This is a genomic window from Neobacillus niacini (assembly GCF_036961885.1).
Taxonomy (GTDB): Bacteria; Bacillota; Bacilli; order Bacillales; family Cytobacillaceae; genus Neobacillus; species Neobacillus niacini_H.
Map to the genome: position 1 here is coordinate 75,530 of NZ_JBALNQ010000026.1, position 41,195 is coordinate 116,724.

General features: G+C 38.4%; 36 protein-coding genes. 28 read left to right on the plus strand and 8 right to left on the minus strand.

All coding sequences use genetic code 11. The features are described from left to right. Positions 1–63 precede the first annotated feature (63 nt). Positions 64–1,398 carry a UDP-glucose dehydrogenase family protein gene (locus V7124_RS12235; protein ID WP_335489458.1) on the minus strand — a complete coding sequence of 445 codons (1,335 nt, stop codon included), beginning with the start codon at positions 1,396–1,398 and terminating at the stop codon, positions 64–66. A 178-nt stretch (positions 1,399–1,576) separates the two neighbouring features. Beyond that, positions 1,577–2,113, minus strand: a complete 537-nt coding sequence (locus tag V7124_RS12240) for a ribonuclease H-like YkuK family protein (protein ID WP_335413985.1) — start codon at positions 2,111–2,113, stop codon at positions 1,577–1,579. 309 nt (positions 2,114–2,422) lie between these two features. Here V7124_RS12240 and V7124_RS12245 point away from each other — a divergent pair, with 309 nt between their 5' ends. Next, on the plus strand, positions 2,423–3,520 hold the full coding sequence (locus V7124_RS12245) for an amidohydrolase (protein WP_335489383.1): 1,098 nt from the start codon (positions 2,423–2,425) through the stop codon (positions 3,518–3,520). A gap of 114 nt (positions 3,521–3,634) precedes the next feature. Here V7124_RS12245 and V7124_RS12250 read toward each other — a convergent pair whose 3' ends face one another. Further along, positions 3,635–4,135 (minus strand): DinB family protein, encoded by a 501-nt coding sequence (locus V7124_RS12250; protein ID WP_335413979.1) that lies wholly within the window; start codon positions 4,133–4,135, stop codon positions 3,635–3,637. A 569-nt stretch (positions 4,136–4,704) separates the two neighbouring features. On the opposite strand from V7124_RS12250, the gene V7124_RS12255 reads away from it, so the two are divergent. Continuing rightward, a complete protein-coding gene (locus tag V7124_RS12255) occupies positions 4,705–6,087 on the plus strand; it encodes an L-cystine transporter (protein WP_335413975.1) in 1,383 nt (460 codons plus the stop codon). 195 nt (positions 6,088–6,282) lie between these two features. On the opposite strand, the gene V7124_RS12260 is transcribed toward V7124_RS12255, so the two are convergent. The 3 genes from V7124_RS12260 to V7124_RS12270 are packed head-to-tail and all read right to left on the minus strand — an operon-like array spanning position 6,283 to position 8,784. Beyond that, complete coding sequence (locus V7124_RS12260) at positions 6,283–6,930, minus strand: TetR/AcrR family transcriptional regulator (protein ID WP_335413970.1); 648 nt, start codon at positions 6,928–6,930, stop codon at positions 6,283–6,285. 34 nt (positions 6,931–6,964) lie between these two features. Continuing rightward, a complete protein-coding gene (locus V7124_RS12265; RefSeq protein ID WP_335489386.1) occupies positions 6,965–8,065 on the minus strand; it encodes an ABC transporter permease in 1,101 nt (366 codons plus the stop codon). Continuing rightward, a complete protein-coding gene (locus V7124_RS12270; RefSeq protein ID WP_335489389.1) occupies positions 8,062–8,784 on the minus strand; it encodes an ABC transporter ATP-binding protein in 723 nt (240 codons plus the stop codon). The genes V7124_RS12265 and V7124_RS12270 overlap by 4 nt, the downstream gene beginning before the upstream one ends. 153 nt (positions 8,785–8,937) lie before the next feature. Between V7124_RS12270 and V7124_RS12275 the strand changes: the two genes are divergently transcribed. The 10 genes from V7124_RS12275 (at position 8,938) to V7124_RS12320 (ending at position 21,157) form a co-directional block, all read left to right on the plus strand. Beyond that, positions 8,938–9,510, plus strand: coding sequence for a TetR/AcrR family transcriptional regulator (locus V7124_RS12275; protein ID WP_335489392.1), 573 nt, complete (start codon positions 8,938–8,940; stop codon positions 9,508–9,510). A 111-nt stretch (positions 9,511–9,621) separates the two neighbouring features. Next, complete coding sequence (locus V7124_RS12280; RefSeq protein ID WP_335489395.1) at positions 9,622–11,730, plus strand: MMPL family transporter; 2,109 nt, start codon at positions 9,622–9,624, stop codon at positions 11,728–11,730. Positions 11,731–11,942: 212 nt separating this feature from the next. After that, on the plus strand, positions 11,943–13,568 hold the full coding sequence (locus V7124_RS12285) for an ATP-binding protein (RefSeq protein WP_335489398.1): 1,626 nt from the start codon (positions 11,943–11,945) through the stop codon (positions 13,566–13,568). Between the two features lie 144 nt (positions 13,569–13,712). Then, positions 13,713–14,372, plus strand: a complete 660-nt coding sequence (gene atoD / locus V7124_RS12290) for an acetate CoA-transferase subunit alpha (RefSeq protein ID WP_335489401.1) — start codon at positions 13,713–13,715, stop codon at positions 14,370–14,372. Further along, complete coding sequence (locus V7124_RS12295; RefSeq protein ID WP_335489404.1) at positions 14,372–15,022, plus strand: 3-oxoacid CoA-transferase subunit B; 651 nt, start codon at positions 14,372–14,374, stop codon at positions 15,020–15,022. The genes atoD and V7124_RS12295 overlap by 1 nt, the downstream gene beginning before the upstream one ends. A gap of 21 nt (positions 15,023–15,043) precedes the next feature. After that, positions 15,044–16,231 carry an acetyl-CoA C-acetyltransferase gene (locus V7124_RS12300; protein WP_335489407.1) on the plus strand — a complete coding sequence of 396 codons (1,188 nt, stop codon included), beginning with the start codon at positions 15,044–15,046 and terminating at the stop codon, positions 16,229–16,231. Positions 16,232–16,542: 311 nt separating this feature from the next. Further along, a complete protein-coding gene (locus tag V7124_RS12305) occupies positions 16,543–17,979 on the plus strand; it encodes a GntP family permease (RefSeq protein ID WP_335413941.1) in 1,437 nt (478 codons plus the stop codon). 45 nt (positions 17,980–18,024) lie between these two features. Beyond that, positions 18,025–18,801, plus strand: a complete 777-nt coding sequence (locus V7124_RS12310; protein ID WP_335413938.1) for a 3-hydroxybutyrate dehydrogenase — start codon at positions 18,025–18,027, stop codon at positions 18,799–18,801. Between the two features lie 121 nt (positions 18,802–18,922). Next, complete coding sequence (locus tag V7124_RS12315; protein ID WP_335489410.1) at positions 18,923–20,341, plus strand: sigma-54 interaction domain-containing protein; 1,419 nt, start codon at positions 18,923–18,925, stop codon at positions 20,339–20,341. Between the two features lie 57 nt (positions 20,342–20,398). Further along, positions 20,399–21,157, plus strand: coding sequence for an NRDE family protein (locus tag V7124_RS12320; RefSeq protein WP_335489461.1), 759 nt, complete (start codon positions 20,399–20,401; stop codon positions 21,155–21,157). 71 nt (positions 21,158–21,228) lie between these two features. On the opposite strand, the gene V7124_RS12325 is transcribed toward V7124_RS12320, so the two are convergent. Both V7124_RS12325 and V7124_RS12330 read right to left on the minus strand, forming a co-directional pair. Then, positions 21,229–21,408, minus strand: a complete 180-nt coding sequence (locus tag V7124_RS12325; protein WP_335413929.1) for a DUF3934 domain-containing protein — start codon at positions 21,406–21,408, stop codon at positions 21,229–21,231. A 57-nt stretch (positions 21,409–21,465) separates the two neighbouring features. Then, on the minus strand, positions 21,466–21,708 hold the full coding sequence (locus V7124_RS12330; protein ID WP_335413927.1) for a hypothetical protein: 243 nt from the start codon (positions 21,706–21,708) through the stop codon (positions 21,466–21,468). Positions 21,709–21,887: 179 nt separating this feature from the next. Here V7124_RS12330 and V7124_RS12335 point away from each other — a divergent pair, with 179 nt between their 5' ends. The 16 genes from V7124_RS12335 (at position 21,888) to V7124_RS12410 (ending at position 41,133) form a co-directional block, all read left to right on the plus strand. After that, positions 21,888–23,120, plus strand: coding sequence for a Zn-dependent hydrolase (locus V7124_RS12335; protein WP_335489413.1), 1,233 nt, complete (start codon positions 21,888–21,890; stop codon positions 23,118–23,120). A gap of 591 nt (positions 23,121–23,711) precedes the next feature. Further along, positions 23,712–25,043 carry a branched-chain amino acid transport system II carrier protein gene (gene brnQ / locus V7124_RS12340; RefSeq protein WP_335489416.1) on the plus strand — a complete coding sequence of 444 codons (1,332 nt, stop codon included), beginning with the start codon at positions 23,712–23,714 and terminating at the stop codon, positions 25,041–25,043. Between the two features lie 87 nt (positions 25,044–25,130). Continuing rightward, positions 25,131–26,327: a helix-turn-helix transcriptional regulator gene (locus V7124_RS12345; protein ID WP_335489419.1), complete on the plus strand. Its 1,197-nt coding sequence runs from the start codon at positions 25,131–25,133 to the stop codon at positions 26,325–26,327. Between the two features lie 190 nt (positions 26,328–26,517). Then, positions 26,518–28,635, plus strand: a complete 2,118-nt coding sequence (locus V7124_RS12350) for a glycoside hydrolase family 3 protein (RefSeq protein WP_335413915.1) — start codon at positions 26,518–26,520, stop codon at positions 28,633–28,635. Between the two features lie 275 nt (positions 28,636–28,910). Further along, complete coding sequence (locus V7124_RS12355) at positions 28,911–30,350, plus strand: PstS family phosphate ABC transporter substrate-binding protein (protein ID WP_335489422.1); 1,440 nt, start codon at positions 28,911–28,913, stop codon at positions 30,348–30,350. Between the two features lie 203 nt (positions 30,351–30,553). Beyond that, positions 30,554–31,567: a C4-dicarboxylate TRAP transporter substrate-binding protein gene (locus V7124_RS12360; RefSeq protein WP_335489425.1), complete on the plus strand. Its 1,014-nt coding sequence runs from the start codon at positions 30,554–30,556 to the stop codon at positions 31,565–31,567. Between the two features lie 21 nt (positions 31,568–31,588). Then, the gene (locus tag V7124_RS12365; RefSeq protein WP_335413907.1) at positions 31,589–32,056 is read left to right on the plus strand and encodes a TRAP transporter small permease; all 468 of its coding nucleotides are present in this window, start codon (positions 31,589–31,591) and stop codon (positions 32,054–32,056) included. 9 nt (positions 32,057–32,065) lie between these two features. After that, complete coding sequence (locus tag V7124_RS12370) at positions 32,066–33,349, plus strand: TRAP transporter large permease (RefSeq protein ID WP_335413902.1); 1,284 nt, start codon at positions 32,066–32,068, stop codon at positions 33,347–33,349. A 198-nt stretch (positions 33,350–33,547) separates the two neighbouring features. Beyond that, entirely contained in the window at positions 33,548–34,246 is a 699-nt protein-coding gene (locus V7124_RS12375; protein WP_335489428.1) for a GntR family transcriptional regulator, read from the plus strand. Positions 34,247–34,275: 29 nt separating this feature from the next. Next, a complete protein-coding gene (gene uxuA / locus V7124_RS12380; RefSeq protein ID WP_335413896.1) occupies positions 34,276–35,349 on the plus strand; it encodes a mannonate dehydratase in 1,074 nt (357 codons plus the stop codon). Then, complete coding sequence (locus V7124_RS12385) at positions 35,350–36,186, plus strand: SDR family oxidoreductase (RefSeq protein WP_335489431.1); 837 nt, start codon at positions 35,350–35,352, stop codon at positions 36,184–36,186. A 24-nt stretch (positions 36,187–36,210) separates the two neighbouring features. Then, positions 36,211–37,329, plus strand: a complete 1,119-nt coding sequence (locus V7124_RS12390; protein ID WP_335489433.1) for a type I phosphomannose isomerase catalytic subunit — start codon at positions 36,211–36,213, stop codon at positions 37,327–37,329. Positions 37,330–37,380: 51 nt separating this feature from the next. Beyond that, complete coding sequence (locus V7124_RS12395; protein ID WP_335489436.1) at positions 37,381–38,373, plus strand: Gfo/Idh/MocA family protein; 993 nt, start codon at positions 37,381–37,383, stop codon at positions 38,371–38,373. Between the two features lie 134 nt (positions 38,374–38,507). Further along, positions 38,508–39,740, plus strand: coding sequence for an MFS transporter (locus V7124_RS12400; protein WP_335489439.1), 1,233 nt, complete (start codon positions 38,508–38,510; stop codon positions 39,738–39,740). Positions 39,741–39,998: 258 nt separating this feature from the next. Then, positions 39,999–40,532 carry a GNAT family N-acetyltransferase gene (locus V7124_RS12405; protein WP_335489442.1) on the plus strand — a complete coding sequence of 178 codons (534 nt, stop codon included), beginning with the start codon at positions 39,999–40,001 and terminating at the stop codon, positions 40,530–40,532. 130 nt (positions 40,533–40,662) lie between these two features. Continuing rightward, a complete protein-coding gene (locus V7124_RS12410; RefSeq protein WP_335489445.1) occupies positions 40,663–41,133 on the plus strand; it encodes a GNAT family N-acetyltransferase in 471 nt (156 codons plus the stop codon). The last annotated feature ends 62 nt before the right edge of the window (positions 41,134–41,195 follow it).

Sequence of the window (41,195 nt, forward strand, 5' to 3'; positions counted from 1 at the left end):
GGAGTCTCGTGCCTTCCGCTCCAATCAACAAGTTCTAAGATCAAAAGTATCCTTTAACACAGCCTATTTTAATGACATTGAACTGACTCTACCCTTTGAAACAACAGGTCTGCCGATTGATACGTAGGTTATTGGGTAACGTTGAATCTCCTTCATTGAATAACAATTTCGTCCATCCAACACAATAGGTTCTTTCATATAAGCAGCGAAGGTGTCCAGTGGCAGATGCTTGATTTGACCCCACTCTGTTGCGATGATAGCAAAATCTGCGTCTTTGAGAGCTTGCCGAATATCTGTCGTGTAATCAATAGCATTTCCGATTAGCTTATGTGTATTTGGAATGGCTATCGGGTCATAAGCTGTGACATTTGCTCCTTCTTCAAGTAACTCTTTAATAATTGTAATGGAGGCTGCCTCACGAATATCATCTGTTTCTGGTTTAAAAGCAAGCCCAAGTAAGGCGGCCCTTTTTCCTTTTAACGAGCCTATTAACTCCTTTGCTTTTGCCACAAGAAGGGAGTGTTGATGCTGATTGACCTTTATTACCGACTCAAGCAATTCAAAGGGATGTTTGATATTGCCTGCAAGCTGAACCAATGCTTTTGTGTCTTTAGGAAAACAGGAACCCCCATAACCAATCCCCGCTTGGAGAAAAGACTCACCAATCCGTTTATCCTTTCCAATTCCGAATGCGACCTCGTCAATGTTAGCTCCAACCTTTTCACATAGGTTAGCAATTTCGTTGATAAAACTGATTTTCGTTGCAAGAAATGCATTGGATGCATATTTAATCATCTCCGCACTCCTAATATCCGTTACGATTATTGGAATTTTTAATGGGAGATAGAGCTGTTCCATAATCGATGCGGTTTCAGGGTTATCAACTCCCAGAATAATTCGATCTCCTAGATAGAAATCCATTATGGCAGATCCTTCCCGCAGAAATTCAGGGTTTGATACCACTTCAACCTTAAGATGCCGTGGCTTTCGGTAGTGGAAGATTTGCTTGATTTTACCGTTTGTACCAACAGGGACTGTACTTTTTGTACAGACGATTACATCCTTTTCAATACTGTCAGCAATGGAGTAGGAGACAGCGTAAATGTATGATAAGTCGACCGAACCATCCTTTTTTGCAGGTGCTCCAACCGCAATAAAAATAATGTCAGCATCGGAATAGGCTAGCTTTTGGTCGGTCGTAAATCGGAGGTGACCATTTGAGAGAGTCTTTTCTAATAAAGGTTCCAATCCAGGTTCAAAGAATGGGGAATGTCCTTTTTTGAGTAAAAGTATTTTCTCTTTTTGTGTGTCTACACAGGTTACATGATGACCTGCATCAGCCAGACAAACTGCTGTGATTAGCCCGACATTTCCTGCACCTGCAACCGTAATCTTCATCATATCCCTCCACCATTTGTGTTGTTTGTTTAATCTTATCTGAAAAATTCAAATTCTTTCTAAACTTGGTGTTAAAAGAATGTAAAGATTTTGTATGGGCTTGAGGAAAATGAAAGAAAGAAACGTAAAGACCTGAGCCCTGGTGCGTGTTTTAGTGAACGCAGCATGGCTCAGGTCCCTATTTTGTGTAACGATTGGCATAGCTAGAGGCAACGAATGCATTTGGTTTAATCTTTGGTTCAACTCCCATCGATTCCATTCGAGCGACCATTTCTTTAACAAACTCCCTAGTTTTGTTGCGTTTTCCCGCTCCAATGTCAATATGTCCTTCCATGATAAAAGTTGCACCTTGATAGACGAAGGGAAGAACAATATTGATTAGCCGATTTTTTCGATCTTCTGTAAATAAAGAAACAATATCTTCTGTTAAAGATAATTCAAAGGAAATGCGCTCATGCAGCTGTGTCATCTTTCTTGGAATAACAATCTTCCTGATACAGGCCCAGACACCTTTTCCCTGATTTTGAATGACTATTCCCGTAATAAAAACGGTGTTTGTTTTATGAACCTGCGAATCCGTTCCGACCATTAAACGGTAATTTCCGCTTGGCGCTAGGTTCATGAATTTTACAATGTGTTCGAAGACCTGCTCAAAGGACATACTTTTTTCGCGGAGATTTTGAAACGAATAATCAAACACCTGATAATTTTTCATTTGTACACCACATCTTTCCCTTCGTTATTTTAAGTACACTTACAATTCTTAATATTATTTTATGGAATAAAAATTATTCTTGTGCAGCACGAAAGGAACACACAGCAAACAAAAGTTGTCCAACAAGAGTGCCGTTAAGTCCCACAAGACTTTTTGCGCAAATTATCGATTGAAGTTAAATTATTGTAAATGCAGGAAAACATAACCAACTGTCCACCTGGGGTGGAAAGTGTCTTTTTGTGGTGACAGGCACCATCATATGTTGTACTATTTGTATATTAATTTTTTTGAGGGAAAGGGGTGCTTTGGTTGAGGCAAGTTTATGAGGAGCAGATTTTGGCCTGGTTTGAGCAGTTTCATGCGATTCCGGAGGTTAGTTGGAAGGAGTTTAAAACTACCCAGGCTATTGCTAGTATTTTAGATAATTTGGGTGTTACATATCGTTCGTTTTCAGATGTGACTGGGATTGTTGCGGAAGTAGGCGAAGGCGAAGAGGTAATAGCCGTACGAGCGGAAATCGATGCATTATGGCAGGAGGTTGATGGAGTTTGGCAGGGTAACCACTCCTGTGGCCACGATGCTATTATTTCTATGGTGCTGGGATCGCTTTTATATTTGAAAGATCAGCCCCTCACTAAGAAGGTACGTTTTATTTTTCAGCCGGCTGAGGAAAAAGGAAATGGCTCGATTGCAATGATTGAAAGAGGTGCCGTTGATCATGTGAGCCATTTATTTGGAATTCATCTTCGTCCAGTAGAAGAGCTTCCAATGGGAAGGGTTTCAGCCTCTATTCATCACGGAGCGGCAATCTTCTTAGAAGGAAAAGTTTTTGGTGAGGATGCGCATGGGGCAAGACCACATCAAGGGAAAAACGCAATCGATGTGATTTTTGCGCTCCAGCAATTCGTCAAATCTATCTACTTTTCTCCGTTTGAAGCTTATTCTGCGAAACTTACAAAGATAATCGCCGGAGGCGAAAGCCTAAACATCATCCCAGGCTCAGCAGAATTTGCTATCGATGTCCGTGCTCAAAAAAATGAAATGTTGGAAAAACTCAAAGATAAAATTGATACTGGCCTAACGAATTTAAGTAATTTATATGGTGTAAACATTGAATGGAAATGGAGTGATTTTACACCTGGGGCAGAGGTTTCCCCTGAGGCAGAAGCAATTGCGGAGGAGGCCATTCGCCATACCGTCGGTGATGAGGCGCTAGCGCTGCCAGTCATCACCTCTGGCAGTGACGATTTTCATTTTTATACGATAAAGAATCCAAAATTAAAAGCATCTATGATTGGGGTAGGCGCAGATCTTCAACCAGGATTACATCATCCTAAAATGGACTTTAATAAATCTGCACTGGACATAGGTGCCCGTATACTTGCAGAAACCTTAGTAAGAGCATAAAAGAAGGAGCATTAGCGGCATTAGCTGCAAGCTCCTTTTTTGGTTGTGACAATATGGGTATACATTGATGTATAAATGGTTGAAACTACGTTTCACCCCTGGTGACAGGCACCATTAAAGCAAAGATTTTAGCTCTTGGATTTGCTCGATATGCCGCTCTTCATGTAGGTAGATAAGGTCCACCCATTGATTGAGAGGCATGTAGCCAAATAGCGGGTGCTTGGTTGATTTTTCTGCTAGTGCTGATTTGTCTTCAAGTTGATTATAAAACTCCAAAAATAGGGTCCTTGATTTATTTAATTGTTCTTCAATCTGTTCCAATTCCCATGGACCATCCCCTGGTATGACGATTTCAGGTGCTTGGATCTTCTGGTTACGGTCGGCTATAACCTGAATGGGCCTTGCTTCTGCCTTTTTGCCATTTACTTTATTGTGTCCGTAAATAATCGCCTGGGTGAAGACACTTTCTGTTAAATACAAATGGTGACAAACCTGAGCAATACTCCAAGTATCGGAATCAGGCTTTTTGTTCAGTGCATCAAAGCTAAGTTTTCCAATTTCCTTTAATAACCGATCTCTTGTCGTTTCCAAATTTTCCATTACAGAAGTGCTCATTTCTACATCCCCCTTAAAAAACATTCCATATAGCTTATATTCTCAGTCATAAGGGTTTATTCCTATATATTTTCAAATAAATTGGTGCCTGTCACCGCTCGTGGACACTTTCCACCTGAGGCGGACAGTGCGACAATAAAAGATGCCTGACTCAATAAAAGGAGTCAGGCATTTTGTGGGTCGGTTGTTAAGTGTGTGCTGATCGTTACCGTACATTTTACTATGAAAACAGATAGTATGACATAATACCAGGGGTCCCACCAAACTTGACTGTGGAGGATTCCTATTTTTTGTAATAGAAGGTTCACGGCGTACACCAATAGGGCGGATTTAGCTTCAAGAATATCCATTCTATTCCTGAAAAAAGGCATACAAAAAATAATATCCATACCCAATTCTTCCTTAGTGCAGCTATAAAAGTTGCTACAGCATGCAATGCCAGAGAAGATTTTATTCAAATTATTTTAATATAAAAACACATTATTCCGACTTGACTAATTGGAATAAAAGTAATACTATTTTCATAGATTAATTACGTATCATGGAAAAAATATTAAGGGGGACTAAAAATGAATGCGTTTCTTATTATCGTGAATATCGCAGTTTTGCTGGTACTCATGGTCGGTTTATACTTAATGGCAAAGAAACATGTATCTTTCTCAAAACGTGTTTTCACTGGTTTAGGTTTAGGACTTATCTTTGGTTTTATTATTCATTTAATATATGGTACTGATTCTGAAGTTACTACCAGCACAATCGATTGGTTTAGTATTGTAGGAACTGGTTATGTAAAACTATTACAAATGGTTGTTATGCCGCTAGTATTTATTTCAATTGTTGGAGCCTTTACGAAATTAAAATTGACGAAAAACATTGGAAAAATAAGTGTTCTTGTAATTGGTATTCTTCTTGGAACAACGGCAATTTCTGCCGCAATTGGTATTGGAACTTCATTAGGCTTTGGTCTTGATGGCATTGAGCTTACTGAAGGGGAGGCAGAAAAAGCCCGCAATGAGGCATTAGTAGAAAGAGCTGCAACCGTTGAAACGATGACTGCACCGCAGCAAATTCTTGAGATGTTCCCTAGTAATCCATTTTTAGACTTAACGGGTGCACGTTCAACCTCTACGATTGCGGTAGTAATCTTTGCTGCTTTCATCGGGATTGCTTACCTTGGTGTAAAACGTAAAGAACCGGAGCATGCAGAATTTTTTGCAAAAATTATCGATACTTTATATTCAGTAACTATGAGGGTAGTAACACTTATTCTCCGTTTAACTCCATACGGTATTCTTGCAATTATTACAAAGGTTGCGGCAACAAGTAACTATGACGCGATCGTAAAACTAGGAAAGTTTGTTATCGCATCTTATGTAGCACTTATTCTTGTATTTATTGTTCATTTATTGTTATTAGCAATCGCAAAAATTAACCCAGTTAATTATGTGAAAAAGGCATTACCAACCTTAACATTTGCCTTCACTTCTCGTTCTAGTGCAGGAACATTACCTTTAACGATTAAAACACAATCGAAAGACTTAGGTGTTTCTGAAGGGATTGCAAACTTTGCAGGCTCATTTGGACTTTCAATTGGCCAAAACGGATGTGCGGGGGTTTATCCGGCGATGTTAGCCATAATGGTGGCACCAGCAGCAGGAATTGATCCGCTAAGCCCAGGGTTTATTATTTCTTTGATTCTCGTCGTGGCAATCAGTTCATTCGGTGTAGCAGGAGTGGGCGGCGGTGCGACCTTCGCAGCTCTAATCGTTCTATCCGTTATGAACCTTCCAATAGCAATCGTGGGTCTTTTAATCTCAGTCGAGCCACTTATTGACATGGGACGTACAGCTCTAAACGTAAGTGGATCCATGGTTTCCGGTGTCCTAACAAGTAAAGCAACAGGTGAATTCGATAAAGAAGTATATCAACAACCAAATATCGTGGAAGCATAAAAAGGTAAAAAAATGGTGACAGGCACCACTCGTGTACACAGTCCGTGTGGTATGGACACTTTATTACTGGATAGTCAATTGGCTATCCAGCTTTTTGGGTAATAAAACAAAACTAATCAATAGTTTGATTAATAATATGAAGGTAAAAAAGCAATCCCATTCAATCATTTTTGACTAAAGGGATTGCTTTTCTTTTTATTCCTTTTTCCCAACCCCATGCATGATAAATTGAATGGTATGTTCAATTTCATCCTCATCCTCCCAATCCAAATGAGGAAATAGGATATAACGAGTAAATAGGAAACCAAGGATATTGGTAATCGTTAACCTCGCGATACTTTCAGGCGGCATATCAATTAATAATCCTTTTTCCTGATACCCCACGATAACTTTTTCAACCCGATTAAAGATATTTTTTACCACCAGTTCTAGAAATTGTTCGCGCAATTCCGGCTGGAAAGGAATTTCTTGGAGCATGATTTTAACTACAGGAAGCATTCGTACGAGAAGATCTCTTCTATTTTCAATCGTAGCTCTCAGAAAATCCTCAACTGTTTCATAATTCCGATCGAGCACTTTATTAAAATCCTTAACAACCAGTGGTGCAATAAATTTTGTCATTAGCGGGGCAACGATAGAAACGAGTAATTCCTTCTTCGTTTTATAATGCCGAAATATAGTACCTTCAGCTACTCCTGCTTTTTTAGCAATCTCACTAGTTGAGGATGCCGCGTAGCCTTTTTCTGAAAAGGTCTCAATAGCGGCAACGATAATTTTTTTTTGTTTATCCGTTAATTTATCATCATCAAATAACTGTTCCAGCATTAATTCTTCTTCAGTCATCGTTAACTCCTTTTTTCACTGCTAACTTCCGAAATTAAATTTTTCGATATTTCTTCAATGCTACTATATTTAAAACAATAAAGACAAGGGCGAACCCTAAAAGTACGAAGAGGTCATTGCGAATATCACTTAAACCGAGTCCTTTGTACATCACGCCCACTAAGGCGCTGCCTCCATAATACATGGGCATACATTTGGCAAGAACCTGCATCCAGCCAGCCATTGACTCAAATGGGAAAATCCCAGCAAAAAACACCTGTGGAATAATCGCAATTGGAATGAACTGCATCATTTGGAACTCTGAATTTGCGAAGGCGGATAAAAGAATACCAAGTGACAACGCCACAAGAGCTAGGGTTAAATTGATGATTACCACATTCCAGAACGATCCTACAAGCGTGATATCTAATACTTTTATCGCGTAGGTAACCACAATGATGGTTTGGATGACTGCGAATAATCCATAGCCCATTAAATAGCCAAAAACAATCTCTCTTCTAAGAATGGGTGTTGCCAGCAAACGTTCAAGGGTTCCGGTCGTTCTCTCCCGCAATAAAGCAATACCAGATATTAAAAACACGAAAAAGAAAACAAAGAATCCAACAAGAATCGGGCTTAATTGATCAAAAAAGATGGTATCTTGGTTGCCATATAGATAAGAAGTATTGATTTCAGGTGCGTTTACTTGCTCCATCTTTACGGGAACTCCAGGCAGCTTACTCTGAATGGTTTCCATGAATGTAGACAAATTTGTAGCTTGTTCTTTTGCTTTTTCAGCTGCAATCGCTTGTTGAACTTTTACCTGTAAAGCCTTTGCTGCATTGGGCTGGTCGTTTGTAAGAGTCAATGAAATTTCTTCGCCGGCAAATTCAAGAATTCCATCTAAATCTCTATCCAGTAAAATGTCTTTAGTATTTTCTTCAACCTGTAAGACAATAATGTCGTTATCTTTTAATCTTTCAACAAGTTTGTCATCCGCATCAATAACACCAAGTCTTGGATCGACTGCATTCCCCGCAAGCAGGTAATTTAGAAGGGTAAGAACCAATAACGGGGCAACCATCATCAACGCGAGCGCCCGCTTATCCCGTAACATCTGATGGAATATCCTTTTAACCAGAGCTAATATACTCATCGCTGTTTACCCCCCGCTTTTAAAAATACCTCTTCTAAACTGGTAATCTCAAATTGTTTTTTCAACTCAGCAGGAGAACCGCTTGTGATGATTTCACCATCACGTACCATAGCGAGTCGATCACATTTTTCTGCCTCGTCCATTACATGTGTAGTGATTAAAATGGTTTTGCCAGCGTCTTTTAAACGATATAATTCAGCCCAAATGGACTGTCGTAACTCGGGATCAATTCCAACAGTAGGTTCATCAAGAATCAGAATTTCAGGATCTTGGATCAAGGCAACCGCAAGCGATAATCGGCGCTTCATCCCTCCGGAATAGTTTTCAACCTTCTTTTTTAAATCAGCCGTAAGATTCACTAAACCAGCTGCATAGGCAATCCTTTGTTTTTGTGCAGTTTTATTAAGCTTAAATAAGGAAGCAAAGAAAGCAAGATTTTCTTCTCCGGTTAAATCGGAATATAAGGCATCTGCTTGGGCCATATAACCGATTCTTTGGAGCAGTTTTAAATTGGGGACGGCGGTATTTAACACCTGGACATCACCCTGGTTGGGAGAATCCATGCCAACGATAATCTTAACTAAGGTTGTTTTACCTGAGCCAGACGGCCCAATTAGTCCATAGATACACCCTGACTCCACGTTCAAATTAATCTGATTTAAAACCAACTTTTTACCAAAGCTTTTGCTTACATCATTTATAACGATCGTTGATGACATCGTTCATCAATCCTCTCTAGAAAATGAGTGATTACTCACACTAATTATAACGAATCAAATCATAAGGTCAATAGGTATTAAAATGGAATTAGCCTAAAAATTAAAAACCAATATGGTATACTATGCTCACATAGTAATTCAGGAGGTGACAGGATGGCACGGGAGCGAAAGTTTAATACAGTGGAGTTATTTCACGAGGTGAAGCAACTGCTTCTGCAGTATGGCTATGACGGATTTACCTTTAGCCTTTTAGCGGATCGGATGGAGGTTTCAAGGGCTGCTCTATATAAATACTACGACAATAAAGAAGAATTAATTACGGACTTTATGATTTTTGAAATGGAAGAATTTCTACATGAATTAAAAGAAATGGAAAAATATGATGGTTTTGCACAGCAGTTCGATTTTCTAATCGACCTTATTTTTAAGAAAACAGAAATACATCATCTTATTAAGGCTGCTCAGCATATTTTGATCATCTCAGAGCATTCCTTTGAAAATAAAGAAAAGCTACAAAAGTTGCCATTAGAAATGTATAAATTTTTACAAAGCTTTGTCCTTTTAGGAAAAAATGAAGGAAAATTAAAAAACCATCTTCCGGATAGTCTAATTATTGGATTTATTCTTCAAACGGTTGCGATTCCTAATCATTTTGCCGTACCTCGCGACGAATGGATTTATTCGGTAAAAGAAATTATTGGTAAAGGGATGTTCATGAATAGATAATTGACACAAGTGTCACTTTGAAAGATAATGAAAGTGAAATTGTGTTAATTATTTTTTTTTTGAAAAGTTACAGTTCTGTCACTTAGATAATTTTAAAAGGAGAGTGGGAAAATGAATTCATTTTTGCGGCCAATAACCGACCGAGTTACCTCGAAAAAGGGAATGTGGACAACACTGGGAATCTGGCTTTTAGTAACGATTTTGCTATCAGTGCTAGCACCGGGTGCAAAGGAATATGAGGTTTCAAGTATCAACTCGATTCCGGAAGATGCAAAATCTGTCATTGCTCAAAATAAAGTCGACCAATATTTTAAAAATAATGAAGGTATTCCAGCTATTTTGGTTTTTCAATCTGATAAAGGGAAAGTAGAATTGTCAGAGCTAAATCCGTTATTTGAGCAAATTGATCAGGTGGAAGGGATAAAAGAATATGTTCCGTTAACAAGCATGCCGCCACAAGCGACAGCAAATTTCTTCTCAAAAGATCAAAGTACATTAATTCTTCCAATAACCTTTGAATCTTCCTTAGAATCTAAGGAATTGAGAACCCAGCAAGAGAAAATAACTAAAATTGTTAAGAACGATACGGAATTAACCTTGTATATTACCGGTCCTGCTGGTATTGCGGTAGATTCTCTCAATCTCTTTTCACGCGCTGATTTTGTTTTATTATTTTCAACAGTAGGATTAATCCTAATTCTTTTAATTGTTATTTATCGTTCTCCATTATTAGCATTGATCCCATTAATTGCAGCAACTTTTGTCTACCAAGTAGTCAATCAGGTTCTGGGCTTGATGGGGATGGCTGGATTAGTAATAAGTAATCAAACACTTTCAATTATGACGATTCTATTGTTTGCAGCAGTTATCGATTATTCGTTATTTGTCTTCTCTCGGTACCGTGAGGAGCTGAAAAAATATGAAAGTAAATTTGATGCAATGAAACATGCTATGAGAGAAACAGGATTGCCAGTTTTCTTCTCAGGGGGAACGGTCTTAGCGGCGATGTTGGTCCTGTTTTTTGCGGAGTTTGGTGATTATCGTAATTTTGCACCAGTTTTTGCGGCAGCAATGCTCATTATTATGTTCGCATCGATTACTCTTGTACCGGCCTTGTTTGCATTGTTTGGCAGAAAATCTTTCTGGCCAAAAGTTCCGAGAGTCGGTGAGGAATCGGTAAAATCCAATTCTATTTGGAGTAAAATTGGCAAATTTGTTGTGAAAAAACCCGTGACTTCCGTTTTCGTTATTGGTATCATCCTTCTAGCTTCAGCCCTTAATATGCTGAATTTGAAATATGAATTCGATACGATGAAGTCGTTTCCAGCGGATATGCCTTCAAGGCTAGGTTATGAAATCCTAGAAGAAAAGTTTGAAAAAGGTGATTTAGCAGCAACAACTGTATTGTTTGAAGCGAAAGAAGAAATTACCGTTGAACAGCAGACAAAATTACTTGAGACGCTCGCTGACCAAGAGGTAGTGAGCAACGTTCGACCGAATGGTACTACATCCGACCAAAAGGTAGTCCAATATAGTCTCACCTTTAAGGAAAGTCCATATGCCGTCGAGACTATGGATGCACTGGAGAAGATGCGAGACAATGCTGATAAGCTGGTGGCAGATAGTAATCTGGACGGTGCGCTTTATTTTGCAGGGGAAACAGCGAAAAAAGTGGATGACCGTGCAACAAACGATAGGGACCTAATTGTCATCGTCTTGCTTGAATCACTGTTAATTTTTGTCATGTTAATCGTTATGACCAGATCATTTAAAATGCCAATTTATATGATGGGAACGATTCTAATTTCATTCTTGGCTGCAGTTGGCTTAGGAATGTTTTTAAGCAGTCTGTTTTTTGACATCGATACCATTAGTAACCGTGTCCCTCTTTACTCGTTTGTCTTTTTAGTAGCACTGGGTATTGATTACAATATCATTCTAATATCTAGATTTATGGAAGAGCGGAAAAAACATTCAGTGAAAAAATCGGTGGAAATTGCAGTTGCCAATACGGGTGGCGTAATCTCTTCAGCCGGAATTATTCTAGCGGCAACCTTTGCAGTCCTGATGACCCAGCCTATCCAATTATTGTTTGTATTTGGTTTCATTGTTGCCGTAGGTATTTTATTGGATACGTTCTTGATCCGTGGTATCTTATTACCAGCACTAATCGTTTTATTTGAAAAAGAAAATCCAGCAGTAGAAAAGGATGTTCATTAGAAAAGCGCTAGCGCCCTAGAGCTGAACATTAACCTAAGTTCAAAGAATTATACTTTCTTATCTTTTAATAATAGGAAGCGCCAATGACTCTGTCTTTGGTGCTTCTTTTTCATAGGTAGTAATTTCCATTTGAAATAAATTATTACATATGGCAATCGTTTATTTTCTAGTTTATGATAGAGGAAAAAGTACGTTTTTTGGGTGGGAGTTCATTGGTACTATTAGATTATATTGTAAATCTCTCAATTTTCTCATTATTAATTAGTACTCCGCTTGTTATCCGTTCCTTCATTAATTATAAACCCATCAATCATGTTCACTTTTGGGCAGGTATTTATGGTGGTGTTGTCTCGATGATTCTCGTTATGCTTGCAATTCATGAGCAAGGATACACATACGACATCCGTTATTCGTCAGTCATTCTGATTTTTGCCTACCTTGGACCGATTTCAGGAATTATTACTGGAGCATTTGGGTTACTTGCACGGTTGTTATCAAGTGGTCATTGGGATACAGCCATCATCGGCTGGGGCGTCCTGATGATAGGTTTCTCCACGATATCTTATTATAGTAAGAGAATGACACCTTTAAAAAAAGCCTTCATCCTTTTTGGTGCATATGTAATCATTTATATTATTACTGTACCGATAGCTTTTAACGTATTTAGAGATAATCTACTCTTTCATTTTCAATATATCGTATTCGTCTTGTTAGGTGTAATTCTAGGTGTATTGCTGATAGAGTCGTATGTTAAACTTCATAGATTAAACAACAGATTGTCGGACATGTATAGAATGGTAGAAGCGAGTGAAACAAAATACAGGCTTATCGCTGAAAACACCTCGGACTTAATTCTGGTAATGGACAAAGAGCATTCCCTTACATACTTTTCTCCTTCACATGAAGTGGTTTTAGGGTATCAATGCTGTGAACTGGAAGAGGAAAAATTATGCACGTTCATTCACCCTAATGACGTTGAACTGTTTAGGAGTACGTTAGCAGGGATGTTTGAAAATAAAGAATCTAAAGCAATTGAATTTCGTCTACGCCACAAAAACGGTGAATATATTGAATTTGAATCTCGCTGCAAGCCAGTAAAAGGACAAAATGATGAAATTGAACATATTGTGATCATTAGTCGTGATATTTCTGAGCGTAAAAAGGCAGAAGAAATCCTTTTGCAATCTGAGAAACTTTCCATTGTTGGCGAGTTAGCGGCAGGAGTGGCACATGAAATTCGCAACCCGCTAACAACAATCAAAGGATTTATTCAACTGTATAGAAAGGAAAATGGAGTAGATGAAATCAATGACCTAATCCTAAGTGAGCTTGGACGAATTGAAACCATTACGAGTGAAATGCTTACTTTAGGAAAACCACAGGCAGTACAATTACATCGGACGAATTTAAGAGAATTGGTCGAGAATACACTTGAACTCCTTTCTCCGCAAGCACATATGGAAAATATTCAATTTAAACTAAGTGTAGAGGAATCGTCATTTTTTATAACGGGGGAGAAGAATCAATTAAAGCAGGTATTACTTAATGTTCTAAAGAATGCAATAGAGTCTATGCCTGAAGGAGGAGATATTCACATTAATCTCCAAAAAGGGGCAGAAGCTGAATGTGTTCTTTCTGTAAAGGATGAAGGTTGTGGAATACCAGAAGAACTACTGCCTCGTTTAGGTGAACCTTTTTATAGTTTAAAAGAAAAGGGAACCGGACTTGGCTTAATGATTTGTAATAAAATCATTAAGCAGCATCATGGCACAATTACGTATCAAAGTCAGGCCCAACAGGGTACCTTGGTGGAAATCAAATTACCATTGGCTAGTTAAAATAGAAAAGGGCACTTTCCAGTTTAAGGAGAGTGTTCCTTTTTTTTTATAAGAAAGGTATTTGTGCACTTGTTTGGCACGCTTCTTGCATATTAGTAAGGTGTGAGCAATTAACTCACTTATTACACAGGAGGTGCTGTTACAATGAATAAAATTATTTCAATGGATGAGGTTACTTCTTATTTTAAAGATGGAATGTCGGTTATGGCTGGAGGCTTTATGGGAGTGGGTACTCCAGAATGCCTTGTATCTGCTCTATTAGAATCAGATGTTAAAGATATAACGTTGATTGCAAATGATACCGCTTTCATAGATAGTGGAGTAGGTCCTTTAATTGTAAATCATCGAGTAAAGAAAGTGATTGCTTCTCATATTGGTACAAATCCTGAAACTGGCCGGCAAATGATTGCAGGTGAAATGGAGGTAGAGCTTGTTCCTCAAGGGACGCTTGCTGAGAGAGTTCGTGCAGGTGGGGCAGGTCTTGGCGGAATCCTGACTCCAACTGGAGTAGGAACAGTTGTAGAAGAAGGAAAAGAAAAGTTGACCGTAGATGGACGTGAATATTTACTCGAAAAACCGCTCCGTGCAGAAGTTGCTCTTCTTAAAGCGTATAAGGCAGACAAATCTGGAAATCTAGTTTATCATCGCTCAGCTCGTAATTTTAACCCATTCATGGCTCTTGCAGCCGATTTGGTAATTGTTCAAGTAGAAAAATTAGTTGAGGTTGGAGAAATTGATCCTGATGACGTTATGACACCGGGAATCCTTGTCGATAAAATTTATGTTCAGGGAGGTAAAAAATAATGATACAAACATTAACGAATCCAAAGCAAATTATCGCGGCACGTGTTGCAAAGGAAATGAGAGATGGTGATGTAGTAAACCTAGGAATCGGCTTACCAACAATGGTGCCAAACTTTCTACCAGATACCGTAAATGTAATTCTTCAATCGGAAAATGGCTATGTTGGACTTGGACCTTTAGAAGGAGATATTGATCCGGACTTAGTTAATGCAGGTGGTCAGCCTTCAGGAATTCTCCCTGGCGGAGCATTTTTTGACAGTGTATTCTCCTTTGAGTTAATCCGTGGCGGACATGTCGATGTAACTGTTCTTGGCGGGCTTGAAGCCGACACAAAGGGGAACCTTGCTAATTGGATGGTTCCGGGGAAAATGGTTCCAGGTATGGGCGGCGCCATGGATTTAGTAACAGGAGCAAAAAAGGTAATTGTCGCAATGGAACATACGGCAAAGAATGGTTCCTCTAAAATTCTCGAAGAATGCCGATTACCACTTACCGGAAAAGGCGTGGTTGACCTGATTGTAACGGAACTAGCGGTCTTTCGTGTCACAGAAGAGGGGCTGATCCTTGAAGAACTTCAAGACGGTGTAGATCTTCAAACGGTAAAAGAAAAAACGGAAGCTTCGTTTAAAATTAACCCTACTATTTTGTAACAAATAAGGAGGATAAAGGATATGCGTGAAGTTGTGATTGTAAGTGCTGTTCGTACAGCAATTGGGAATTTTATGGGGACATTAAGTGATATTCCAGCAACAGAGTTAGGCGCAATAGTTATTAAAGAAGCGCTAAATCGTGCAGGAGTTAACGGAGAACAAGTGGATGAAGTCATCATGGGCAACGTCCTCCAGGCTGGTATTGGTCAAGGGCCCGCCCGCCAGGCTTCGATTAAAGCAGGACTTCCAAATGAAGTATCATCAATGGCCATTAACAAGCTTTGTGGTTCTGGATTAAAGGCTGTACATTTGGCAGCGCAGGCAATCCAAACGGGTGAAGCAGAAATTGTTGTTGCAGGCGGCATGGAAAACATGAGTCTCGCACCATATTTACTGCCAAAAGGCCGCACAGGCTACCGGATGGGCGATGGAAAAGTAATCGACAGCATGATCCAAGATGGCTTACAGTGTGCCATAAATTCTTATCACATGGGTGTTACAGCAGAGAATATTGCCGAGCAATACGAATTAACGAGAGAAGAACAAGATGAGTTTGCGGCATGGAGCCAGCAAAAGGCTGAGAATGCCATTAAAGAAGGAAAGTTCAAGGAAGAAATCGTTCCAGTCGTAATCCCACAACGTAAAGGTGAACCAATCATATTCGATACCGATGAGTTTCCAAGAGCTGGAGTAACAGCAGAAAAACTAGGAAAACTGAAGCCGGCATTCAAAAAGGACGGAACGGTAACAGCTGGGAACGCTTCAGGTATCAATGATGGGGCAGCTGCACTAGTATTAATGAGCAGGGAGAAGGCAAGCGAACTTGGTATTAAGCCAATTGCGGTAATCCGTGCCAATGGAACAGCAGGAGTAGATCCGAAAATCATGGGTATTGGGCCTGTTCCAGCTTCGAAAAAGGCATTAAAAAAAGCAGGACTATCCATTGAAGAAATTGACTTAGTTGAGGCAAATGAAGCATTTGCAGCTCAATCTCTTGCTGTGGGCCGTGATTTGCAGATTTCAAATGACAAATTAAATGTAAATGGCGGAGCTGTGGCATTAGGACATCCAATCGGTGCAAGCGGTGCCCGTGTGCTAGTTACTTTACTGCATGAAATGAAACGCCAAGGGTCCCGTTATGGATTGGCAACATTATGCATAGGCGGCGGTCAGGGTATAGCCACAGTAGTTGAAATGGAAAAAAATTAATGGTTAATCGTCTGTAAATTTAAAATAATCCATTCCGTAAAAGCGGAAATTTCCAGTTTTGCGGAATGGTAGAATTATAGAATTCCGGATTATCGGAATGTAATCATCAGGATGTTTGCTAGTTAAATCCTATTTTTTAGCTAGAAATTTAGTAACAAACTGTAAAACAATATTGAATTTTACTATTATTTCGAAATTAAAAAGGTTGGCATGAAAATTGCATGAATATAATTGTAAGCTTTTAATGAAAACGCTTACTAAGGGGTATTTGTTTTTGAAGCTTACACAAATAAAGGTATAGGGGGATCTAAATGGATTTAATTTTTATTCTTTTGGCGCTCGGACTTCTTATGTTTGCCGCCTACCGTGGTTTTTCTGTCATTTTGTTCGCACCACTTTGTGCCATTTTAGCTGTTTTATTAATTGATCCAAGTCATGTATTACCGTTCTTCTCTGGCGTCTTTATGGAAAAAATGGTTGGGTTCATCAAAAACTACTTCCCAGTCTTCTTACTAGGAGCTATCTTCGGGAAAGTAGTAGAAATGTCAGGAATTGCAGAATCGATTGCAAAGACGATTGTTCGTATTCTAGGTGCAAAACGTGCGATGTTAACGATTGTTTTACTAGGTGCAATCTTAACGTACAGCGGTGTTAGTTTATTCGTTGCTGTATTTGCTATCTATCCGTTTGCAGCACAAATGTTCAGAGAAGCTAATATTCCAAAAAGGCTTATCCCGGGTACGATTGCTCTTGGTGCATTCACATTTACCATGGACGCATTGCCGGGAACGCCGCAAATTCAGAACGTTATTCCAATCGCTTTCTTTAAAACAGACATTTATGCAGCACCAGTTCTTGGTATCATTGGAGCCATCTTTGTCTTAACGCTAGGATTATTATATCTCGAAATGAGAAGGAAAAAGGCAGAGAAAGCAGGAGAAGGGTATTTTGGCTTTGGTGCTGAAAATGCCGCTGCTTTAGCAAAAGAGTTGATTGATGAAAAAGATCAAGCAGCTCCTGATATGACTTCAAATCAATCTGTTTTAAGACGAATTTTAGCTTTTGTTCCACTAATTCTCGTTGGTGTTACCAATAAAGTGTTCATTACGAATATTCCAAAATGGTATCCAAATGGTTTTGATTTTAAAGCTATTGGTTTACCATACACAATTGATGTCACTGCGAGTGCTGCAATCTGGGCAATTGAAATGGCATTAGTAGTAGGTATTATTTCTTCTCTTTTATATGACTGGAAACGAGTATCTAGTAAATTTAAAGAAGGACTAAACCAAAGTATTGGCGGTTCATTACTTGCAACCATGAATACAGGTGCTGAATATGGTTTTGGCGGTGTCATCGCTGCACTTCCAGGTTTCGCAAAAATTAGTGATGGAATTTCAAATACATTCACTAATCCGCTTGTAAATGGTGCGGTTACAACGAGTACACTTGCCGGTGTTACCGGTTCTGCTTCAGGAGGAATGGGGATTGCGTTAGGAGCAATGGCTGACAAGTACAATCAGGCAATTGCTGCAGCAAATATCCCGCCAGAAGTTATGCACCGTGTTGTGGCAATGGCTTCAGGCGGTATGGATACACTTCCACATAATGGTGCGGTTATAACACTTTTAGCGGTTACAGGTTTAACACATAAACAATCGTATCGCGACATTTTTGCGATTACGATTATTAAAACGTTAGCTGTTTTCGTCATCATCGGAATTTATTCACTTTTTGGATTGGTATAGAAGAGAACAAATTTTAATAGAGTAAGAATTTAGGAGGTTTAATATATGTTAGTAGGAAAAGTAGCGTTTATAACTGGGTCTGCTAGTGGTATAGGATTAGAAATCGCGAAGACTTTTGCGCAAGAGGGAGCAAAAGTGGTGATTTCTGATTTAAATCAAGAAAAAAGTGATATCGTTGCGGGTGAACTTAGAGAGCAAGGCTATGAAGCATTTTCAGCTCCTTGTGATGTTACCGATGAGAGCGCTTTTAAAGGTGCTCTAGAGTCTGCACATAGCAGATTTGGAAGAATTGATATTTTAGTAAACAATGCAGGACTTCAGTATGTTTCGCCTATCGAGGAATTCCCTACTGAAAAGTTTGAGTTTTTAATAAAGGTTATGCTGACAGCTCCGTTTATTGGAATTAAACATGTATTCCCTTACATGAAAGAGCAAGGATTTGGAAGAGTCATCAATATGGCATCCATTAACGGTGTTATTGGTTTCGCTGGCAAGGCTGCTTACAATAGTGCCAAGCACGGTGTCATTGGTTTAACAAAAGTAGCTGCTTTAGAAGGCGCTATTCACGGGATTACGGTAAATGCTCTATGCCCAGGTTATGTTGATACACCACTTGTCAGAAATCAGCTTAAAGATTTATCGATCACAAGGAACGTAAGCATTGACCGTGTAATTGATGATGTCCTTCTTACGCTAGTTCCACAAAAAAGACTATTGCAAGTATCAGAAATTGCGGACTATGCTGCGTTCATAGCCAGTGATAAAGCTAAAGGGGTTACAGGTCAAGCTGTTATTCTTGATGGCGGGTACACTGTTCAGTAATAGTAATGGTCCTGATCGGATTTGCCGGTCAGGATTTTTCTATTATTGGAAAACACTAGGTGGTTAATTTGCAAATCACTTTGTTATAATGGACGTATACAAACTTACTAGGGTGATAAATATGAAACTAGGACTGAATAATATTCCGCATCATTGGATTGAGGAAATTGTTAATCTTGCAGGTGAGCGAATTGTCGTAGTCAATCGAGAGGGCGTCATCCTTTATATTAATTCAGCTTATTGTGAGTTTTTAGGGACGAGTGTTGATCTGGCAATTGGCAGACCTGTTGAGGATGTTATTGAAAATTCACGCATGCATATTGTAGCCAAAACGGGACAAAAGGAGTTGGCTGCCCTTCATCCAATCAACGGAAGTGAAATGATAGCAAACCGCTATCCACTTATTATTGACGGAGAATTAGTAGGTGCTGTCGGTACCGTAATGTTTCGCAATCCTGAGGAATGGCGGCTGTACCAAAGTAAAATTCAACATCTTGTAGAAGAAATAAAATATTATAAAACGAAGGCTGAAAAAATTCAGAAAAGTAAATATTACTTTAAGGATTTGATTGGGAAAAGTGCCTCTTTCTCTGCAGTTAAATCGTTGGCTGAAAGAATTTCCGGAAGCCAGTCTGCGGTGTTAATACTTGGAGATTCTGGTACGGGTAAGGAGTTGTTTGCCTCTGCTATTCACAATAACAGCACGCGTGCATCTTTTCCTTATGTTCCTATCAACTGTGCGTCAATTCCAGAGCATTTACTAGAATCCGAATTGTTTGGTTATGATGATGGTGCCTTTACTGGTGCCAAAAAGGGTGGCAAGAAAGGCCAATTTCAAATTGCCAATCGTGGCACGATTTTTCTAGATGAAATCGGTGATATGCCGCTGGCGATGCAAAGTAAGCTTTTAAGAGTCTTGCAGGAGAGAGAGATACTACCAGTTGGTGGTCAAAAATCAATTGCTGTTGATGTTCGCATCATTGCCGCTACACATCGGGATTTAGAGAAAATGGTCGAGGAAGGAAAATTCCGGCAAGATTTATATTACCGGTTAAATGTGATTAAGATAGAAATTCCTCCACTTAGAGAACGTCAAGGGGATATCGAGTTAATTTCAATGAAACTACTAGAAAAATTGGAAAGAAAATTTTATCGTAAAGGGATAAAATTGTCTGACGAAGTGTTAGAAAGACTCAATCAACATAAGTGGCAAGGGAATGTTCGGGAGCTCGAGAATGTGCTAGAAAGGTCGATAAATGTATTAGATGGAAATACCATCGAAATTGCCCACCTGCCATTATATTTACGTGATCAAGAGACGGTTAGCCTACCTAAAAAAGAAAGCGATTCCATAGGAAAAGCGTCTGTCAACGCAGCAATGCCAGTTCAGTCTTTAAAAGAAACACTAGCGCATGTGGAAAAAAAAGCAATCTTAAATGCCCTATCCGCTACAATGGGGAATAAGCAGGAAGCTGCGAAGTTACTTGAAATAGGGAAAACTAGTTTTTATGAAAAATGTAAACTTTATGATATTCAATAAATTTTGGGCAGTTTCTCAATTGGGAAATGTTGATCCTTCGAGAAGGTTGTGATTGCCATCTGTTTAATATTGTTTGCTTACCATGTACATCCAAAATATAAGCTAATCGTTGCGGCGAATCGGGATGAATTTTACCAGCGACCAACTGCACCTGCTCATTTCTGGGAGGATGATCCTGAAATTCTTGCTGGACGGGATTTAGAAAAAATGGGGACGTGGATGGGTGTTACTAAAAGCGGGCGGTTTGCTGCTTTAACGAATTATCGGGATCCAACGGAAGTGACCGATGGAAAACGTTCACGGGGAGTACTTGTCTCAGACGCACTGAAGTACAATGGGGATTTTATAGAATATATGAAGAGTCTGGCTAGAAATAATGATTCGTATCCTGGATACAATTTGTTGGCTAGTGATGGAGATCAATTATACTATTATTCTAATGTGGGACAGGAGCTAAAAAAGGTAACGCCTGGAATTTATGGTGTCAGCAATCACTTATTAAATACGGAGTGGCCAAAAGTGCAAATGGGCAAATCAGGATTAACAGAAATTATAAACAATAAACAGATGGATTTGGTAGAAGAACTTTTTACTCTACTTCAAAAAACAGACCAAGCACCGGATGAAAAGCTTCCTCAAACGGGTGTTTCATTAGAATTAGAGAGAATGCTTTCGCCAATGTTTATCAAGAGTGAAAATTATGGCACTAGGAGTTCCACCATATTATTAAAATCAGACTCAGAAATGCAGTATGTAGAACGAGTTTTTGCTAATAATGAAGTAAAGGATCAAAACTATACTTTTAAATGGGCTTAAAAAACGAATCAAACGTTTGATTAGATCGGTTGCTGAACTAATCAAACGTTTGATTGATAAAAATTTAGGATCTAGGAGATACTGTTTTCACCTTTATCTGTGTCCGATGTTTTTGCAGACACTGCATTTTTAACCCCTTTGCTGACATAAGGTTTAGCGTTTTTTGCTTTTTTAGCACCAACCTGCCAACGATTCCAGCCTTTTTTACCTGTTCCTCTTCCTATTCCACTTTTTGCTTTAGCTTTCGGCATATTATCACTCCATCATGATTGAAGACAGGTCTGTTGGTTAATTCTCCTATGCGAAGGTTATTGAAACTCTTTTCCGAAAAATCCCAACGCATATTTTATACCTTCTTCAATTTCGTTTGTATCATAACCTTGTAAATCCTCGTGGGTAATTTCTAAGGTCGTTCTTGATAATGAATAACCACTGTCTAAATTAATATCAAGCAGGACTTCAAACCCAGTTGCAGTGTTCTTAATTTCAATAATATCATAATCAAGAATAGGTGCTCCCGTTTCGTAATCCATTGGTTCTAACTCTGACATATCCACACCTCCATATTAACACTAGGTCACATTCGTTCATAGGTTTTGCAAAAATTAAGTAATATAAACATCGCATATTTTGCATAAATTCAATTGTGAGGTTGCATTAATATTAGCTGAATATTTACATAAATATAAACAAGGCTCCCAGATTAACCAATTAAAAGGAGTGATGTGAAATGCAGCGGCAAAAGTTTTTAATTAATGGGGAAAGATTAAAGAATGAGTTGGAACGGTTCGCTAATTTTGGCAGGACAGAAAACAACGGAGTGACCCGGCTGTCATTATCAGAAGAAGATCGATTAGCTAGAGATTTTTTCCGCTCATGCTGTGAAGAGTTAGGATTGGTAGTTAAGGTTGATGATATGGGCTGTATGTATGCAACATTAGAGGGTGTTGAGGATAAACTGCCAATCTTGATAGGCTCTCATTTGGATTCTGTTAAAAAAGGCGGCAGGTTTGATGGGGTGCTCGGTGTTTTAGCTGGTTTAGAAGTAGTCAGAACGCTAGTTGAAAATAAGATTAAGCCTCAAATCCCCATAACCATTGTGAATTTTACCAATGAAGAAGGTGCAAGATTTGAGCCTTCGATGATGGCATCGGGAGTACTTTCAGGTAAATTTGACAAGAATACGATGTTGAAAAAGAAAGATTCAGCTGGAATCACCTTTGAGGAGGCGCTTAAATCGATAGGTTATCAAGGTGAAGTAGAGAATCGATTAACAGAAGGCACTGCTTTTTTAGAATTGCATATTGAACAAGGTCCAATTCTTGAAAAAGAAGCCTTTTCAATTGGTGTCGTAGAATGTGTAGTTGGCATGGCATGCTATGATATTGAAATTACAGGCGAATCCGACCACGCAGGAACTACACCGATGAGTATGAGAAAGGATGCACTATTTGCCGCTAATAACCTGATAAATGAGATTCGCACGGTATTAGGTCGATTAGATGAAGAGTTGGTTTTTACCATCGGCAGGGTAAATGTTTATCCGAGTATTCACACAGTCATTCCGAATAAGGTAGTATTTTCCTTGGAAGCTAGACATAGAAATCCTGAAATTGTAACCACCTTTAAAAATTTCGTTGAAGGGCTGCCCAATTTAGGTTTAAACGAGGGTTGCGAGGTAAAGACGACGAAACTATGGGAGCGCGATACGGTTTGGTTTGATACAGAAATTGTTAACCAATTAGAAATATCATCACAGTCACTTGGGTATAGCAATAGAAGAATGGTTTCGGGTGCAGGACACGATGCGCAATTTATTGCCAGCCTGATTCCAACAGCCATGCTATTTGTTCCCAGTGTAAATGGAAAAAGTCATTGTGAGGAAGAGCTGACCTCCTGGGAAGAATGTGAAAAAGGCGTAAATGTTCTATTAGACACCGTTTTAGCATTGCTATCGAAATAAAATTGGGAAGGGTTTCTTACTAGGCTGTCGAGAAAGTCTAGGAAGCCATATGATGACCATTTTTATGATTTCCCCAAGAGTTTTGGTCATCATCTAGGTTATGATGACCATTTTTATGATTTCCCCAAGAGTTTTGGTCATCATCTGAGTTATGATGACCATTTTCGTGATTTCTCCAAGAATTTTGGTCATCATCGGAATTACAGAGAATTGTAGAATTGAATTTCCAGTAAAAATTGAATTACTATTTGAAAAATTCTTTGCAAATAGCAATGGTATTTTGTATATTAGTATAGTTAATATTTTAACAATTTACTTAATTAGCACATTTTTTTACTAATAAACATTATATAAATGTGGGAATTCACTATTTCCTTTTTATAAGGCTCTTTTCTTAAACTTTGTTGCTTTTTATAACAAAAATTAATGATTGTGCTGTTCTTCACTTAAAAAAAGCAAAATTTTAATAAGAAAAGAGCTTGTAAACTAAATTCAAAGGCGCAGAATTACTATTGCCACGTTAAAATCGGCTTTAAGATTTTAACAACAATCGTTACGAAAACAGCCTTTTATAATCACCGGAGGTCCTTCATGGAACGGAAATTACCATTAAAAGAAGTCATTGCTTTAGGTTTTTTTATGTTTGCATTATTTTTAGGAGCAGGAAATATCATTTTCCCGCCATTACTTGGGCAGCAAGCGGGTGAATCCCTTTTGTCTGCTATTATCGGGTTCTTGGTCACAGGTGTCGGACTGCCTGTTTTAGCTGTTTACATCATTGCAAGATCAGGCGGCGACCTAGATGGGCTATCGAACAGAGTGCATCCCTCCTTCGCGAAGGTCTTTCCTGTTATCATTTATTTGACGATTGGGCCACTGTTTGGGATTCCACGAACAGGAACCGTCACCTATGAGATTGGGGTTGCACCATTCTTATCCAATGACAGCAGCTTAGGTTTATTTTTATCAACATTGGTGTTCTTTTTAATTACGTTTTGGCTTGCACTTAATCCAGCCAAGCTTGTAGATCGTGTGGGAAAAGTTCTAACCCCTATTCTTTTACTTTTAATTATCATTATTTCAATTCGAGGTTTTAGTTCACCGATAGGATCTATGGGTGAAGCTGTAGGTAAATATCAAGAGGGTGCGTTTTTTGGGGGATTTGTCGAAGGATATTTAACAATGGATGCGATTGCTGCTCTTATATTTGGCGTTGTTATCATCAACCGGGTGAAAGAAATGGGTATAAAAACAACCTCATTCATTCGCTCTTATACCATTAAAGCAGGGATCATTGCTGGGATGGGGTTATCGTTTGTTTATATATCACTATCTTATATTGGTGCAACAAGTGCTGATGCGGTTGGAATGCAAGAAAACGGCGGGGAGATTCTCTCATCCGTTACGTCACTTTTATTTGGTCCTTTTGGGTCCATTATTCTTGCGTTGGTTATTACCGGTGCATGTTTAACAACCTCAGTAGGCCTAGTTGCCGCATGTAGTGAATATTTAAGCCAACGATTTTCTAGATTTTCCTATCCAGTGGTCGTAACCATACTCTGTTTGTTTAGTTTTACGATGGCAAATCTCGGCTTAAGTCAATTGATTTCTGTTTCTATCCCATTATTAATCATGATTTATCCAATAGCGATTGTCCTAATCCTATTATCTTTTGTACACTCCTATCTACCCGTGTCGAAGACGGTTTATATCGGAGCTATTGTCGGTGCTGGGCTTGTCAGTCTATATGATGGGTTATCAACAGCAGGTATTGAAATAGCTGCTATATCTGGAGGTTTAGCTGTCATACCGCTTTATACGAACGGTTTAGGATGGCTGCTGCCAAGTGTAGTTGGAGGGCTCCTTGGCTTACTTTTTAGATATGCAAAAGCCCTTATTAAGGTGCCATCAACCTTCAGATAGGGTAAAATAATTATTGAACAACCTTGTAGGCAGTGAATTTCACTGCTTTTTGCTTTATACGTTTAATGAATTTAAAGGATGATAAAAGTGGATGAACTGCTGAGTAAATGCTGGCTTATTAAGAATGCGTTTAATATTGATGTTCAAGTTTTCGATGAGCACCTGCAAACGATCTACCACCTTTCTAATGATAGTGAACCTCTTATTTTGGTGGAGGCTCGAAAAGCAATGTATTTACACCTTCAAAACGCTTTAGAAAAGGCAAATAAACATAGTTTTTGTTTGCATTCAGACCGTTTCCAACTATCGTTTATGGCAGTGGCTATGCACCATAATAATAGATATCATGGAATGGTTTTGGTGGGACCTTTCTTGAATGAGCGGGTCACAGACCATTTTGTTTGGAAAGTTTTGAAGGACAATCGTTTAGAAAATAATTGGTTTAACCCGTTGGAGAAGTTTTATAAATCAATAGCTTATATAGGGCAGTCATATTTAGCAATCAGTGATTTGCTAGTGAGTATAGTGGTAAACCCGCGTGTTGACTCTCAACTGGTTAGTCTAAATAATACCAATAAACCATTCGAACCCGTTGTTCAGCCACAGGATTATACACAGAGTGGCCTAGATGTAAGACTTAGGTACGAAGCAGAAAAGAAGTTTTTATATTTTATCGAAACAGGGGATAAAGAAAATGCCATGAAAGCATTCCTCGAATTTGCGGGTGATTTTTCCTATCGAGTTCCAGGTAATCCTTTGCGGGCAAAAAAAAACCTTTCCTTTTCAAGTAACACCATGTCTAGGCAAGCGGCTGCTAGAGGTGGGGTTGAACCTCAATATTTACATGCGATTTCGGAAAAATTTGCGCTTAAAATTGAGGCAGCAGTGGCAATGTCTGAATTAGATAAGCTGGAATTCATTATGATCGAAGAATATTGTGATGCGGTTCAAAATTTCACTGTAAAAGGGCACAGCCCAGTTGTGAGAAAAGCGTTAATGCATATAAACCTCTATTTTAAGGAGTCCATCACAGTACAATCAATAGCAGAGGAAATTGGTTTTAATCGAAATTACCTGGCGAAAAAATTTAAAGAAGAAATGAAAATAAGTGTGATTGATTATATTCATAAAAAGAGGATCGATGAAGCCATTTTTCTACTTGAGCAAGGGCAGTTATCGATTACTGATATTGGAATACAAGTGGGTTTTAGCAGCTATAATTATTTTTGTAAGGTATTTAAGGATGTAAAAGGAAGAACAGCTAGTGAGTATAAAAGCATCTAAAATACAAAAGAGGCACATGAATGATTATGGCCTCTTTTTTGCAGTAAAAAAATATTTAGAGGTAGGACTCATTTTTATATAAAAGTTAGCAATTTTGTGTGTGAAAGCGGTTTAAAATTGGTACGATGAATCTATATTAACTACACGGGACATCCTAATGGTGGACCGAACAAGTTTAGGAGGCACTAAATTGGAACATAAACAACCGAATTTAGAAGTCAAAGTCAAAAAAATTATTGAAGTTGATGGTTTAAAATTTAAAGATTTAAATAATAGCGGGAAACTAGAACCATATAAAGATTGGCGTTTAAGCCCAAAAGAACGGGCGGAAAACCTGGTTTCATTAATGAACCTTGATGAAAAGGTCGGCATGATGCTGATCAATACGCGTAAAATGGGTCTTTCCCAGGAAGATAAGAGTAAGACAAGTCATGATGGTGTGCTTGATGAAGCGATTGTTGAAAAAGGCGAAAGCATTTTTGCTACTTCAAAAGTCTATGGAACGACCCATACTATTGAAAATAGGCATTTACGTCACTTCATTCATCGAGACAACTTTAGTCCAGCCGAAATGGCAGAGTGGATTAATAAGATGAATGAATTATGTGAAGGAACCCGCCTTGGTATTCCTTGTTTAATCGCATCCAATTCACGAAATGAAAATGGTGAATCCATTTTCGGGATGAACGATGCAGTTGGGATTTTTTCTACATGGCCAGGTACTTTAGGGCTTGCTGCTGCAGCAAAAGGCGATATCAAAAATGGCGGCGATGCCTCATTGATTAGTGAATTTGCTAAAATTGCACGTGATGAATGGGATGCTGTTGGAATCAGAAAAGGCTATATGTATATGGCGGATACGGCAACAGATCCTAGATGGCAGCGGACATATGGTACGTTTGGTGAAGATCCTGAATTTATTTCTGATGCGATTGGCCGCATTATTGACGAATTCCAAGGAAAAGAACTTGGAAAGCATAGCATTGCCATGACAACCAAGCATTTTCCTGGCGGTGGTGCAAGGGAAAATGGATTCGACCCTCACTATGCAGAAGGAAAATGGAATCTATATCCAACTCCAGGTAGCTTAGAAGATTATCACTTACCACCATTTAGAGCAGCAGTCGAACATGGCACTTCATCGATCATGCCATATTACTCAATCCCTCGTATCAATAAGAGTGCGGTGCAAGAATTCGAGGGTGAGGATATTCCATTTGAAGAAGTTGGATTTACGTTTAATCATTATTTCTTACAACATATTCTTAGAGACAAACTAGGATTCAAAGGTTATGTAAATAGCGACAGTGGAATTGTTAATAATATGGCGTGGGGCCAAGAAACAAAAACTGAGGCTGAGCGTTTTGCGAAAGCAATCAATGCTGGTACAGACCTTGTTGCGGATACAAATGATATTGAAAATCTTAAAAAAGCAATCGAAAGTGGCTGGATTAGTGAAAAGCGTATTAATGAAGCTAATGTACGCTTATTAGAAGAAATGTTTACATTAGGACTATTCGATGATCGTACGTATGTTTCTCCTCAACAAGCTGCTGAAGTAGTTAGTACTCCAGCTCATTGGGAAGCTGCTTATGAAGCTCATAAAAAATCTGTAACAGTTCTTAAAAATTCAAATCAAACTTTACCTTTAACAGCTGAAAACCTTAACAATAAGAAAGTGTATATCGAAGTTTTCCATAAGGAACAAAAAGTAGCAGATACTTACACGGAACAAGCAAGGAAAGATTGGAAAGAACTTGGAACCATTACATTGACTGAAAATCATGAAGAAGCAGATGTTGCGATTTTGATTTTACAGCCAAAATCCGGAAACTATTTCCATGCGACACCTGGACTGTTAGAACTTGAATTAGTTGAAAATAAAACGATAAAAGCTTTAGATGGTTCTGAGTATCAAGATACAACAGTAAGTGGTTTGGAGCATCTGAAGGAAGTTTGTGACAGTATCCATAATCGTGATGGAAAAGTCATTATCAGTGTGAATATCACATTGCCGTGGATCCTTGGAAATGTGGAGCCTTTAGCTGATGCAGTGGTTGCTGGTTACGATACCTTCTTTAAGCCACAATTTGAAGTAATCACAGGCAATTTCCAACCAGTAGGCGTCCTGCCGCTGACATTACCAGCAAGTGAGGCAGTGATTGCAGTAGATGAAAACGGTGATTGTGTATCAAGAAATGACGTCCCTGGTTATGACAAGGACAAATATATGCCTGAAGGACTTCAATACGCATATAAAGACAGCGACGGTAATGTCTATAAACTTGGTCATGGATTAAAATATTAATAGGATGTAAAAGCGTTAAACCTTGGTTAGTCAGGGTTTAGCGCTTTTTTTTGTCCTTTTACTAAAAGGACAACTGATTCGGACACGAACGCTTATGGAAATACAGAATTTGTCCAAATGGCGCATTGATTCGGACCCGAACGCCTGAGGAAATACCGAAGTTGTCCGAATGCCGAACACTAAGACTTTTTAGATAAAAGGACATATTGTAAAAAAATAGAATAAAGTGTAAAATTACACTAAATACATAAAAATAATTTTTAGGAGTGGTATTTATGGGGAAAAATATGCTTCAGATGTTTTTGTATTTTGGTATAGTTCCACTTGTTCTTTCATTCATCACACTGACTAATACAACAAATAATTTTTTAATTAGTATTCTAGAACTGATCATTGGCAGCTGCATTGCAGGTGGAATTGCAAGTAGAACGCTGCGCAAATCAGATGATAAAAGAGGGCTTATTCTTCTGTTCTTACTTCCGCTCGCATATACTGCAGTCACTTGGGCAATTTTCATGTTAATTAGCGGCGGGTTTTATGGGGAAGACATCTGGTTGGGTTATGCAATTCTACATATAGCAATGGCACCGATCTTTTTCATTACCATGCTAATGGGCGAAGGAAGATTGTTTCTTTGGGCACCCTTAGCTTATGAGGTTTCATTTGTGTTTGGTTTCTTCGCAGTAATTTTTTTAAAAAGAGAATGGCCGTCTTTTAACAAAAAGCATGTGTTGACGGTATTAACTGTATTTGCCCTAGCCATTGGCACAGGGGCAGCTGTTCAATGGCAGCGGAGTAAGACGGTACTGCCATCCTATGGCTTTGAATATGGAGGGGGTTACTCTTCAACTGATTTATCACCATATGAAGTTATGAATCCAGATAATAAACTACCAACGCTGGAATCGCATTCTGTTTTTACCATTAAGGATCCTAATGAAATGCCTATATTAGATGGGGCAGAGGCAGCATTCCCTGTTTATTCTGCTTTTGCGAATGCAGTCTACGAAAATATCAATAATGTCCAGGAAACAAAGGATATTGTCTCATTCACCAATACGATTTATTCCTATGAACGACTCTTATCTGGTGAAGTGGATATATACTTCGGTGCGGAACCATCAAAAGAGCAGCAGAAAATGGCCAAAGAACAGGGAAAAGAATTGGTAATGACGCCCATTGGCAAGGAAGCATTTGTTTTTTTTGTAAACCCTGATAATAAAATAGATGGTTTAAACGTTTCAGAGATTAAAGACATTTACTCTGGAAAAGTAAAAAATTGGTCAGAGCTTGGTGGGAAAAGTGATAGAATCGTAGCCTTTCAGCGGCCGAAAAATTCAGGCAGCCAAACGCTGCTAGAAAAGATAATGGGTGACACGCCAATCATGGAACCATTAAAGGAAGATGTTCCTGAAGGGATGGGCGGAATTATTGAACAAGTGGCTGACTACCGGAATTACGATAATTCAATCGGATTTTCCTTCCGTTTTTTTGCAACAGGAATGAGGAATAATCCGGATATTAAACTTCTAGCAATTGATGGTATCGAACCATCCCCTGAGAATATTGCCAGCAGAAAATATCCTTTCACTGCTAACCTTTATGCGATTTCATTAAAGGAAAATTCCAACCCTCAGATTGAAGACTTTCTAGCATGGATGAAGGGCCCTCAAGGTCAGGAAATTGTTGGTAAAATCGGCTATATTAAAAATTGACATTCAAAAACAAGCAGTAATTCTAAGAGAGACAATCCCTTAAAATTTGAGGGTGTCTCTCTTTTTTTAAGTGTCGAAAAAAATTTGTTAATTTAGTAAACTAATTATCTGAAAAGTATTGCTAATTAGAAAATATATATGCTAGTATACTAGTGTACTGAAAGCGATTTCAGTACTAAAATAAAAAATATCAGGGGGAAAAAATGAAAAAACTTAGTTTAGTGTTATTATTCCTAATTGCAAGTATTATTGCCGTTGGTTGTAGCAGTAAAGAGTCATCAGGTTCAAAAGATACAGAGAAAAAAGATGATAAAGTTTATACATTAAAAATGTCAACACAACAGGCAGAAACATCGCCGATCGTAAAAGGATTCTTTGAATTAGCTGATAGATTAGAAGAAAAGTCAGAAGGCAGATTAAAAATGGAAGTCTACCCAAGTGCTCAGCTAGGTACAGATGATGATGTAATTGAACAAGCTGAACAGGGAGTTAACGTAGCTGTACTAACTGATGGAAGTCGTATGGGTCTTTATGTTAAGGACATGGGTGTAATTGGTGCACCATACTTAGCAGATAACTATGAAGATGTTTTGAAAATTACACAAGGTGATACATTTAAAACTTGGGAAAAAGCATTAGCTGAAGAACATGGCATTCGCGTCCTTTCTTTCAACTGGTATGATGGGCCAAGACACTTCCTTACAAATGAACCTATTGAAAAACCAGAAGACCTAAAGGGTCTTAGAATCAGAACACCTGGTTCACCAGTATGGCAGGAATCTATTAAAGCAATGGGCGCAACTCCAATTGCAATGCCTTGGGGAGAAGCGTATTCAGCAGTACAGCAAGGTGCTATCGATGGAGCCGAAGCGCAGCATACATCAACCTATCCATCAAGAATGTATGAAGTTGTAAAGTATGTAAACAAGACAGGTCACTTCCAATTAATTAATGGTATTATCGTTGGTGAAAAATGGTTCAGCACTTTACCTGAAGATTTGCAAACGCTTTTATTAGAAGAAGCAAAAGCGGTTGCTGAAATTAATGCTAAAGAAATTGCTAGTATGCAGGCAGAATTAGAAAAAAAGTTAGTTGAAGAAGGCATGACAATTGTTGAACCAGATGTAGCAGCATTCAAAAAGGCTGCTGAAAAGGCATACGATGTCCTAGGATTAACGAAGTTAAAAGACCAAATCCATAAAGAGATGGGCAAGTAAAAGCGTTAAAGAGGGGAAATTATGAAAAATTTATATGGGTATTTTTGCAGACTTGAAGAAGCGCTTGTAAAAGGTTTTTTGGTAGCTATAACGTTTCTAGTTTTTATATCCGCCATATTTAGAACATTGAAATACCCTTTGAATTGGGCAGTAGATGTGTCGATGTTATTGTTTGCTTGGGTAGTATTTCTAGGTGCCAATATGGCACTTAGAAATACTGAATTAGTGAATGTTGACTTATTTATTAATAAGTTCCCAGCGAAGGTTAGAAAAGGAATTTATATTTTTTGGAACATTGTTATCATCCTTTTCTTATTTTTCTTAATATGGCATGGAGTTCCCCTAGCGATGGAGAGTACCAGCAGACAATTCCAAACATTAGGAATTAGTTATTCATGGGCGACCATTAGTATACCTGTAGGTGCGTTATTAATGATTATTAGTACGTGCATAAAAATATTTAAAGCTCTCAAAAAAGAGAACTGGTAGGGGGAGCGTATGTTACTAGTCTTAGGTGTATTCTTATTTTTCTTGTTTTTTGGAATGCCAGTAGCCTTTGCTATTGGAATATCAGGTTTAGTCTTTTTCCTTACAACGCCTGACGTACCGCTTACGATTGCGGTACAAAGGACATTGACGACTTCCCAATCATGGACTATGCTTGCGATCCCTTTGTTTATCTTTGCAGGTCATCTAATGAACAGTACGGGAATTACGAAACGGTTAATCACTTTAGCGAATGTGCTAACGGGTCATATGTACGGAAATCTCGCACAGGTTAGTGTTGTACTCAGTACATTAATGGGTGGAGTATCCGGCTCTGCCGTTGCGGATGCAGCGATGCAATCAAGAATCTTAGGTCCGGATATGATTAAAAGAGGTTATAAGCCAGCTTATGGTGCGGCAATTAATGGAGTGTCTTCTCTTATTACAGCCACTATTCCTCCAAGTATGGGTCTTATCATCTATGGCTCAATTGGTGAGGTCTCAATCGGAAGACTTTTTGCAGCGGGTATCGTGCCAGGAATAATGATCATGATTGCTCTCATGATTGCTGTTTCCATGACGGCCAGAAAAAATAACTATTTGCCTGAAAGAAAAAAGCCTCCTGGTATAAAGGAAGTTTTAATTGCTATTAAAGATGGTATTTGGGCATTAATTTTCCCTATCATTCTAATTGTCGGTATTCGATATGGAATCTTTACCCCATCAGAGTCAGGTGCCTTTGCTGCAGTTTATGCCATTTTCATTGGTGCTGTTGTTTATAAGGAATTGACGTGGAAGAAATTCTTTGAGACGGTTCAAGAAAGTGCTATAGATATTGGTGCAGTTATGCTGATTATTTCCGTATCAGGAATCTTTGGCTACGGAATTGTATATGATAACGTAACTTCTGGGTTATCAGCACTTATTACCGGATTTACACAAGAACCACTAATGTTATTTGGAATTATTATTATGGTCTTAATTGTAGCGGGTATGTTTGTTGAAACAACCGTTATCACATTATTGCTTACACCAATTTTTGTTCCAATCGTTACAAGTGTTGGGATTGACCCTGTTCACTTTGGATTAGTAATGATGACGGTAACTACATTTGGAATCATTACACCGCCAATGGGAGTCTCATTATTTACCGTTTCTCAGATCATGGGATGTTCACCGCAGGATACGGTAAAAGAGGCAATACCGTTCTATATTGCAACGATGTTAGTTGTAGCCATTATGGTATTCTTCCCAGATTTAGTATTATTTGTACCAGATATAGTATTTGGTAAATAAGGAAGTTCAAGCAATTGGGTGATATCAACCATATAGTTTCTTACCTGAGGAAGCCACAGATTATGGCTTCCTCAGGAAGAGCTATAAGGGATGAACCGTTGCTTTTTTTTACCTGTTCAGAATTCTAGTTCTTTACATAATTTTTTCTATAATAAAAACAGGAACAAAAACAAATTTCCTGTTTAAGAGGTGTAAACCATGATAGTAAAAGCAATGAGAAAGAATGAGATTGGCTCAAGGAGGGATTATGTCTATAACTATTTATATCAAAATATAATAAATTTAAACTTGGAACCCGGAATTGGCCTCTCTGAAAATGAAATTGCCAAGCAGCTTAATGTAAGTAGAACACCAGTTAGAGAGGCAATGATTCAATTAGAAAAACAAGACTTGGTTGAAATTGTTCCACAAGTAGGAACCTTTGTATCCTTTATTAACCCTGCATTGGTGGAAGAATCACGGTCAATGAGAGAAATTTTAGAGAGTGCCATTATAAAAGAGGCAGCAGAAAAATTAAATACAACCGATCTGTTTGAACTAGAAACTTGTATTGATAATCAGAAAAAGTTGATTGAAGAGGGAAATTTTCAAGAATTTTTAACATCTGATGATTATTTTCATGAGACTATTTTTAATAGTTTAGGAAAAGAGAGAACTTGGCAGACGATCGATCAAATGAATTCTCAATATAAGAGATTTAGAAGTCTGAGACTAAGTACAACATCTACCTCTGAATGGGAAGAAATCGTTAAGGAGCATGTGGGTTTACATATAGCCTTGAAAAATCGTGATGCATGTTTGGCTCAGAAATTAATGAAAGAACATTTAATCAAAGCTGTTTTTCATATAGATGAATTAAAGACGAAACATCCAGATTATTTTAAGGATGTAATGTAAGTGGACACCGTAAATGGGGGATTATCATTATGAAAATGACGTTTCGCTGGTATGGCCGCGGTAATGACACCGTCCTGCTTGACCAGGTAAAGCAAATTCCTGGTGTTAAAGGGATTGTATGGGGACTTCATCAAAAGCGAGTTGGCGATGTTTGGGAAAAGGATGAGATTAAGTCAGAAATAAGCTATATCGAGTCTTTTGGATTTCATGCAGACGTAGTTGAAAGTGTGAATGTCCATGAATCTATTAAACTTGGAAATGAAGAACGAGAAAAATATATAGAGAACTACAAGCAATCGATCCGAAATTTAGGTGAATTCGGTGTTAAAGTGATTTGCTATAATTTCATGGCAATCTTTGATTGGACCCGTTCGGATCTATTTCGTGCACTGCCAGATGGATCGACAGCATTATTCTATGAAAAGGATATCGTTGAAAACCGTGATCCACAAGAACTTATTCAGACGTTTTCGTCCTATTCCGATATGACTCTTCCAGGATGGGAACCTGAAAAAATTGGACGTATCAAAGAATTATTTAAAGCGTATAAGGATATGACAGAAGATGATTTGTGGGAGAATCTACGGTACTTCTTAAATGAAATCCTGCCGGTAGCAGAAGAGGTTGGTATAAAAATGGCCATTCACCCAGATGATCCACCCTGGTCAATATTCGGTCTGCCGAGGATTATGACAGGAAGAGAAAGTTTAGTGAAATTGTTAGCAATTTCTGATTCCCCTTCAAACGGGATTACTTTCTGTACTGGTTCGCTTGGGGCCAATCCCCACAATGATATGGTGACACTAGCAGCCGAATTTGTCCGTCATTCACCTTTTGCGCATATCCGCAACGTTAAAATTTTTGAAAATGGCGATTTTATTGAAACATCGCATTTAACTTCAGACGGATCTATCGATATTAAAGGGGTTGTAAGAGAGCTATCTGAAATTGACTATGATGGGTATGTTCGTCCAGATCATGGCCGTCATATTTGGGGAGAAAAATGCAGACCAGGCTATGGCTTATACGACCGAGCACTTGGTATCATGCACCTTCTGGGATTATGGGATGCATTTCAAACAGTTAAAAAGGAGGAGAACTAAATGTTTCCAATACATGAGAATTTACATGGAAAAACGGCTGTTATCACTGGCGGAAGCGGAGTACTATGTTCTGAAATGGCTCGAGAGCTTGCGCGCCAAGGTGTTAATGTGGCAATTATAAACCGCACCTTAGAAAAAGGTGTTTCGATTGTAAGTGAAATTGAAGCAGCGGGTGGAAAAGCAATTGCTGTTGCAGCGGATGTTCTAGATCGTTCATCCCTAGAAAAGGCTAAGGAAGCGGTTATTAATGCATTTGGCGGCGTTGATATCTTAATAAATGGAGCTGGAGGAAACCACCCGGATGCAATAACAGCTGTTGAGACATATACGGAGGGACCATCAGAAAAATCATTTTTTCAACTTGATGAAAGTGGATTTTCAAAAGTGTTCGCAACCAATTTCACGGGAACTTTTTTAACCAGCCAAGTATTTGGGTTGGAACTTTTAAAGCAGGAGTCACCAAACATTATAAATATTTCTTCGATGAGTGCATATTCACCGATGACAAAAGTTCCGGCTTATAGTGCAGCAAAGTCTGCGATTAACAATTTTACCATGTGGATGGCAGTGCATTTTGGTGAAACAGGCTTGCGGGTAAACGCGATCGCACCAGGTTTCTTTCTAACATCTCAAAACCGTAACCTGCTTCTACATGAGGATGGCACACATACTCCAAGATCAGAAAAGATTATCACACACACACCAATGAAACGTTTTGGTCAGCCGAAAGATTTATTAGGTGCGTTATTATGGCTAGTTGACGAGGAATACTCTGGTTTCGTCACAGGAGTAACGGTTCCTGTTGACGGAGGATTTATGGCGTATTCCGGCGTGTAGTTTATTAGAAAGGACTAGATAATTTTGGACGAGAATACAATTGTTTTGGATGGCTTAAAGCCCATAAAATTAACCTCCGCGCGAGCATGGCGTACCTATTTGGGAGGAAAATTAATAGAAGAATTACATGGAGCCGATCAACCTGTAGATAATCATTTTCCTGAAGAATGGATTATGTCGATTGTATCAGCCCGAAATATCGGCCGCGAGCATATTAAGGATGAGGGTTTAAGCAAAGTTGATATCCCCGGTACGAATATCGCCTTGAAAAATGTAATTGATAGAAGTCCTGAGGAGTTCTTAGGAAAACAACACGCTGAGAAGTTTGGCAGCCAAACCGGAGTTTTAGTGAAAATTATTGATTCCGCTGAGCGCTTAACTGTCCAGGTGCACCCAGATAGGGACAAGGCTCAGGAATTATTTAATTCAATCTATGGTAAAACGGAATCCTGGCATATATTGGGTGGGAGAGAAATTGATGGGGAACCACCGTATGTATATTTAGGGTTTAAGCCGAGTGTCACCAGGGAACAGTGGGAAAGATTATTTTATGAGCAAGATATCCAAGGCATGCTTGATTGTATGCATAAATACTATGTTCATCCAGGGGATACCTTTCTCATAGAAGGTGGTACCCCGCATGCAATCGGTTCTGGCTGTTTGTTGGTTGAGATTCAGGAACCAACGGATTATACGATACGAATCGAAAAAACATCACCTTCCGGATTTAAAATAGATGATTTTATGTGCCATCAAGGACTTGGGTTCGAAAAAATGTTTGAATGTTTTAATTATGTAAATTATACGAGGGAAGAGACATTAAATAAATGGAAAATAGCTCCTTCTGTCATTAATGATGCAACGGATTATAAAGAAACCGAATTAATTGGATACAAAAGCACCCCCTACTTTCGCATGACTCTTGTCGAAGTCCAGAATGAAATGGCGGTCAGCGGTGATGGAGTTTTTTCGGGAATTTATATCCTTTCTGGTCATGCGAATATCATCACGGATGGAGAAAGTCAGCTTGTTAATAAGGGTGATCAGTTTTTTATCCCGGCAAATGTTTCAAGCTTTACTATTCAAAATCATGGTAAAGAGGCTCTTAAGGTAATACGCTTATTTGGACCAAAGATAGTATAATAATATAACACAGGGCACCCTTAAAGGTGCTTTTTCTAAGGAGGAAATTCGATGAAAAAGGTAAGATGGGGAATTTTAAGTACGGCAAAAATTGCACAAAAATCATTGATACCTGCATTTGGCCGTGCTGAAAATGCAGTAGTTGCCGGAATTGCCTCGAGCAGTGGAAAGGCAGAGGATGTTGCAAAGCAATTTAATATAGCAAAGTCCTATTCTAGTTATGAAGAAATGCTGCAAGATCCAGAGATAGATGCTGTCTATATCCCACTTCCAAACCATTTACATAAAAAGTGGACGATCGAAGCTGCAAAGTATGGAAAACATATTTTATGTGAAAAGCCAGCTTCCTTAAATGCAGAAGAAACAAAAGAAATGGTTGAATTTTGCAGAGAGAAAGATGTTAAATTTATGGAGGCCTTTATGTATCAATTTCACCCTCAGCATGAAAGGGTCAGAGAGATCATCCAATCTGGAGAAATTGGCGATGTAAAATACATGCGTGCCAGTTTTTCGTTTTTACTAACTCAACCTGAAGGAAATATAAAAACAGATCCCGAAAAAGGTGGAGGAAGTATTTATGATGTCGGCTGCTATGGTATTCATGCCATTCGGAATATACTAAATGCTGAACCAGTGGAAGTTCACGCCCATGCAAATATAAATGCAGACTACCAAGTAGATACATCTGCTTTTGGTTATTTGCAAATGGATAATGGTGTTCATGCTTATTTTGATTGCAGCTTTGATATGGTTTTTAGAGCAGAATATGAAGTGATTGGAACCATTGGTCAAATTAAAGTTCCAAGAGCATTCCGTCCAGACAATCATGGGGGAGAAGGACTCGTCATTGTTCAAAAGGATGGGGTAACAAGAGAAGAAAGAATATCCGCTGACATTTATAAGTCTGAGGTTGAGCATATTTCGCAAGTTATTTTGGAAGACGGTGAACCGTCTTATACAGGTGAAAATGCGATTCAAAATATGCGTGTAATCGAGGCATGTTATCAATCGATTAAATCAGGAAAAGTGGTTAAACTTCATTAAGTCTCCATATATAAAAACAGTGTAAATCCTAAAGTTTGATAAGGAGATATACTGTTTTTTTATTTAAGAATCGCAAAATAGGAAAAGAAATGTTGGCTCCCTTGCTTTATGATTAAAATAGGGGGGCAAGGAAGATGAAGTTATTAAAGAAAAAGGATCCTTATCAGGTTTATATTTATACCTGTTTTTTATCTCAATTGTTTTTCACTTTTATTTTTACGGTCAACTTGTTATATCAAGTGGAAACCGTTCAATTGAATCCATTGCAGCTAGTACTAGTGGGGACCGTATTGGAGGCGACGGTTTTCATTTTTGAAATTCCAACTGGAATTCTGTCCGATTTAAAAAGTAGAAAGCTTTCCGTCGTTATTGGCTTTTTCTTAATTGGAATTGGCTTTATTATTGAGGGGATGTTTCCGTTTTTTACGGCTGTGATTTTGGCTCAAATCATCTGGGGGATTGGCTATACTTTTACGAGTGGTTCCCATCAAGCTTGGATTGCTGATGAAATAGGGGAAGAACGCGCTTCCTCAGCATTTGTGAAAGGTGCCAAGGCAGGTAATCTGGGGAAAATCCTTGCCATTCCATTAAGTATATTGGCAGGGTATTTCTTCCTTAATCTGCCGATCGTCTTAGGCGGTATCGGGTTGGTCGTGCTATCCATCCTCTTAATTTTCTTTATGAAGGAAGAGAAGTTTAAACCTGCTGAAATGGTGGAGAGAGTATCGGTTTGGAAGAGTATCAAGGAAAATATGAGCCAAATCCTTTATTTTTCCAAAGTAAATCATCTGATGAGAATCCTTTTTCTCATTGCCTTGTTTTTTGGTTTTTATAGTGAGGGATTTGATCGATTGTGGATTCCCCACTTTATTGAGCAATCAGGTCTAGCAAATCTATCAGATAGTCAGTTAGTTTTGCTGATGGGCGGAGTTCAATTCATTGTCGTCCTTCTGACGTTTGCGGCACTTCATTTTATTGATAATAGCTCCATCCATCAGCACCTTAACAGTATTTACGTGGCCCTTTTTATAGGAAGCATTTTAATTATCAGTTCCTTAATTGGCTTTGCTTTTTCCACATTCGCTGTTGGTTTGTTTGCTTTTTATATTATCATTCAAATTTCAAGAAGTATTATGTATCCATTGGAGACGGTTTGGCTGAATAAACTAATTCCGGATTCTTCTACTCGTGCTACTTTTTTTTCAGTCAAAGGTCAGGTTGATGCAATTGGACAAATTGGCGGAGGACCAGTGATTGGTGTGATTGCTTCAAACTTTACGATCAAACTTGCCATATTGGTAAGTGCCCTTATATTATTGCCTGTCCTATTTTTATATTATGTTATCTTGAAAAGGGTTAGAGGGTGAGCAGCTTAACGGGTTCCGTTACTTTTCGCAGACATTAAAAATGTAATTTAAAATGAGTGCCAAATTGTAAGGGTACAATGGCTTTTGTACCCTGCAACTTTATCTGCATGATGATATGAAACTCGCCTATAAAAAATGTTAAGGCTAAATATTAAAGGAGTTAATATTCAATAAAGTTTGTGAAATAGTGTACCTAAGCTAACGGAGCAGGTTTTTTTAATAAGATACTACAAATTATATAAAGATGAGGTGAAAAAAATGTTTCCAACATTAGAAACAGATAGGTTGGTTTTAAGAGAAATATCCAAGGATGATGCTGAGGGAATATTTGCTTGTTTTTCTAATGAAAAGGTAACGAGATATTATGGTCAAGAAACTTTAAAAAGTATGGAACAAGCAGAGGCATTTGTTAATTTTTTCTCAAACAGTTACAAGCAGAAAAAAGGAATACGTTGGGGAATTGAAAGAAAAGGAACTCAAGGAATAATTGGAACCATTGGTTTTAATGCTTGGTCTCCTAAAAATAAACGAGCAGAAATAGGATATGAAATCCATCCCGAACATTGGAGAAAGGGTTATACTTCTGAGGCAGTATTAAAGGTCATTCAGTATGGTTTTGGTGACTTGGGTCTTACTCGTATAGGAGCCGTTGTTTTTATAGATAATGAAGCATCTACTAATTTGCTCTACAAAGTAGGATTTCAAAAAGAAGGCGTTCTAAGAGATTATATGTACCAAAATGGAAAGGCATTTGATACATATGTTTATTCGTTACTTAAAAATAATAGATAATGTTGTTATTTAACGGGTGCGTTGATCCAGAGGATTAGCCACCTTCTTTGGTTGAATTCCATATTAAGCTAACGATGCAGTTTAGTTTAATAAACAAAATCAAATATACTATAAGTTAGGAGGTTATAGAATGTATGAAACAAGATGGACTACTAATGAAGAAATAACAATTATGGCAGACTATTGGTACAGAATGGCAAGTGAAATGGGAGAAACTGATGGAATACCAAAGCCAGAATTACATAGGGTTGAAGAGGTTAAAAACTTATTTGTAAAAGAATCTAATTTAGGTAATTTAATGTTCAGGGTTGCCTTAGATAGCAATGATAATATTGTGGCTTGTGCAGGAGGTCTAATTAGGACAGAGTATTCCTACCCACTTGCCGAGGAACAGAGCCTATTCGGTTGGGTAATAGCAGTATATACGTTGAAAGATCACCGCAATAATGGATTAGCCTATAGATTAGTAGATGAAATTTGTTTATGGCTTAAACAAAAAGGGGCAAAACGGGCAAGGCTGTGGTCAAGTTCAACTGGGAGAAGAGTTTATGAAAATCTTGGATTTAAAAATATGATGGACATGTCAAAACCACTTTCTTAAATGGGAGGGGTAATTCTTGAGAGAAAAAAGACCAAAGTTACCTTTATCACAAGAGGAAAAAC

Coding starts and splice junctions, on each gene's coding strand:
- V7124_RS12365 (WP_335413907.1), top strand. CDS start 31,589: ATGAAAAATTTATATGGGTATTTTTGCAGACTTGAAGAAGCGCTTGTA.
- V7124_RS12250 (WP_335413979.1), bottom strand. CDS start 4,135: ATGAGCACTTCTGTAATGGAAAATTTGGAAACGACAAGAGATCGGTTA.
- V7124_RS12395 (WP_335489436.1), top strand. CDS start 37,381: ATGAAAAAGGTAAGATGGGGAATTTTAAGTACGGCAAAAATTGCACAA.
- V7124_RS12370 (WP_335413902.1), top strand. CDS start 32,066: ATGTTACTAGTCTTAGGTGTATTCTTATTTTTCTTGTTTTTTGGAATG.
- atoD (WP_335489401.1), top strand. CDS start 13,713: ATGAATAAAATTATTTCAATGGATGAGGTTACTTCTTATTTTAAAGAT.
- V7124_RS12410 (WP_335489445.1), top strand. CDS start 40,663: ATGTATGAAACAAGATGGACTACTAATGAAGAAATAACAATTATGGCA.
- V7124_RS12265 (WP_335489386.1), bottom strand. CDS start 8,065: ATGAGTATATTAGCTCTGGTTAAAAGGATATTCCATCAGATGTTACGG.
- V7124_RS12305 (WP_335413941.1), top strand. CDS start 16,543: ATGGATTTAATTTTTATTCTTTTGGCGCTCGGACTTCTTATGTTTGCC.
- V7124_RS12385 (WP_335489431.1), top strand. CDS start 35,350: ATGTTTCCAATACATGAGAATTTACATGGAAAAACGGCTGTTATCACT.
- V7124_RS12240 (WP_335413985.1), bottom strand. CDS start 2,113: ATGAAAAATTATCAGGTGTTTGATTATTCGTTTCAAAATCTCCGCGAA.
- V7124_RS12300 (WP_335489407.1), top strand. CDS start 15,044: ATGCGTGAAGTTGTGATTGTAAGTGCTGTTCGTACAGCAATTGGGAAT.
- V7124_RS12335 (WP_335489413.1), top strand. CDS start 21,888: ATGCAGCGGCAAAAGTTTTTAATTAATGGGGAAAGATTAAAGAATGAG.
- V7124_RS12315 (WP_335489410.1), top strand. CDS start 18,923: ATGAAACTAGGACTGAATAATATTCCGCATCATTGGATTGAGGAAATT.
- V7124_RS12260 (WP_335413970.1), bottom strand. CDS start 6,930: ATGACTGAAGAAGAATTAATGCTGGAACAGTTATTTGATGATGATAAA.
- V7124_RS12325 (WP_335413929.1), bottom strand. CDS start 21,408: ATGCCGAAAGCTAAAGCAAAAAGTGGAATAGGAAGAGGAACAGGTAAA.
- V7124_RS12310 (WP_335413938.1), top strand. CDS start 18,025: ATGTTAGTAGGAAAAGTAGCGTTTATAACTGGGTCTGCTAGTGGTATA.
- brnQ (WP_335489416.1), top strand. CDS start 23,712: ATGGAACGGAAATTACCATTAAAAGAAGTCATTGCTTTAGGTTTTTTT.
- V7124_RS12400 (WP_335489439.1), top strand. CDS start 38,508: ATGAAGTTATTAAAGAAAAAGGATCCTTATCAGGTTTATATTTATACC.
- V7124_RS12295 (WP_335489404.1), top strand. CDS start 14,372: ATGATACAAACATTAACGAATCCAAAGCAAATTATCGCGGCACGTGTT.
- V7124_RS12275 (WP_335489392.1), top strand. CDS start 8,938: ATGGCACGGGAGCGAAAGTTTAATACAGTGGAGTTATTTCACGAGGTG.
- V7124_RS12375 (WP_335489428.1), top strand. CDS start 33,548: ATGATAGTAAAAGCAATGAGAAAGAATGAGATTGGCTCAAGGAGGGAT.
- V7124_RS12405 (WP_335489442.1), top strand. CDS start 39,999: ATGTTTCCAACATTAGAAACAGATAGGTTGGTTTTAAGAGAAATATCC.
- V7124_RS12280 (WP_335489395.1), top strand. CDS start 9,622: ATGAATTCATTTTTGCGGCCAATAACCGACCGAGTTACCTCGAAAAAG.
- uxuA (WP_335413896.1), top strand. CDS start 34,276: ATGAAAATGACGTTTCGCTGGTATGGCCGCGGTAATGACACCGTCCTG.
- V7124_RS12235 (WP_335489458.1), bottom strand. CDS start 1,398: ATGAAGATTACGGTTGCAGGTGCAGGAAATGTCGGGCTAATCACAGCA.
- V7124_RS12355 (WP_335489422.1), top strand. CDS start 28,911: ATGGGGAAAAATATGCTTCAGATGTTTTTGTATTTTGGTATAGTTCCA.
- V7124_RS12255 (WP_335413975.1), top strand. CDS start 4,705: ATGAATGCGTTTCTTATTATCGTGAATATCGCAGTTTTGCTGGTACTC.
- V7124_RS12360 (WP_335489425.1), top strand. CDS start 30,554: ATGAAAAAACTTAGTTTAGTGTTATTATTCCTAATTGCAAGTATTATT.
- V7124_RS12330 (WP_335413927.1), bottom strand. CDS start 21,708: ATGTCAGAGTTAGAACCAATGGATTACGAAACGGGAGCACCTATTCTT.
- V7124_RS12270 (WP_335489389.1), bottom strand. CDS start 8,784: ATGTCATCAACGATCGTTATAAATGATGTAAGCAAAAGCTTTGGTAAA.